Source organism: Halomonas sp. BL6 (genome assembly GCF_006228115.1).
Classification (GTDB): Bacteria; Pseudomonadota; Gammaproteobacteria; order Pseudomonadales; family Halomonadaceae; genus Vreelandella; species Vreelandella piezotolerans.
Window position 1 is genome coordinate 360,011 of record NZ_VDGL01000001.1, and the last position, 55,596, is coordinate 415,606.

Annotated in this window: 57 protein-coding genes and 1 pseudogene (2 of these 58 only partly in view); 37 read left to right on the forward strand and 21 right to left on the reverse strand. The window is 59.5% G+C overall.

The window, feature by feature from the left end; translation table 11 throughout:
- On the forward strand, window positions 1-729 hold the 3' end of the coding sequence (locus tag FHJ80_RS01630) for a glycosyltransferase (RefSeq protein ID WP_139525316.1). The gene continues 1,206 nt to the left of window position 1, outside the view; the window shows 729 of its 1,935 coding nt (coding positions 1,207-1,935); the start codon falls outside the window, past its left edge; the stop codon is at window positions 727-729.
- A gap of 2 nt (window positions 730-731) precedes the next feature.
- Window positions 732-1,598: pseudogene (locus FHJ80_RS17410) on the forward strand (YbhN family protein); the annotation flags it as partial.
- Between the two features lie 123 nt (window positions 1,599-1,721).
- On the opposite strand, the gene FHJ80_RS17415 reads toward FHJ80_RS17410, so the two are convergent.
- Entirely contained in the window at window positions 1,722-2,546 is an 825-nt protein-coding gene (locus FHJ80_RS17415; RefSeq protein WP_139525665.1) for a RibD family protein, read from the reverse strand.
- Window positions 2,547-2,643: 97 nt separating this feature from the next.
- On the opposite strand from FHJ80_RS17415, the gene ribA reads away from it, so the two are divergent.
- Window positions 2,644-3,747 (forward strand): GTP cyclohydrolase II RibA, encoded by a 1,104-nt coding sequence (gene ribA, locus FHJ80_RS01645; protein ID WP_139525317.1) that lies wholly within the window; start codon window positions 2,644-2,646, stop codon window positions 3,745-3,747.
- Here the strand turns inward: ribA and FHJ80_RS01650 are convergent.
- Genes FHJ80_RS01650 through FHJ80_RS01665 form a run of 4 tightly spaced genes read right to left on the reverse strand, consistent with a single transcriptional unit; the run spans window position 3,744 to window position 8,863 of the window.
- Window positions 3,744-4,544: a creatininase family protein gene (locus FHJ80_RS01650; protein ID WP_139525318.1), complete on the reverse strand. Its 801-nt coding sequence runs from the start codon at window positions 4,542-4,544 to the stop codon at window positions 3,744-3,746. The genes ribA and FHJ80_RS01650 overlap by 4 nt on opposite strands.
- A 52-nt stretch (window positions 4,545-4,596) precedes the next feature.
- Complete coding sequence (locus tag FHJ80_RS01655) at window positions 4,597-5,370, reverse strand: FkbM family methyltransferase (RefSeq protein WP_139525319.1); 774 nt, start codon at window positions 5,368-5,370, stop codon at window positions 4,597-4,599.
- Entirely contained in the window at window positions 5,371-7,341 is a 1,971-nt protein-coding gene (gene mdoH, locus FHJ80_RS01660) for a glucans biosynthesis glucosyltransferase MdoH (protein ID WP_139525320.1), read from the reverse strand.
- Window positions 7,334-8,863 (reverse strand): glucan biosynthesis protein, encoded by a 1,530-nt coding sequence (locus FHJ80_RS01665; RefSeq protein ID WP_139525321.1) that lies wholly within the window; start codon window positions 8,861-8,863, stop codon window positions 7,334-7,336. Before FHJ80_RS01665 ends, mdoH begins: the two co-directional genes overlap by 8 nt.
- 176 nt (window positions 8,864-9,039) lie before the next feature.
- Between FHJ80_RS01665 and FHJ80_RS01670 the strand changes: the two genes are divergently transcribed.
- Both FHJ80_RS01670 and FHJ80_RS01675 read left to right on the forward strand, forming a co-directional pair.
- Window positions 9,040-10,635 (forward strand): alkaline phosphatase, encoded by a 1,596-nt coding sequence (locus FHJ80_RS01670; protein ID WP_139525322.1) that lies wholly within the window; start codon window positions 9,040-9,042, stop codon window positions 10,633-10,635.
- Window positions 10,632-12,041, forward strand: coding sequence for a mannose-1-phosphate guanylyltransferase/mannose-6-phosphate isomerase (locus tag FHJ80_RS01675; protein WP_139525323.1), 1,410 nt, complete (start codon window positions 10,632-10,634; stop codon window positions 12,039-12,041). Before FHJ80_RS01670 ends, FHJ80_RS01675 begins: the two co-directional genes overlap by 4 nt.
- Before the next feature lie 10 nt (window positions 12,042-12,051).
- On the opposite strand, the gene FHJ80_RS01680 is transcribed toward FHJ80_RS01675, so the two are convergent.
- From FHJ80_RS01680 to FHJ80_RS01695, 4 genes are all read right to left on the reverse strand, one after another.
- Window positions 12,052-12,402 (reverse strand): DUF4870 domain-containing protein, encoded by a 351-nt coding sequence (locus tag FHJ80_RS01680; protein WP_139525324.1) that lies wholly within the window; start codon window positions 12,400-12,402, stop codon window positions 12,052-12,054.
- Between the two features lie 12 nt (window positions 12,403-12,414).
- On the reverse strand, window positions 12,415-13,347 hold the full coding sequence (locus FHJ80_RS01685; RefSeq protein WP_139525325.1) for a lysophospholipid acyltransferase family protein: 933 nt from the start codon (window positions 13,345-13,347) through the stop codon (window positions 12,415-12,417).
- A 3-nt stretch (window positions 13,348-13,350) separates the two neighbouring features.
- Entirely contained in the window at window positions 13,351-13,755 is a 405-nt protein-coding gene (locus FHJ80_RS01690) for a DUF4870 domain-containing protein (protein WP_139525326.1), read from the reverse strand.
- Between the two features lie 117 nt (window positions 13,756-13,872).
- Window positions 13,873-14,256: a VOC family protein gene (locus FHJ80_RS01695; RefSeq protein WP_139525327.1), complete on the reverse strand. Its 384-nt coding sequence runs from the start codon at window positions 14,254-14,256 to the stop codon at window positions 13,873-13,875.
- Between the two features lie 41 nt (window positions 14,257-14,297).
- Here FHJ80_RS01695 and FHJ80_RS01700 point away from each other — a divergent pair, with 41 nt between their 5' ends.
- The 13 genes from FHJ80_RS01700 (at window position 14,298) to FHJ80_RS01760 (ending at window position 28,071) form a co-directional block, all read left to right on the forward strand.
- Window positions 14,298-14,936, forward strand: a complete 639-nt coding sequence (locus FHJ80_RS01700; protein ID WP_139525328.1) for a class I SAM-dependent methyltransferase — start codon at window positions 14,298-14,300, stop codon at window positions 14,934-14,936.
- Window positions 14,937-15,071: 135 nt separating this feature from the next.
- Window positions 15,072-16,442, forward strand: a complete 1,371-nt coding sequence (locus FHJ80_RS01705; protein WP_139525329.1) for an MFS transporter — start codon at window positions 15,072-15,074, stop codon at window positions 16,440-16,442.
- Between the two features lie 114 nt (window positions 16,443-16,556).
- Window positions 16,557-18,353, forward strand: coding sequence for an acyl-CoA dehydrogenase (locus tag FHJ80_RS01710; protein WP_139525330.1), 1,797 nt, complete (start codon window positions 16,557-16,559; stop codon window positions 18,351-18,353).
- A 107-nt stretch (window positions 18,354-18,460) separates the two neighbouring features.
- On the forward strand, window positions 18,461-20,107 hold the full coding sequence (locus FHJ80_RS01715; protein WP_139525331.1) for an acyl-CoA synthetase: 1,647 nt from the start codon (window positions 18,461-18,463) through the stop codon (window positions 20,105-20,107).
- On the forward strand, window positions 20,104-20,952 hold the full coding sequence (locus tag FHJ80_RS01720) for a 3-hydroxybutyryl-CoA dehydrogenase (protein WP_139525332.1): 849 nt from the start codon (window positions 20,104-20,106) through the stop codon (window positions 20,950-20,952). Before FHJ80_RS01715 ends, FHJ80_RS01720 begins: the two co-directional genes overlap by 4 nt.
- 109 nt (window positions 20,953-21,061) lie before the next feature.
- The gene (locus FHJ80_RS01725; protein ID WP_139525333.1) at window positions 21,062-21,835 is read left to right on the forward strand and encodes an enoyl-CoA hydratase/isomerase family protein; all 774 of its coding nucleotides are present in this window, start codon (window positions 21,062-21,064) and stop codon (window positions 21,833-21,835) included.
- Window positions 21,836-21,963: 128 nt separating this feature from the next.
- A complete protein-coding gene (locus FHJ80_RS01730) occupies window positions 21,964-22,614 on the forward strand; it encodes a glutathione S-transferase (protein WP_255303830.1) in 651 nt (216 codons plus the stop codon).
- A 46-nt stretch (window positions 22,615-22,660) separates the two neighbouring features.
- Window positions 22,661-23,200 (forward strand): YaeQ family protein, encoded by a 540-nt coding sequence (locus FHJ80_RS01735; protein ID WP_139525334.1) that lies wholly within the window; start codon window positions 22,661-22,663, stop codon window positions 23,198-23,200.
- Window positions 23,201-23,504: 304 nt separating this feature from the next.
- On the forward strand, window positions 23,505-24,443 hold the full coding sequence (locus FHJ80_RS01740) for a lipid A deacylase LpxR family protein (protein WP_255303854.1): 939 nt from the start codon (window positions 23,505-23,507) through the stop codon (window positions 24,441-24,443).
- Window positions 24,444-24,495: 52 nt separating this feature from the next.
- The gene (locus FHJ80_RS01745) at window positions 24,496-24,816 is read left to right on the forward strand and encodes a hypothetical protein (protein ID WP_139525335.1); all 321 of its coding nucleotides are present in this window, start codon (window positions 24,496-24,498) and stop codon (window positions 24,814-24,816) included.
- A gap of 61 nt (window positions 24,817-24,877) precedes the next feature.
- Window positions 24,878-25,417: a DUF421 domain-containing protein gene (locus tag FHJ80_RS01750; RefSeq protein ID WP_139525336.1), complete on the forward strand. Its 540-nt coding sequence runs from the start codon at window positions 24,878-24,880 to the stop codon at window positions 25,415-25,417.
- A 71-nt stretch (window positions 25,418-25,488) separates the two neighbouring features.
- Window positions 25,489-25,806 carry a DUF6693 family protein gene (locus FHJ80_RS01755; protein ID WP_139525337.1) on the forward strand — a complete coding sequence of 106 codons (318 nt, stop codon included), beginning with the start codon at window positions 25,489-25,491 and terminating at the stop codon, window positions 25,804-25,806.
- A 156-nt stretch (window positions 25,807-25,962) separates the two neighbouring features.
- On the forward strand, window positions 25,963-28,071 hold the full coding sequence (locus FHJ80_RS01760; protein WP_139525667.1) for a TonB-dependent siderophore receptor: 2,109 nt from the start codon (window positions 25,963-25,965) through the stop codon (window positions 28,069-28,071).
- A gap of 101 nt (window positions 28,072-28,172) precedes the next feature.
- Here FHJ80_RS01760 and FHJ80_RS01765 read toward each other — a convergent pair whose 3' ends face one another.
- The 4 genes from FHJ80_RS01765 to FHJ80_RS01780 all read right to left on the reverse strand — a co-directional run bounded on the left by FHJ80_RS01765 (window position 28,173) and on the right by FHJ80_RS01780 (window position 30,537).
- Window positions 28,173-28,403: a DUF2798 domain-containing protein gene (locus tag FHJ80_RS01765; RefSeq protein WP_139525338.1), complete on the reverse strand. Its 231-nt coding sequence runs from the start codon at window positions 28,401-28,403 to the stop codon at window positions 28,173-28,175.
- Window positions 28,404-28,425: 22 nt separating this feature from the next.
- Window positions 28,426-29,286, reverse strand: a complete 861-nt coding sequence (yghU, locus tag FHJ80_RS01770; RefSeq protein WP_139525339.1) for a glutathione-dependent disulfide-bond oxidoreductase — start codon at window positions 29,284-29,286, stop codon at window positions 28,426-28,428.
- Window positions 29,287-29,535: 249 nt separating this feature from the next.
- Window positions 29,536-29,961 (reverse strand): organic hydroperoxide resistance protein, encoded by a 426-nt coding sequence (locus FHJ80_RS01775; protein WP_139525340.1) that lies wholly within the window; start codon window positions 29,959-29,961, stop codon window positions 29,536-29,538.
- Between the two features lie 126 nt (window positions 29,962-30,087).
- Window positions 30,088-30,537 (reverse strand): MarR family winged helix-turn-helix transcriptional regulator, encoded by a 450-nt coding sequence (locus FHJ80_RS01780; RefSeq protein WP_139525341.1) that lies wholly within the window; start codon window positions 30,535-30,537, stop codon window positions 30,088-30,090.
- Window positions 30,538-30,845: 308 nt separating this feature from the next.
- Between FHJ80_RS01780 and FHJ80_RS01785 the strand changes: the two genes are divergently transcribed.
- From FHJ80_RS01785 to FHJ80_RS01810, 6 genes are all read left to right on the forward strand, one after another.
- Entirely contained in the window at window positions 30,846-31,919 is a 1,074-nt protein-coding gene (locus FHJ80_RS01785) for a TRAP transporter substrate-binding protein (RefSeq protein ID WP_139525342.1), read from the forward strand.
- Between the two features lie 71 nt (window positions 31,920-31,990).
- On the forward strand, window positions 31,991-32,617 hold the full coding sequence (locus FHJ80_RS01790; protein ID WP_139525343.1) for a TRAP transporter small permease: 627 nt from the start codon (window positions 31,991-31,993) through the stop codon (window positions 32,615-32,617).
- 5 nt (window positions 32,618-32,622) lie between these two features.
- Complete coding sequence (locus tag FHJ80_RS01795) at window positions 32,623-33,903, forward strand: TRAP transporter large permease (protein ID WP_139525344.1); 1,281 nt, start codon at window positions 32,623-32,625, stop codon at window positions 33,901-33,903.
- 57 nt (window positions 33,904-33,960) lie between these two features.
- On the forward strand, window positions 33,961-34,461 hold the full coding sequence (locus tag FHJ80_RS01800; RefSeq protein WP_139525668.1) for a gluconokinase: 501 nt from the start codon (window positions 33,961-33,963) through the stop codon (window positions 34,459-34,461).
- A 79-nt stretch (window positions 34,462-34,540) separates the two neighbouring features.
- Window positions 34,541-35,536 (forward strand): gluconate operon transcriptional repressor GntR, encoded by a 996-nt coding sequence (gntR, locus tag FHJ80_RS01805; RefSeq protein ID WP_139525345.1) that lies wholly within the window; start codon window positions 34,541-34,543, stop codon window positions 35,534-35,536.
- 88 nt (window positions 35,537-35,624) lie between these two features.
- Window positions 35,625-36,461, forward strand: coding sequence for an MOSC domain-containing protein (locus FHJ80_RS01810; RefSeq protein WP_139525346.1), 837 nt, complete (start codon window positions 35,625-35,627; stop codon window positions 36,459-36,461).
- Here FHJ80_RS01810 and FHJ80_RS01815 read toward each other — a convergent pair.
- Window positions 36,421-37,326, reverse strand: coding sequence for a DMT family transporter (locus FHJ80_RS01815; protein ID WP_139525347.1), 906 nt, complete (start codon window positions 37,324-37,326; stop codon window positions 36,421-36,423). The two genes, FHJ80_RS01810 and FHJ80_RS01815, sit on opposite strands and share 41 nt — an antisense overlap.
- Window positions 37,327-37,567: 241 nt before the next feature.
- On the opposite strand from FHJ80_RS01815, the gene FHJ80_RS01820 reads away from it, so the two are divergent.
- Entirely contained in the window at window positions 37,568-37,990 is a 423-nt protein-coding gene (locus FHJ80_RS01820) for an OsmC family protein (protein ID WP_044627904.1), read from the forward strand.
- A gap of 135 nt (window positions 37,991-38,125) precedes the next feature.
- Here FHJ80_RS01820 and FHJ80_RS01825 read toward each other — a convergent pair whose 3' ends face one another.
- Entirely contained in the window at window positions 38,126-38,605 is a 480-nt protein-coding gene (locus FHJ80_RS01825; RefSeq protein ID WP_139525348.1) for a PRC-barrel domain-containing protein, read from the reverse strand.
- A 371-nt stretch (window positions 38,606-38,976) separates the two neighbouring features.
- On the opposite strand from FHJ80_RS01825, the gene FHJ80_RS01830 reads away from it, so the two are divergent.
- A complete protein-coding gene (locus FHJ80_RS01830; protein WP_231125533.1) occupies window positions 38,977-39,858 on the forward strand; it encodes a L,D-transpeptidase family protein in 882 nt (293 codons plus the stop codon).
- Window positions 39,859-39,865: 7 nt separating this feature from the next.
- Here FHJ80_RS01830 and FHJ80_RS01835 read toward each other — a convergent pair whose 3' ends face one another.
- Genes FHJ80_RS01835 through FHJ80_RS01850 form a run of 4 tightly spaced genes read right to left on the reverse strand, consistent with a single transcriptional unit; the run spans window position 39,866 to window position 43,417 of the window.
- Entirely contained in the window at window positions 39,866-40,531 is a 666-nt protein-coding gene (locus FHJ80_RS01835; RefSeq protein WP_139525350.1) for a response regulator transcription factor, read from the reverse strand.
- Complete coding sequence (locus FHJ80_RS01840; RefSeq protein WP_139525351.1) at window positions 40,531-42,060, reverse strand: ATP-binding protein; 1,530 nt, start codon at window positions 42,058-42,060, stop codon at window positions 40,531-40,533. Before FHJ80_RS01840 ends, FHJ80_RS01835 begins: the two co-directional genes overlap by 1 nt.
- A gap of 20 nt (window positions 42,061-42,080) precedes the next feature.
- The gene (locus FHJ80_RS01845) at window positions 42,081-42,749 is read right to left on the reverse strand and encodes a 2OG-Fe(II) oxygenase (protein ID WP_139525352.1); all 669 of its coding nucleotides are present in this window, start codon (window positions 42,747-42,749) and stop codon (window positions 42,081-42,083) included.
- Window positions 42,746-43,417 carry a CoA pyrophosphatase gene (locus tag FHJ80_RS01850; protein WP_139525353.1) on the reverse strand — a complete coding sequence of 224 codons (672 nt, stop codon included), beginning with the start codon at window positions 43,415-43,417 and terminating at the stop codon, window positions 42,746-42,748. Before FHJ80_RS01850 ends, FHJ80_RS01845 begins: the two co-directional genes overlap by 4 nt.
- 93 nt (window positions 43,418-43,510) lie before the next feature.
- Between FHJ80_RS01850 and FHJ80_RS01855 the strand changes: the two genes are divergently transcribed.
- Window positions 43,511-44,068: an NUDIX hydrolase gene (locus FHJ80_RS01855; RefSeq protein ID WP_139525354.1), complete on the forward strand. Its 558-nt coding sequence runs from the start codon at window positions 43,511-43,513 to the stop codon at window positions 44,066-44,068.
- Between the two features lie 35 nt (window positions 44,069-44,103).
- On the opposite strand, the gene FHJ80_RS01860 is transcribed toward FHJ80_RS01855, so the two are convergent.
- Entirely contained in the window at window positions 44,104-44,415 is a 312-nt protein-coding gene (locus FHJ80_RS01860) for a YqfO family protein (RefSeq protein WP_139525355.1), read from the reverse strand.
- Between the two features lie 121 nt (window positions 44,416-44,536).
- On the opposite strand from FHJ80_RS01860, the gene FHJ80_RS01865 reads away from it, so the two are divergent.
- The 10 genes from FHJ80_RS01865 to xylB all read left to right on the forward strand — a co-directional run bounded on the left by FHJ80_RS01865 (window position 44,537) and on the right by xylB (window position 55,095).
- Window positions 44,537-45,490 carry a sugar-binding transcriptional regulator gene (locus FHJ80_RS01865; RefSeq protein ID WP_139525356.1) on the forward strand — a complete coding sequence of 318 codons (954 nt, stop codon included), beginning with the start codon at window positions 44,537-44,539 and terminating at the stop codon, window positions 45,488-45,490.
- Window positions 45,491-45,654: 164 nt separating this feature from the next.
- Window positions 45,655-46,977, forward strand: a complete 1,323-nt coding sequence (locus FHJ80_RS01870; protein ID WP_139525357.1) for a sugar ABC transporter substrate-binding protein — start codon at window positions 45,655-45,657, stop codon at window positions 46,975-46,977.
- Window positions 46,978-47,052: 75 nt separating this feature from the next.
- Window positions 47,053-47,943 (forward strand): carbohydrate ABC transporter permease, encoded by an 891-nt coding sequence (locus FHJ80_RS01875; RefSeq protein WP_139525358.1) that lies wholly within the window; start codon window positions 47,053-47,055, stop codon window positions 47,941-47,943.
- Window positions 47,944-47,974: 31 nt separating this feature from the next.
- A complete protein-coding gene (locus FHJ80_RS01880) occupies window positions 47,975-48,826 on the forward strand; it encodes a carbohydrate ABC transporter permease (RefSeq protein ID WP_139525359.1) in 852 nt (283 codons plus the stop codon).
- 11 nt (window positions 48,827-48,837) lie between these two features.
- Window positions 48,838-49,995 carry an ABC transporter ATP-binding protein gene (locus FHJ80_RS01885; RefSeq protein ID WP_139525360.1) on the forward strand — a complete coding sequence of 386 codons (1,158 nt, stop codon included), beginning with the start codon at window positions 48,838-48,840 and terminating at the stop codon, window positions 49,993-49,995.
- Window positions 49,992-50,690 (forward strand): HAD family phosphatase, encoded by a 699-nt coding sequence (locus tag FHJ80_RS01890; RefSeq protein ID WP_139525361.1) that lies wholly within the window; start codon window positions 49,992-49,994, stop codon window positions 50,688-50,690. The genes FHJ80_RS01885 and FHJ80_RS01890 overlap by 4 nt, the downstream gene beginning before the upstream one ends.
- A complete protein-coding gene (locus tag FHJ80_RS01895; RefSeq protein ID WP_139525362.1) occupies window positions 50,674-51,459 on the forward strand; it encodes an L-iditol 2-dehydrogenase in 786 nt (261 codons plus the stop codon). The genes FHJ80_RS01890 and FHJ80_RS01895 overlap by 17 nt, the downstream gene beginning before the upstream one ends.
- 7 nt (window positions 51,460-51,466) lie before the next feature.
- On the forward strand, window positions 51,467-52,087 hold the full coding sequence (locus tag FHJ80_RS01900) for a nucleoside/nucleotide kinase family protein (protein WP_139525363.1): 621 nt from the start codon (window positions 51,467-51,469) through the stop codon (window positions 52,085-52,087).
- A gap of 36 nt (window positions 52,088-52,123) precedes the next feature.
- A complete protein-coding gene (locus FHJ80_RS01905; protein WP_139525364.1) occupies window positions 52,124-53,611 on the forward strand; it encodes a mannitol dehydrogenase family protein in 1,488 nt (495 codons plus the stop codon).
- Window positions 53,611-55,095, forward strand: a complete 1,485-nt coding sequence (gene xylB, locus FHJ80_RS01910) for a xylulokinase (RefSeq protein WP_139525365.1) — start codon at window positions 53,611-53,613, stop codon at window positions 55,093-55,095. The genes FHJ80_RS01905 and xylB overlap by 1 nt, the downstream gene beginning before the upstream one ends.
- A 68-nt stretch (window positions 55,096-55,163) precedes the next feature.
- Here xylB and cynS read toward each other — a convergent pair whose 3' ends face one another.
- A protein-coding gene (cynS, locus tag FHJ80_RS01915) for a cyanase (RefSeq protein WP_139525366.1) crosses the window boundary here: on the reverse strand, window positions 55,164-55,596 show its 3' portion. Its footprint extends 8 nt past the window's final position; the window shows 433 of its 441 coding nt (coding positions 9-441); its start codon lies off the right edge, out of view — the gene reads right to left on this strand; it ends in the stop codon at window positions 55,164-55,166.

The window sequence follows — 55,596 nt, forward strand, 5'->3', positions numbered from 1 at the left end:
GACTTAGGCTGTGGGCGGGGCAGCAATGTACAGTTTCTTGCGCCTCGGTTGAGCGGTGCGCAGCGCTGGGCGCTGTTCGACCATGACGATGCCCTATTGCGTGAGGCGCGTCGCCGGGCCATGCCGTTGCACGATGCCACAGGCCAACCGCTACAAGTGGAAACACACTGCACTTCACTCGCGACTCTCGAGCATCCCGCCTTGCAAGCGGCGGATGTCGTCAGTGCGTCAGCGCTCATCGATTTGGTGTCTCAGCCATGGATCGACATGCTGGCCCAGCAGTGTGCTGCGCATCGGCAGGCGCTGCTGGTGAGCTTGAGCGTGACCGGCGAATGGTGCTTTACGGATAGGGATCAGCAGCCCATCGACGACCCGGAAGATCGCTTTGTATTGGGGCTATTCAACGCGCATCAACAGCGGGATAAAGGGCTAGGTGAGGCGCTGGGCGGCGAGGCCCACAGGGCGCTCTACCACGCCCTGGCGGCGCAGGGTTATGACGTAGAGGAAGCCTCCACGCCCTGGCGGCTTGCCGCGGGTAGCCACGCGTCTCAGCCGCTCGTCAGTTCGCTGATCAACGGCTGGGCGGAAGCCGCCACCGAGCAGGCCCCCGACGCCGCCATGCGGATTGCCGAGTGGCGTACCGCACGCCTGGATGCCGTGGAGCGCGGCCAAATAGGGGTATGGGTGGGCCACCGTGACCTGTTGGCGCTGCCCGCGGTGAAGGGTTAGCCATGAGCGGGCACTGGTTACGTCGGCCATGGGTGCAGCGCGGCATCGTCAGCGCGGCGCTATTGGCGGCGGTGGCCCTGTGGGTAGAGCCTGCCGCCATTCTGGCCGAGGTGAAACGCTTCGCGCCCGAATGGGTGCTGGCGGCGTTAGCCATCAGTGTGCTGCAGGTGATGCTCAGCGCTTGGCGTTGGCAGTTCACTGCTGGTCGGGTAGATGTGCCGCTGCGATTTCGTTATGCCCTGCGCGAGTATTACTTGGCGCTGTTGGTCAATCAACTGCTTCCGGGGGGCGTATTGGGCGATGCGGGACGCGCCCATCGTCATGCTCGACAAGCTGCATCCAAGGGAAGCGCCTGGCGAGCGGTAGTCATCGAGCGGGCCTCGGGGCAAATGGCCGTGGTGGTGCTGACCCTGGTGGCACTGACGGCCTCGCCGCTGTGGCACGCCGCGCTGGGTGGCCCGCTGCTGTTCGGGCTGGTCGTCGGTGTGGCGGCACTGCTCTTGGCTGCGATCGCTCTGGGCGTTTGGTGTCGCAGCCCGAAAGGGCCTGCACTGCCTCAGTGGTGCATCGCGCTGGGACGGGATGTGCGCCGTGGACTGCTGGCGCGTCGGGCATGGCCGCTGCAGTTGGCCTCTTCGCTGGCCATCGTGCTCAGCTATGGCGGGGTGATGGTGTGCGCCGCCCGAGCCATGGGTAGCGAGATGCCCGTGTTCGACCTATTGGCGCTGACCCCCGTATTGCTGCTGGCCATGTTAGTCCCCTTATCGATTGCGGGCTGGGGCCTGCGGGAAGGCGCGGCTGCCGCTATTTGGGTCTTGGTGGGGTTGCCAGCCGCGCAAGGGGTTGCGATCTCGTTGGCCTACGGTGTCCTGGTGCTGCTCTCTAGTCTGCCGGGCATATGGGTGGCGTTGGCTAAACGTGGTCGCGCCACCCCTTCTACAGGTTCTACATCGACAGATTCCACGCCCTTTGGCCCGACCGCTGCAGGTGGGCTAGACGTCGCGCAGCATCACGTCGAACAGCGTGTCGTCGCCACACCGGAACGAGCGCATCGTGGGGCGCAGCGCGCTCTCCAGCGTCTCGATGGGCGTCATTTGCAGGCCGGGCCTGCCGGAGCCGATCAGCAGCGGGGCTACCATCAGATGCAGTCGATCAACGCAGTATGCCTCGATGAATTGGGAAATGGTGACACCGCCGCCTTCTACCAGCACACGTGTGAGCCCGCGTTCTGCCAGCAGCGTGATGACCTTCGCTGGGTCGAACTGGCCGTGGGCATTCAAGGCCAGCACGCAGTGCTCCGCGTGGCTGGGCGCAGTCGTCACGTCTGGCCCAGTAATGTGCAAGGTCTTGACCTCGCTGCTGCGAAACAGCGCAAGATGACCGGGCACGCGACCACGAGGGTCGAGGACGACTCGCGTCGGGTGGCGGCCAGTGACATGGCGAACGGTGAGCTGGGGGTTGTCGGCCGCTGCAGTACCTGCACCGACCACGACCGCATCGGCCAGCGCGCGCAGCCGATGCAAATGCACGATGCTTTCATGGCCGTTGATGTAATGGGAGTGGCCGCTTTCCGTGGCAATTCGCCCATCCAAACTCTGCCCCAGCTGGGCGACGACCCAGCGGGGTTGCAACGCCAGCGGCGTCAGGCAGTCCAAGGCTGTCTGGGCTTGGGGCGTGACGGCGTGCGGCGACTGCCACGCGCCGTCGCGGGTGACCGAAAGATCCGCCGTGGTAGAGGTGCCGTCGCTTTGGGCGAGCAGCCACTGCCAAGCGGTATCGAGATCGATCGAATGGGATGTACTACTGGAGTCGGGCATGACGCCTCCACACTGAAAATAACCTCAGATCATGCGGGGCCATGTTGCCCAACGCAAGCAACCTTTGCCCATACCATTAGGCAACCTGGAGGCCTACATGTATCAAATTGAACGCGCCATTTTCGATATTCGTCGCGGTTTACCGGTCGTGATCAGCAGCGGTGAGCAGCGCCTTCTGGTCCAAGCGCTAGAGGGTAGCCGTTCGGTGGATACCCTGGCCCAGCTGGCGGGTGCGCGCCCTGCGCTGGTGCTCACGCGGCATCGTTTGGAGGCCATGGGCATGTCGCTGAGTGCAGAGGCCGCCTGCCTGCCGTTGGCAGAACACATTGGCGAGCGCGAGCTGCATCAACTGGCCGTGGCTGACGCTGGCAAAAAGCCCAGTGCGCTGTTGAGCGGCTTGAAACCCGCTGGCGTCGCCGAGCGCGGGGCAGTGGCCCTCATGCGCCGAGCACTGCTGATCCCTGCCGCGTTAACCGCTCTGGTGAGTGAGGATGCTCGCCACGACATTGACAAACATATTGCCCAAGGGCGGCTACTGGAGGTCAACGCCGACGATGCGCATAAGTGTTTGGCGGGTGCGCCGGGTATGCTAAAGCGGGTGAGCGAAGCCAATATTCCGTTGGAAGATGCCCCCAATAGTCGCTTCGTGCTGTTCCGTGAACCGGATGGTTTGCGTGAGCATGTGGCCGTGGTCATCGGCCAGCTCGATGATGTGCAGGGTCCGGTACCGCTGCGTATGCATTCGGCGTGTTTGACCGGTGATTTGTTTGGCAGTCTGCGCTGCGACTGCGGTGAGCAGTTGCGCAACGCCGTGGCGGATATTCAGGCCATGGGGGGCGGTGTGCTGCTCTACTTGGCCCAAGAGGGGCGCGGGATCGGCTTGGCGAACAAGCTGCGCGCCTACACGCTGCAAGATAGCGGACTGGACACCGTCGATGCCGATCAAGTGCTGGGCTTTGGCGACGACGAGCGCCAGTACGCCGTGGCGGTAGATATGCTGAACGCGTTGAGTATCGATCAAGTGCAGCTACTCACCAACAATCCGCTGAAAATGTCAGCCCTGAAAGAGGGCGGTATCGAAGTGGTGTCCCGCCAAGCGCTATATGGCAGCGTAACGGATCACAACCACCGCTACCTAAGTGCCAAAGCCAGCCGAGCGGGTCACTTTTTGGATGAGGTGCTGGAGAGTCGCAGCCGTTAACGCTTGCCCGCCGCTGGCGCTCCCAGTGGCGGTAGTCGAGCGGTTTCCACAATGACCTGAGCAAGCTGGTAGGCATAGTGGTGGACGAGCCGTTCACCCAGTGCGGCGTTAGCGTGGCTGGCATCTCCAGCCACGCCATGTTCACTCAAATCTTCCCCTAACCAAGCAAAGGCAGCGCTACCCTCGGGGCTGACCAGCGCGCCTTCCGCAGGCATGGCTGGAGCAGCAGGCGTATAGTCATCGAGAGTGACGAGTTGCGGTGCTAAGTGCTGCATCATCGCCGTCTCCAGCAGCCCGCCATGCAGTCCATAACGTAGCTCATCGGCATTCATGGCGCCCTCTAAAGGCGGCAATCGTGTATAGGTCGCTTTGACTACGCGCATGTGACAGCGCCGCCGAAGCGTGAGCGCGGCAAGATCCATCACCGCTTTATTCCCGCCGTGACTATTGATCAGCACGAGCTTACGAATGCCTGTACGGGCAATGCTCTCGCCGTACGCTTCCAGCGTGGCAATAGCCAGCGGTGCGGGCAGGCTCAATGTGCCTGCGAAGCTTGCATGCTCGTCGCTGGCCCCTATCGCGATGGCGGGTAGACACAGCACCTCGACATCCTTCGCCAGACGCTCGAGTTGTACCAGCATGTCGGCCTGCAGCCCTTCACCAATGATGAGGTCGGTGCCCAAGGGTAGGTGGGTGCCGTGCTGCTCGATGGCACCTAAGGTAATGACCGCGACCGGGTCGTGCTGGGCAAGGGCATTCAGTTGAGGGGCGGTCAAGTGTTGCCAATGATAAACCATAGCGTCTCGTTAGCGTTTGTGTCGTTGGGGAGAAGCGCTGGGGCGCAGTGTGTTAGGAGGTGAGCAGCGGGTGATCGCTACGACAGGCGTAGATGTCGCCTGAGGCGAGCTGCTCAGCGCCTTCGGCTAACCAAGAGGCCATCTCCTCCGGAGTTAACCAAGTAGCAAAGCGGAACTGACGTTGCTCGCCAGCGATGGCATTGAAACGGTAGTCGCCTAGCCGGTTGACCTCTGCCAGGCAGGCGTGAGTGACATCCAGCATGCCTGCCACGAACTCCAGCGATAAAGCGGCTACCGGGCAGGAAAGACCTTGCAACACCTCCGCCTCGAACCCCTCTACGTCGATTTTGATAAAGCGGGGTTCGCCGAAACGTTCGATCAAGGCATCCAAGGTGGTCATCTCGACCTGTAGCGTCTCTTCCCAGCGCACCCGTTGAAAGCCAGCGTTGCGCTCGCCCACGTGGCGGCGCCATTCGGTGGCAAGCGTCGAAAGAGTAGGGTTACCGACGCTAATGGCAATCTCCGCATGACCTGGAGTGGGGCCAACCGCCAGCGGCAGCAGTGTAATGTGTGGGCTTTTTAGCAGCCGTTGAAACCATTTGGCCAGCGCTGGCTGGGGCTCCAAGGCGATGACCTGGGCGCCCAGCGCTTGAAACGCGGCGCTGCGGTCGCCTAGGTGGGCGCCAATATCGAAAGCGATATCGCCGGGCGCTAGAAAGGGCTGGTAGAGCCGCTTCAAACTGCGTTGCCGCCCAGGCCGCCAATAGATGAACAGGGAACGGGCCAAGCCGCTGGCGCTGCGAAGTTGCTGAAGCGTAGAGGGCATTTAATGGGGTTCCTTCGCGCGTGAAACGGTCGACGTTTGTGACGACTTTCCGGGTCTTAAGAGTTGGCAAGGCATGTCGCCATACAGCTCACTGGGGGGGATATTCAGCGTGAGGTCGCCGTCCATGTTCAGCGCTGCAGGGCTGCGTGCCGTCAGATCGGCAAAATCTTTGAGGAGCGCCGGTTTCAGGCTAATGCTAGGCGTATGCAGCAACCCTAGCCGATGGCTCACCACGCCCCCCCAGGTACCGCTACTGGAGTACTTTACCAACGGTGCGGCGGCCACGAGCCCGAGCCAAGCAGGGGTCAACCAGCCGAACGCCGAGGGTGAAAACAGCACCATCACGCCCGCCCACAGCGCACCGCATAGCGTCATCCATCCGGTATGCCGCCAGGTTTCACGCCAGCTCAACGAGCGCTCGCCGCGATGTTGGGTTTGCCAGTCAATGGCACGACCAATCAACACATTGATGATGAATAGGCTGTGCCACGCCATCATCAGCGGCGCAATGAGCGCGGCAAATACGATTTCGAGCAGCGTGCTGACCACCAATTTGAAGCGCCCGCCAAAGGCGTGGGGGCACTGGCAGAAGGACAGCAGTAGGCCGAGTAGTTTGGGGGCCATCAGCATGCCGAGCGTGGTGCTCAATAGCCACAGCGAGAGCGCCTTGGGCAAGACCGGCTCGGTCGCCCCATCGATGGCGTGGTAGCCCACCATCAGGCTGGTACACACCAGCAGCCCCAGCCAGACCAGCGACGACAAGTAAGCAAACGCGCCAAAAAAGAAATGCAGGCGACTGATGACGTGAAAGCCCGCGCCCGTCAACAGGCGCAGGTGCTGAAGATTGCCCTGGAGCCAGCGGCGGTCGCGCTTGGCGAAGTCGAGTAGGTTGCTGGGCATGGCTTCGAAACTGTTGCGCGAGGCGCTGGCGTGGGGGTCGCGCCGGGACAGCGCTGCCGTTGCCGACGTATCCAGTAGCACCTGCCAGCCGCCACGTCTCAACAGAGCCGCTTCCACAAAATCGTGGCTCAACAGCTCGCCCCCTAGCGGCGGTTTGCCGGAGAGCGTTGGCAACCCTGCGTGGGCCATGAAGGCGCGGGTGCGAATGATCGCATTGTGCCCCCAATAGTTGGCGGCGTCGCCCTGCCAAAAGCTTTGGCCCGCTGCCAGCATCGGGCTGTACAGCGCCGAGGCGAGCTGGGTAAAACGGCCAAACAGCGTGCGCTGGCCAACGGGAATGGGCACGGTTTGAATCAGGCCCACGGTGGGGTAGCGCTGCATTTGGTGCACCATGTGCAGCAGCGTATCGCCGCTCATCAGGCTGTCGGCATCCAGGACGATCATGTAGTCGTAGCGGCGGCCCCAGCGACGACAGAAGTCGGCAATATTGCCTGCTTTGCGCTCGTGGTTATTGGTACGACGGCGGTAGTGCACTGCCATCTGGCCAGCCATACGTTGCTGAAGTGCAGCCACGTGGGCGGCTTCTTCGTCGGCTTGGGTCGGGTCTTGGGTATCGCTGAGGATGAACACTTCGAAGTGCTGACCGATGACGCGGGCGGTGTCCTCGCCCTGTGTGCTTGGCTGTTGAAGCAGTGAGCGGCAAGTAGCCTCCAATCCGGCAATGGTGGGAATGGGCGGCTCGGCGTAAATCGGCATGACCAGCGCCGTCCGGCTGACCAAGCGACTGGCGGTCGGTCGCTCTGCCGTCAAGGGTTTGAGGCTAAGCGGGTCGAGACGCAGCGCACAGATCACAAAACCGCAAATGGCCCCCCAAAAAGCCAGCGCAATCCAGCTGAAGGTGAGGCCAAATAGCGTCAGCATGGCGATTTGCCAGCCCAGCGCGAGGTTGGTCACTACTTGCACCATGGCGGCGCAGCCCAGCAGGCTGGTACCAATGACCAGCGTGGCTAGCAGTGCGCGCCGAGCGTTGAGCCACGGTATGGACGGCATTAACGAAGGTGGATTACGCATTGGGATACCACACGTAGTTCCAGGTTTCGGTGACGGGCTCACCGTCTCGCATCAAACGCAAGCGTATATCGCTCGGCTGGGGGCTGGGTGGAAGCCTGAACGTGGCGCGTCGGCCGTGATTGGGGAGTACTTTGATTTGGGGCAGTAGCGCTTCGCCATCGCGCACGCTGATATCCAGTGAGAGCTCTGCATCGGCCGCTAACGTCTCTAACGCGCCGCCGCTAAAATCGACCACGAACTGGCGCTGCTCGGCGGAGGGGGAGTCCGCTTCACCCGGTACGGCGGCGCTGCCATGCCGAGTGCGTATCACTTTTCCCAGTGCGTGGGCGTCGGGCTGCTCGTTCAAAGTGTAAGTGCGGTAGTGCAGGCGCCGAGAGTCACCGGCGTCGAGCGCATCTTCGGCGACCCAGTAAGCCACGATGTTGTCGTGGGTTTCGTCAGGGGTGGGTATTTCCACCAGCTCCACGTGACCTTTTCCCCATGCCTCCAGCGGCTCGACCCACTGGCTAGGGCGGCGATGGTAGTTGGCTTCCAGGTCCAAGTAGCGGTCGAAGCGACGTTCGCGCTGCATCAGGCCAAAGCCTTGTGGTGCGTCATCGACGAAGCTCGACACACGGACCTCACTGGGGTTGCTCAGCGGCCGCCAGATCCACTCGCCGCTACCGGTGTGCATTAAAAGACCATCGGAGTCATGCACTTGAGGGCGAAAGTCATCTGGCCGCTGGGCGCTCGCTTCTCCAAAGGTGAACATACTGGTCAGTGGGGCGATGCCGACTTTTTCGATATCTTCCCGGGCAAAGATCTCGGCTTCTATGTCGGCTTCTGTGTGCTCCCCAGGGGTGAGCGTGAATCGGTAGGCACCGCTGAGCGACGGGCTATCCATCAGCGCCATGAGCGTGATGCTCTCGGCGTCGCTGTCTGGCGTGACTAGCCAAAACTCACGAAAGGCAGGGAATTCTTCGCCCTGGGACGAGGCGGTGTTGATCGCCAACCCTCGTGTGGATAACCCGTAGGCTTGATGCTGGCCCACCAGACGAAAGTAGCTGGCGCCGAGAAAGACGGCGAATTCATCCGCGTAGTCGGGATTATTGAGCGGATAGTGGAGACGAAAACCGGCGTGTCCGCTGCCGCTCAGGTCGTGCTCCAGCAGGTCGCTGGCGTCGCCATCGTAGCGAAAATCGTCGGTGGTGAAGTCGAGCGGGACGACCTCACCGTTTTCGACCAGATTGAGTGCCACCGGCGTTTGAAATAGAAACCCGCTGTGGAAGAGCTGTAGGCTAAAGGGGCTTTCCTCGCGCCAGTAGGCGCGCTCTGGGTTGAAGCGAATTTGTCGATAGCCATCGTAGTCAAGTGATCGTAGCGCTTCGGGCAACTGGGCGTCGGGAGCTGTATAGGGGGCAGCAGCTAATTGTTTGGCGCGTTCTATGACTTGTTGAAACACGGGATCTTCGCTGGCGGCAGCGGGAAGGGCAAGCATCCAACTCAGTGAGACGATCCATATTGCAGCCGTTCGACAATCCATGGGCGAGTTCCTTTCGTGACCTGATAGAGTGGACAACACGTCATTGTGTGAAATGTTTAAACAAAACCTATACGCTTAGCAAGCTGTGTTAAAAATAGTGGTTTAACGGTTCAAGGCTCCAGGGTCTTCAATCGGTTATACCGCTGATGCTCTCCTCAACGCTACTGGTGAAATGAATGCGTCGTCTCCTCATTACGGCTTGTGCGCTGAATGTGCTGCTGGTGGCTCCGCTGTGGTGGCGCTTTGGCACGCTATCGCCCTTGATCGCCTGGGAAGCGTGGGTGATTGCCCCGGCCATGCTACTGCTACCGGCCGGTCGCTGGCGGCGCTGGTTGGGGAGCGGTGTCGTGAGCGCCCTGGCATTGGCAACGGCGACCAACCTTGGCGATGCCGCTACGCATACGGCGTTTGGCCGTTCGCTGAACCTTTATCTGGACGTGCCGCTCGTGCGCTCCATTTACCATTTACTAGTGGGTAATGTAGGCCAACTGGCGGCAATTTGCCTGATGTTGCTAGGCGGTGTACTGCTCATTGGCGTGCTGTGGCTCATGCTGCGCCTGCTACTGCCTGCTCGCCCTCCCACGCGCCGTTGTCGGGCGAGAAACGCGGCCGTCGTGTTGCTAGTGGTCAGTTCGAGTATGGCTCTGTTAGAGGCAAATCACTATCGCCTAGTTCCCCAAGCCGCACTGCCGATGGTCGCCACTGCCCGTTTTCAGTGGGAACAGGTGGTCGATACGCACCGCGCTCGGCAAGCGTTTAGCGCGCAGTTGGAAGAGACGCCGATAGCGGCGCAGGTCCTGCCAGGTTTGGCAGGGCGAAACGTACTACTGACGTTCATCGAGTCTTATGGTGTGTCTGCCCTGAAAGACCCTCGCTATAACCGCACACTGCTGCTCACCTTGGAAGACCTCAAGCGACGACTATCCCAGCGTGACCTGCACGTGGTATCGGGGTTGGTCGCATCGCCCATCCGCGGCGGACAGTCGTGGCTTGCCCATGCGACGACGCTGAGCGGGCGTTGGATAGACAATCAGCTTTGGTATCGACTGATGCTAGAGAGTGGCCACTCGACGATGATCGACGATTTTCGTGCCTCCGGGCAGCGCACGCTCAGCGTGATGCCTGCGATCACCCTGGCGTGGCCAGAGGGGCGTGCTTACGGCTTCGACCAAATCGTCGCCGCAAAAGACATGCCCTACGAAGGGCCGCCGCTCAACTGGGTCACCATGCCGGATCAATTTACGCTCGACTATACTCAGCGCGAGCTGCTGGGTAACTCACCGCTGTTCGCCCAGATCGCACTGATCTCGAGTCACGCTCCCTGGACACCCATTCTGCCCGTGCTGGAAAACTGGTCGCTGGTAGGCGATGGCAGTCTCTATGCCCCTTGGGAGAACGCGGGTGATCCGCCCGAGGTGATCTGGCGAGATTTAGAGCGCATTCGCGACCACTATGCGTGGTCGGTGGACTACGCTGTTAGCGTGGCAGGACGCTGGGCCGAGCGCGTGGCCAATGAACAGACGCTGCTCATCGTGCTGGGCGACCATCAGCCCGCCCCGTTGATTACCGGCGACGAAGCCAGTGCTGCCGTACCGGTACATATCATCAGCGGCGATCCAGCACTGCTGAACCCTTTCAAACGGCGTGGCTTCGTGGAGGGGATGCTGCCCCCCCTAGCGCACCCGCAGGAGGCGCCGAGGATGAGCCAACTTCGCCACTGGCTACAGCAGGACTTTGGCCCCGCAGCAACATCAGCAAGGACGACACCATGATTCAACCGGTTATTTTGAGTGGCGGAAGCGGTACCCGGCTTTGGCCGCTCTCCCGCGAGCAGATGCCCAAGCAGTTTTTACGTTTGACCGGCAAGCAGAGCCTGCTTCAACAGACGCTCACGCGTCTGGAGGGCTTGTCGACGCTGCCGCCAATCTTGATGGGCCACCACTCGCACCGTTTTTTGATGGCCGAACAGCTGCGTGAAATTCAGCATGAGGGGCGAATCGTCCTAGAGCCTGTGGGCCGCAATACCGCTCCTGCCATTGCCTGCGCCGCTCTGCTGGCGCGCCAGTCGGGCGAGGATCCGCTGCTATTAGTACTGCCCGCCGACCACGTACTAGGCGATGTTGCCGCGTTTAAGCACAGCGTGCAGCGTGCCGAGCCGCTGGCGGAGCAGGGCTATTTAGTGACGTTTGGCGTGGTGCCGACGCATCCGGAAACGGGCTATGGCTATATTGCTTGCGGTGACGTTTTGGGCGAAGGCCACCATTTGGCCGCGTTTATTGAAAAACCGGTATTGGAGAAAGCCAAAGCGCTGCTGGCCCAGGGAGATACGCTGTGGAACAGCGGTATGTTCTTGCTGCGCGCCTCCCGTTATTTGGCGGAGCTCGAGCGGCTTGCGCCCGATATGTTGTCAGCCTGCCAAGAAGCCGTGGCGCGCACTCAAAGCGACCTCGATTTTTTACGCTTGGACGAACACGCCTTTCAGCGTTGCCCAAGCGAATCGATCGATTACGCGGTCATGGAGCACTGTGCCCAGGCGGCCGTGGTGCCTTTGGACGCTCAGTGGAGTGATATTGGCAGCTTCGATGCGCTAATGGCCACGCATACGCCTGATTCGGCAGACAATGTGGTGACCGGTGATGGCGTACTGAGCGATACACGTCGCTCGCTGGTAGTCGCAAACCACCGCTTGGTCGCCACGCTGGGCGTGGAAGACCTGATCGTCGTGGAAACCTCTGACAGTGTGTTGGTGGCCCATCGCGACAAGGCGCAGGGCGTCAAGCAGCTCGTCGCAGCGCTGACCCAAGCAGGGCGCAGCGAGCCGCAGACATCGCCTCAAGTGCACCGCCCCTGGGGCAGTTTTCAAGCCATGGATAATGGAGATCGCTACCAGGTGAAGCACATTACCGTGCGCCCCGGTGGGCGGCTCTCGCTGCAGCGCCACCATCACCGTGCCGAACACTGGGTGGTGGTCAGCGGCACAGCCAAAGTAACCGTGGATGAACGTACGTTCTTGGTCAGCGAGAACCAGTCCACCTATATTCCTATCGGCGCACTGCACCGCTTGGAGAACCCAGGCAAAATTCCACTGGAGTTGATCGAAGTGCAGTCTGGCAGCTACCTGGGCGAGGATGATATCGAACGGCTGGATGACGTTTATGCTCGCCACCGCGACGAGTAATGAACCGTCGTTACCAGAGCCAGCTACCCGGCCTTGCTGGGGGCTCGCCTTTTCGCACGGCTACCCATCCGATGATGCAGCGCACGCCTAGCCAGACCACGAGTAGTGGCCAGAGCAGCGTGCCGATGAAGATCAGGCTCAAGGTGAACGTGACGATGAAGTAGAGGCTGCCGATCCAGAACGTGCGGATCAAATAGCGGTAGTGCGCCTGTAGCCAGGGCGCCGCTTCTTTTCGATAGACATAGGCGATGATGACGCCGATCAGCAGGGTGATGTTGGCCGTGATCAGGCCTGCCAAATAGAGTGCGTAAATAATTTGTGGCGGACGCGTATCCTCTTTGGGGAGGTATCGTTCGGTCATGCCCATCCTCACTTAATAGAGACGGAAGTCGTTGGCGTTTGGCAGCCCTTGCTGCTCTTCCACCACCTTACGGTAGCGTTTGTACTCCCATTGATATTGGGCCGGGTCGAGGGCAATCGAGGCCTCGACGCTGGCATTCACACCGGTGGCCGAAACAGCGTCTTCCTCGCTATACACCCGCTCGTCGGCATCGAGAAAGTGGATCTCGAAGCCTTTGCCTGGAATGCGTAGGGCCACACCGGTCACTACCCGCGCCTGGGTGCGCGCCACCAGTTTGGGTAACAGCGTGGCGGTATAAGCATCGCGGCCATAAAAGGGGGCAAATATACCGCTGCCCCAGTCCGGTTCTTGGTCCGGCAAAATACCAATCGCTTCACTTCGCTTGAGCGCTTTGAGCAGCGCCGCCACGCCCCGTGGATTCGTGGGTACGAGCTTGGCGCCCATGCGCTCGCGGCCATGGCGAATGATCGGCTCTAGCTCGGCGATTTTGGGGGGCTCGTACATGGCCGTAAACGGAAAGTGGCTGGAGAGCCAAAAGTTCAGCACTTCCCAGTTGCCAAAATGGGGGGCGAGCACGATCACACCACGCCCTTCTGCTCGTGCGCTGTCCAGCTTGTCGCGGCCATGTACCGCTAAAATACTGGCTTCTACCTTCTCTGGCGGGGCCATCCAGGCGTGGCCGAGCTCCAGCATCGTTGCGGTCGAGTGCTGTAGGCTCTGCTTTGCCAAAGCGCGCCGCTGACTGGCAGGCGTGTCGGGATAGACTTTTGCGAGGTTGATGTCGGTGACGCGTCGCTCGCGTTTGCTGAAGCGATATACCTGGGGGCCGACCATGGCCGCGATGCGCCATAGCCAGCGTATCGGCCAGCGGGACAGTCCGCGCCAGAGCAGGACGATGGCGCGGGCGCGAGCCCGCGTCTCGGAGGGAGTTGCCTGTTCGGTCATGGATTACAGTAGCCAGCTATCGACATTGGAGGGCGCGCGTTTTTCCTGAAGCCCTTTGAAGCCTTTCACGCAGCGCACGATGAACCAGACGGCCAGCGCCAACAGCATGGGAAAACCAATGAGCACGAGCGTGAGCAGGGTGGCAATACTGCCATACAACAAGCCCATCCAGAACGTGCGAATTTGGTAGCGGTAGTGCTCTTCCAGCCAGTGAGGCCCTTTGCCACGGTACACATAGGCAATGATGACCCCGATCAGCGAGGTAAACCCAACCACGAAGCTGGCCAAGTACAGTGCGTAAATCACCATGGCCATGGTGGTGTCCGGGGTGGGGGAAGGCGCTGAGGATTCTTCCTGTGAGGCGTGGCGGTCGACCACTTCGCCTTCCAGCGGGGTGTCATCGCGCATGGGCGTTCCTTCTTCGATCGGTTCTATTTCAGCATCCAGCGGACACGTCGACTGCGCGCTATGATAGCGTGGGCGCAGCGACTTATCACCCGCGGGCGGCCCACGATGTGGTCGCGCCTAACGCGCTGCCGGGCGACAAATTTCCAGCAGGTTGCCATCGGGGTCGCGCAGGTAGAGCGATTCAATGGGGCCGCTAGCCCCTTGGCGGGCCACAGGGCCAAGCTCGACGTCGATGGCCAACGCATCTAGATGCTGCTTGAACTCGTCCAGCGGTAGCTGGCAGCGCAGGCATAAATCCAGACTGCCCGGTGTCGGCGTGGCGGAAATGGGCGCGATATCCGTGTCAGTTTGATGCAGGCGCAGGGCGGTATCGCCCAGCAGGAGATCGACGCGCTGAGCGTCCCGGTAGCGTACGTCCAGGCCCAATACGCGAGAGTAAAAATCCACTGCGCGACCCATATCGGTCACGGTAACCACAAGATGATCCAGACCTGAGAGCATGCCTCTTTCCTTAAATACGAACATCAAAACCAGAGAATACGATGATGCGACGCTGTCCGCTATGCCACGCGCAAGAGTCTGCGCTGTACCATCAAGACCGTCGCCGTGATTACTACCAGTGTGCCACGTGTGCGCTGGTGTTTGTGCCTAGTGAGCAGCATTTAAGTGCCGCTGATGAAAAAGACGAGTATGACCAGCACCAAAACTCGCCGCAGGATACGGGATATCGGCGCTTTTTGGGGCGTTTATTCACGCCGCTGGCGGAAAAGCTGGCGCCAGGCGCAAAAGGGCTGGATTTTGGCTGCGGCCCGGGGCCGACGCTCTCGGTGATGTTCGAGGAAGCGGGCTTTGAGATGGACGTGTACGACATTTTTTACGCGCCCCATGCCGTGTCGCTTAGCCGCCAATATGATTTCATCACCGCGACCGAGGTGGTCGAACACTTGGCGGCGCCGGGCGAGGTGTTGGGTGAGCGTATCGCGCAACTCGACCATGGCGGCTATCTTGGGCTGATGACCAAGCGAGTGACGAGCCAAGAAGCCTTCGCCCGTTGGCATTACATCAACGATCCCACCCATGTCAGTTTTTTTAGCGAAGCTACCTTTCGCTGGTGGGCGGCGAAAGAGAGGTTAACAGTCGAATTTGCTGGTAATGACGTGGTAATTTTTAGAAAGCACTAATTTACTCAGCATCGGGGCGAAAAAGCATTGACTTTGCGCCTCTGAAAGCAATAATTGCGCGCCCGTTTTCTTGCCTATTCGATGTGATGGCGTGTAAACGGCAACGATTCATCCATTGAGCAAGGTGAGGTAGGCATGTCGCGGCAACTGCTGGCCATGGCGCTAGCGCCCCTATTAGGGCTGTTTATTCTTGGAATTGGCAATGGCTTTCTGGCCACGCTGATTACCGTGCGCCTGGACGCTGCGGGCGAGTCGGCGACCATGATCGGTATCGTCTCGTCGGCCTATTTCATTGGCCTCGCCATAGGCGCCATGCTCAACGACCGCCTGCTGCTGCGCATTGGCCATATCCGCGCGTACGGCAGCTTTGCATCGCTGGTCGCGGTGACCGTGCTACTGCAGGGACTGTTCTTCGATCCTTGGGCGTGGTTTGCCCTACGGCTGATTGGCGGCTGGGCGACCGTTGGGGTCTACTTGGTCATCGAAAGCTGGCTGCTCACGGCGGGTGACCAGAAAGTACGTGGACGCCTGCTGGCGCTTTATATGATTTCGCTTTACGCGGCCGGGGTGCTTGGGCAGCTCATGCTGGGGGTCACCAGTGCGATGGGCGACACAGCACCCTTCATGGTGATTGGTCTGCTGGCATCGCTATCGGTGCTACCCATGGCGATGATTCCCCGCGTCTCGCCGCTCATCGAACACGCTGAACCGCTGCCGCCGCATCGTCTCATTACCATGACGCCTACCGGCGTTATGGGCAGCCTTGGCTCTGGTATGGTGGTGGCTGCGGCCTATACGCTGCTGCCACTTTATTTACAGCGCATTGGCATGAGCGTTAACCAAGTCGGTCAAATGATGGCTGTCGTAATTTTGGGGGCCATGCTGCTGCAGTACCCCATTGGCCGTTGGTCGGACCGCCACGACCGCCAAATGGTGCTGATCGGTATCAGTGCCTTCTGCGTGGTGATTTCGGCGGCCATGCTGTGGCTGCCGCTCTCTTCGCCACTGCTCGCTGTGCTGCTCTTTTTGCTGGGCGGCGGCGTCTTTGCGCTCTACCCGGTGGCAGTGAGCCATGCCGCCGACCGCGCGCCTGCAGGTGCCTTGGTGCGGATGAGCCAGGGCCTTCTGTTGATCAACTCGATTGGGGCCACCGTCAGCCCGCTGATGATTTCGCCGGTAATGACGGCAATGGGCGATGCGGGCCTATTCTGGGCATTTGGCGCGCTCAGCCTGTTCTTCGTGTTTTTCTTTGGCTGGCGCCGCAGCGTGCGCCCGGCACCGGTGCCCGTGGCACCGTTCCATGCTACGACGCCGATGACCGCCGCAGGTGCTGAGCTGGTGGTCACCGAGGAGCTGGTGCAAGGGGCGCTCGAACACGAGCACCTAGAAGACCTATCTGATGTCGTACCCGAGGTCGACGTGGCCGAGCCGGTGGTAGGGCCGCCCCAGGCAGACGAGAGCCATATCACCTACTACGACGATGTCGAAACCGAGGTGCGCAAGTAAGGCGTCAAGGTGGCTATCTGCTGAGACCTTGGGCTAATGGTGTTGAAGAAATAGGGAAACTACTATCGTCGATAGTGTTTTTACTATATCACCGCGTCTGCCTGAGGTTTTGCCATGAATGTTTATGCTGCGCCGGTCCGCGATCTGCGCTTTGTGCTCGAAGAGATGCTTGCGCATCGCTCCTTGTCGCTGCCGGGATTCGAAGAAGCCACGCCAGATCTCGTCGAGGCCGTTTTGGAAGAAGCTGCGAAGCTGGCTGGCGACGTCTGGGCTCCGCTCAACGGCACCGGCGACCGCCAAGGGGCCAAGCGCCAAACTGATGGCAGCGTCACCACTCCTGAAGGCTTTGCCGCCGCCTATCACGCCTACGTCGAAGGCGGCTGGAACGGCATTGGCGTGTCGGAATCGCTGGGCGGCCAGAACCTGCCCGAAGTGGTGGCCAGCGCGGTACAGGAGATGCTTCACGGCGCGAACATGGCTCTGGGGCTTTGCCCGATGCTCACCGCCGGTGCCATCGAAGCGCTGGCCCACCACGGTAGCAATGCTCTCAAAGCCATCTATCTACCCAAGCTGGTCGAAGGGACTTGGACTGGCACCATGAACCTCACCGAACCTCAAGCTGGGTCGGACCTCTCCAAAGTGCGCACCAAAGCCGTTCCAGAAGGCGAGCACTACCGCATCAGCGGCCAAAAGATCTACATCACCTGGGGCGAACACGACGCCGCTGAGAACATCATTCACCTCGTCCTTGCTCGCAAGCCCGATGCCCCGGAAGGCAATAAGGGTATTTCGCTGTTCCTGGTTCCCAAGTTTCTAGTGAACGACGACGGCTCGCTGGGCGAGCGTAACGACGTCACCTGCGCCTCCATCGAGCACAAGCTCGGCATTCACGGCTCGCCCACCTGCACGCTGAGCTTTGGGGAAAACGGCGGTGCCGTAGGCTACCTCGTCGGCGAGGAGGGGCGCGGGTTGAACCATATGTTCACCATGATGAACGAGGCGCGCCATAAAGTCGGGATCCAAGGCATTGGCGTGGCCGAGCGCGCCTGCCAGCACGCCTTGGCCTACGCGAATGACCGCACCCAGGGGCGTTCGCCCAAGCAGCGCGGCGGCAGCGAATGCACGATCAGCGACCACTTCGACGTGCGTCGAATGCTGCTCTCCATGCGCGCCCGTACCGACGCGCTGCGTGCACTGGCACTCTACTGTGCCGGACAGCTAGATATCGCCCGTCATGCAGAGAGCGAGGCCGAACGCCAAGCCGCCCAGGCCTGTGCCGATGTGCTGATTCCCATCGTCAAGAGCTTCTCGACGGACCAAGCGGTGGATATCGCGTCCATGGGCGTGCAGGTACACGGCGGCATGGGCTACGTGGAAGAGACCGGCGCTGCCCAGTTATTGCGGGATGCGCGCATTGCGCCTATCTATGAAGGCACCAACGGCATTCAAGCGCTGGACTTGGCCGGTCGCAAATTGCAGCGAGACGGCGGCGCGGCACTCTCGGCGCTGATCGATGACGTGCATAAAACGGCCGAAACGCTGCGGGGTGAAGCGTCGCTGGCCAGCATGGGCAGTGCGCTCGCGGCAGGCGCTGACGACCTGCGCGTCGCCATGGCCTTGGTGCTGGAGCAGGGTCGCGACCCTGAGCACGGCCCCGATGCCGTACAGGCTTACGCGACGCCGCTGCTTAACCTGGCCGGACACGTACTGTGCGCTTGGCAAATGGGCATTGCAGCGCTGCACACCCAACAGGCTGTAAAAGGCGGCAGCGATGAGCCGTTTTACCGCACCAAGCTGTGCAGCGCCGAGTTTGCCATTCACCAATGGCTGCCGGTGGGCCGCGCCCAGCGTGCCGTGATCGAGGCCGGCTGGCACTGTTTCAGCCAGTTTGACAGCCACCTTGCCCACTAGCCCCGCCGCCGCCTTTTAGGCGGCGGCGTTCATCAGGCATCGCCGATTGGCGAACGTCGCGCATACTAAGATCTTCAATAATAAAACCAAGAGTGCAGGAACCGATCATGACCTCCATCTTTGAACAAGACTTACCGCCAACCGCTGCCAACCATGTGCCGCTCTCGCCGCTTACCTTTATCGAGCGCTCGGCGGCCATCTATCCCGATTATCCGGCTGTGGTGCATGGCACGACGCGCCGTACCTGGGCAGAGACCTGGACACGCTGTCGCCAGCTCGCCTCGGCGCTGGAAAAGCGTGGCATTCAGCCAGGGCAGACGGTGGCCGCCATGCTGCCCAATATTCCCGCCATGTTCGAGGCGCACTTTGGCGTGCCGCTCGCGGGTTGCGTGCTGAATACGCTGAATATTCGTCTCGATGCCGACGCGATTGGCTACATGCTGGCCCACGGCGAAGCCAAAGCGATTCTAGTGGATTCTGAGTTTGCCGAGGTGATTCAGGCGGCGGTGGCCAAATTGGAAAGCAAGCCGCTGATCATCGACGTGGCCGACCCGGAATTCCTGGGCGAGACCCAAGGCATCGGCGAGCTGGAGTACGAGTCGCTGCTGGCCGAGGGAGATCCTGAGTATGCCTATCAACTGCCGAGCGACGAGTGGCAGGCCATTTCACTCAATTACACGTCAGGGACCACGGGCAAACCCAAAGGCGTGGTGTATCACCATCGCGGCGCCTACCTGAACGCGGTGAGTAATATTCTCGAGTGGGCCATGCCCCATCACCCGGTGTACCTGTGGACGCTGCCGATGTTCCACTGCAACGGCTGGTGTTTCCCCTGGACCATTGCCGCCAATGCAGGCGTCAGCGTGTGCCTACGCAAAGTCGACCCCAAACGCATCACCGACCTGATCGCTGAGGAGGGCGTCACCCACTTTAGCGGCGCGCCGATCGTGCTCAATGGGCTGGTCAACCTGCCCGCCGATCAAAAGCGGGTGTTCGATCATCCGGTGAAAGTGACCACCGCAGGGGCTGCGCCGCCCGCCTCGGTGATTGCTGGGGTGGAAAAGCTGGGCATCGAAGTGACCCACGTTTACGGGCTTACCGAGGTGTATGGCCCGGTGACTGTGTGCGCTTGGCGCGAGGCGTGGAACGAGCTGCCGCTGGAATCTCGGGCCAAAATCAAGGCCCGCCAAGGCGTACGCTACCACATGCTGGAAGCGCTCTGCGTGGCCGATCCGGTGACGTTAGAACCGGTTGCAAAAGATGGCCGCACCATGGGCGAAATCTTGATGCGCGGCAACAACGTGATGAAGGGGTATCTCAAAAACGCCGAGGCGACGGAAAAAGCCCTGGAGGGCGGCTGGTACCACACGGGCGACTTGGCGGTATGGCATGCCGATGGCTATATCGAGATCAAAGACCGCTCGAAAGATATCATCATCTCCGGCGGTGAAAACATCTCTACCATCGAAGTGGAAGATGCCATTTACAGCCATCCCGCGGTGGAAGAGGCCGCCGTGGTCGCGAAGCCGGACGACAAGTGGGGCGAAACGCCCTGTGCGTTCGTGAAATTGAAAATAGGCTACGGCGAAGTCACCGAGGCGGATATCATCGCCCACTGCCGGGAGCATCTCGCAAGCTTTAAAGTGCCGAAAACGGTAGTGTTTAGCGAACTACCCAAAACGTCCACGGGCAAAATTCAAAAATTCGTGCTGCGTGAAGAAGCCAAACAGCACCAGTCAGGGGAGTCGAAATGAGCGAACAACGGGTTGGCGTGGTAGGCGCAGGCACCATGGGGCAGGGCATTGCCCAGGTGGTAGCGGCCAGTGGCTTTGACGTGCGGCTGTACGATGTCGCCGACGAGCAGCTCACCCGCGCCAAGAGCGTGATCGATAAAGGGTTCGAGAAGCTCGTTACCAAAGAGAAGATGACCGCTGAGGGCAAACAGGAGGCGCTGGCTCGGCTTTCGACCACCACGGCGCTAGATGCGCTGAGCGACTGCAGCGTGATCATCGAGGCAGCTCCCGAGCAGCCTGCGTTGAAAGAGAAACTGTTTCGCGATCTCAGCCATCTGAGCAGCGATGCCATTCTGGCCTCTAACACGTCTTCGCTGTCACTCACCCGCCTGGCCGCGGTGTGCGAGCGCCCTGAGCGGGTAGTGGGCATGCACTTCTTCAATCCGGTGCCGGTACTCAAGCTGGTGGAAGTGATTCGCGCCGAGCAGACCTCGGATGCCACCGTGGAGCGCATCGAAGCGCTGGCCAAAGCGTTGGGCAAAACCGCCGTGCCGGTAGGCGACGCGCCGGGCTTTGCCGTGAACCGCCTGCTGGTGCCGATGATCAACGAAGCCGCGTTTATCGTGCAGGAGGGCACCGCGACACCGGAAGCCATCGATGACGCCATGAAGCTAGGTGCCGCGCACCCCATGGGGCCGCTGGCGCTGGCGGATTTGATCGGCCTGGATGTGTGCTTGGCGATTATGGACGTGCTGCAGGAAGGCTTTGGCGACCCGAAATACCGCCCCTGCCCGCTGCTCAAACGCATGGTGGCCGCAGGCTACCTGGGGCGTAAGAGCGGCCGTGGGTTCTATATCTACGAGTAGCCAGCGGCTGGGTCGAAGCGCGACAAAAGAAGTGATTGCCACCCAACCAAGCGTTCGCTAGGGTTGAGTGGTTACCACTTCTACGCGCAATAACAATCAAGGAGCCACTATGAGCGACGCAGTGATCGAGAAGGTTGATAACGACGGCGTGGTGCGCCTGACCATCAATCGCCCCAAAGCCTTGAACGCGTTGAACAGCGACGTGCTCAGCGCCTTGGAAGCGCATTTGGTCGAACTCGAAGCGCACCCCAGCCTGCGGGCGGTGTTGATTACCGGTGCTGGAGAAAAATCCTTTGTAGCCGGAGCCGATATCACCGAAATGCGTGATAAAACTCCCGAAGAGGCCCGCGCCTTTGCCAGCCAAGCGCTGCGTACCATCAAGCGTCTTGAAACGCTGCCCGTGCCGGTGGTCGCGCTGGTCAACGGGTTTTGCCTTGGCGGCGGCTGCGAACTGGCGCTGGCCTGTGACTGGGCCGTCGCCAGCGACAACGCCGTCTTCGGCCAGCCGGAAGTCTTGTTAGGCGTCATTCCTGGCTTTGGCGGCACCCAGCGTCTGCCGCGTCGTGTCGGCCCCGCCATGGCGATCGATCTGGTTACCACCGGGCGCAAAATCGATGCCCAGGAAGCGCTGCGCATTGGCCTCGTGAACCGCGTGATGCCCCAGGCCGAGCTTGAGAGCTATGTCGAAGAGCTCACCAAGCAGCTGAAGGGCAACGGCCCGCAGTCGGTCCGCGGTGCCAAACAAGCCGTCCACGACGGCATGGACCAGGATCTCGATAGCGCCCTGGCCCTGGAAACCAGCCTATTCGCCTTCTGCTTTGCAGGCCAAGAGCAGAAAGAGGGCATGAGCGCCTTTGTCGAGAAGCGCAAACCCAACTTCTAAATTGCGGTAGTCTCGTTTAATTAGAGAAGGGTGGCGAAACGCCACCCTTTTTACTGTTACAAGGAGCGCAGCATGTTCGACCTATATATCGCCAACAGAACTACTCTTCTTGGTCGCTGCGCCCCTGGGTGCTGCTGAAGGCGCTGGAGATCCCCTTTAACGAGCACTTGATGCCTTTCGAGGGTGGCTTTGGGGAGAGCCTCGCGACGTTCAAGCGCTTTTCACCGTCTGGCTTGGTGCCATGCCTAGTGGATAGCGAGCACAGTGTGGCTGTATGGGACTCGCTGGCGATTGTGGAGTATGTGGCGGAAACACACGCCAACGTATGGCCTCGGGCACGTGCTGCGCGGGCGTGGGCACGCTCTGCCAGTGCTGAGATGCACAGTGGCTTTGGCGCATTACGGGATGAATGCTCCATGAACTGCGGCGTTCGCGTGACAATGAACGCGCTCTCTCCAGGGCTGAAAAGCAACTTGGCCCGGTTGGATGCGCTGTGGCAAGAAGGGCTCGAGCGTTTTGGCGGCCCGTTTCTGGCAGGCGAGCACTTTACTGCGGTGGATGCGTTTTACGCCCCTGTTGCGTTTCGGATACAAACCTTCAACCTGCCGCTAAGCGATGCCTCACTTGCCTATGTAAAGCGCCTATTGGCGCTACCCGCCATGCAGGAGTGGTACGAGGCTGCTCTAAAAGAGACATGGCGCGAGCCGATGCATGAAGAGGAAACGGTGAAAAACGCTACGCTCATTAGCGATGAACGCAGCGCGGCGGGAGAGCCATAAATCCGCTACACTGCGCGCCACTTCTTTTTCGAACGAGACCTTCGCCATGGCGCTGAGCGCTACCCCTTATAAAGTCGACGTTAACCTGACCGACCTGGACCGCAGCGTTTTCGAAACGCTGCGCTTTACGGTGGCTCGCCACCCCTCCGAAACGGAAGAACGTTTATGCGCTCGGCTGATTGCTTATGTCCTGTGGTACAGCGAATCGCTGGCATTTGGACGTGGGTTATCGGATGTCGACGAACCCGCCTTATGGGAAAAAAGCCTGGATGGCCGAGTGCTGCACTGGATCGAGGTCGGTCTACCCGACGCCGAGCGTTTGACCTGGTGCTCGCGCCGCGCTGAGCGGGTGTCCCTGCTGGCGTATGGCCGCGTCGATATCTGGGAGAGTAAGGTGCTACCGGCCGTTGCCTCACTGAAAAATGTTCACGTCGCAGGGTTGCCGCAAGAGGCGCTGGCCACCGTTGCTGCAGATCTTCCCCGTGCGATTAATTGGGCCGTCATGGTTAGCGACGGTTCGCTGTTCATCACCGATGAAAATGGCCAGCATGAGATCACCCCGCAGTGGCTATTGCGGGAGCGTTGAAGCATCTTGTGCTAAGTTTTGATGGTCGGGCGGTGGGTCTGCCCGCCATGAAAGGGACTTCTTTTGGGCACGGTGGATGCGACAAAGCAATGTAGCTTGCTATCTAATTGTGTAATTACATACAATCAGCAATGTTTGTTGCTCCCCTGTGTCCCTGACTACCTGCTTCAGCACTCAACTCAAGGAATGAGCCATGATGCCCTCTGTTCTATGTTCCCGCGTTGCCCGTGGTAACGCCCCTGTTCATCAGAAAAAGCGCTACGCAGGAGGTCTCCGTAAAGCCATCCTGCCGCTGGTGCTGCCTATGACCCTGCTGCCCGCCGTGGCGCCCGCCGACGACAGTGCGCTGTCCATCAAGTTCGAAAACGATGGGTTTGCCAGCAGTGATGATGGTCACTTTACCAGCGGTTTCGAGCTGAACTGGATGTTTACCCCCGAGCCGCAAAGCTGGACCCAGCGTTTGGCTGTGGCGTTACCCGATAGCCTGATTGGCGAAGCGGATCGCGCCTCGTATCGCTTGGTACATCAAATTTACACTCCCAATGTGATCGAGCGCCGCGACTTGATCGAAGACGACCGCCCCTATGCGGGGTTAGTGTACGGGGGGGTGTCGCTTTACGAGGATAAAGCGGTAGGCCGCTGGCAGCAGGCGACGGATCTGCATCTAGACGTTGGTTTGGTGGGGCCTTCATCACTGGCAGACAGTATTCAGCGCGAAGTGCACCGCGTGACCGACAGCGACCGTCCGCGCGGTTGGCGTAACCAGCTGGGTGACGAGGCCATCCTCAACCTGACCATGCGCCGCCAGTGGTGGCATGATGCGCCATTGGCCGGCAAGCAGTTTTCTCATGGGCCAAGCGTTGGCGCGGCGCTGGGTAATTTGTATACCTACGCCAGCGCGGGTTATAGCGTGCGTTGGGGGGACGATGCGCAGGGAGTGCCGACGCTAACGCCCAATCCTGGCAGCCGCCATCAGCTCGAGGGCACCCGCGGGTGGCAGTGGTACCTGTTTGCGAACGTGGAAGGGTACTACATGGCGCAAAACCTGACGCTCGATGGCAACACTTTCCGCAACAGCCACTCGGTCGATCGCAACGAATGGGTGGCCGAGGCGTCTGCCGGGTTGGCACTGGCCTGGGAAGAGTGGCAGGTGACCTACGCGGCCGTTCAGCGGACCCGAGAATTCGATGGGCAAGACGAGCAGGATAAATTTGGCGCACTAACACTCACCAAACGCTTTTAAGACCTTCATCGATAGCCGGTGGACGCGGCTTTAGGGGCTAACAGGGGGGGCGATGGCCAATCAGTATCCTCATACGCCAGATGGCCGCTACTTCGTTTCCAAGAATCGGCTTTGGCGTTGCACCGACCCGCGCCTCTCGGAAGAGGAGAAGCGCCTCCATATCAAAGCGCTGATGAAGGCGCGTCGGGAGGTAAGCAGCGCTCAGCAACAGGAAGATGAACATGCGCTGCGCCAAGCGCGTCAAGCGGTACAAGCAGCGAAAGAAGCATTAGGGGAGCGCGGGCCCGTATGGTGGGAAGATGGCGCGCCCGATGAAGGTGGCCTTGCGCCTCACAATAGCTCCTACGCCCAGTGGTGGGCGTCGCGCTCCTAACCCATGGTTGCTACCCTGAGCAGTGGAAGAGATAGATGTCTTCACTCAGGAGTAGTGACATATGGAGATGGTTTTTTTTAGCAGTTGGGAAAGTTTAGGTCGCACGCTGATCGTAGGCGTGCTTGCCTACGCGGTGCTGATCGTATTTTTACGCTTGTCAGGCAACCGTACGCTTTCCAAAATGAACGCCTTCGATCTGATTGTGACAGTGGCGCTGGGTTCGACGCTGGCCACGGTACTGTTGTCCAAAGACGTGGCGCTGGCCGAAGGGGCGCTGGCGTTGGGGTTACTGATTTCTCTACAGTTCATAATTACGTGGCTAAGCGTGCGCGTGAGCTGGGTCAAACGGGTAGTCACCGGTGAGCCGCTCTTGCTGCTGTACGAGGGCGAGCTGTTGCTCGACGCGCTCTACAGGGCGAGGGTAACACGCGATGAAGTTCGCTCTGCCGTGCGCAGTAGCGGGTTAGCCAGCCTCGACGCTGCCCAGGCGGTGGTGCTGGAGACCGATGGCTCGCTGAGTGTGGTGAAGCGTAGTCGCCGAGCAGATGAGTCCAGTCTGGCTGGCGTGCGAGGGGCGAGGTGTGAAGGCTGGGAGCGATAGTCATCGTTCACGGCGAGCTTCGACGATGGTACGCTGCGCTCCCTCTTTCTATTACCGTGCAAGGGCAACCCGTGAACGTAAAAGCGGATCTTTCGATTTTGGACATCATCGGCCATTTGTTGATTTGGGTGGTATTGACCCTGATTACCTTTGGCATCGCGCTGTTTTTCTTTCCTTATTCGTTTGCTCGCTTCGTGATCAATCGCACCCGTGTGATCGATAACACGACGGGCATCGAGCGGAGAATGGTGTGCGATATCAATATTTTTAGTAATTTTGGGCATATCATTCTATGGATGGTGATCTCGTTTCTCACCTTGGGACTTGGTTATATTTTCTACTTTTACCGGGTGTGGAACTACGCCCTGAATAACGCTCGCCTGCAGTAATCTCTCCGGTTGTACTTCCCAATAGCGCCACGACACTCCCTCTGCCGAGCATCGGCAGGGGAGTGTGTGTGATTGACAACCCATGTACAACTCCCTATATTTGCGTGAATAAAAATTACTATCATTAATATTAATATTCGCTCTGGGATCTACATGATGAAAACCACACCTAGCTTTCGACTGCGGTCACTTAGCGTTGCGGTCGCCCTTGCGTCTGCTGCTTCGGTATCGGCAGCCAATGCACAAGACAATGCGTCTGATAGCGTCAATTTAGAAACAGTGGAAGTGACTGCAGACGCTGCAGGCCGCTTTGGTTATAGCGACGCCGAGCGCGAACCTGGCGTAGGCAAGTTGGATGTTCCCCTGGCCGAGCAGCCTTACTCCATGTCCGTCATCGACCAGGAGTTCATTCAGGATAGCGGTGCTAAAAACATTCAGGATGCACTGCTTTATACTCCCGGCGTCTATGCGGGCAACTTTGGCTTCGACACCCGTGGCGACAGCGCCAAAGTGCGCGGGCTGGATGCCGGTCGCTATTTGGATGGCCTGCGTCAAGTATACGGTTCTTACAATACGGTTCGCACCAATGTATACGCTCTAGAGAGCGTAGAGGTGCTACGCGGTCCCTCTTCCATGCTGTACGGTCAAGCGGATCTGGGCGGTATCATCAACGGTGTCTCGAAGCTGCCGCAAGAGGAGCGCAGCGGTGAAATATGGGCCCAGTATGGCTCTTATGACCGCAAGCAGCTCGCACTGGACGTGACGGGGGCCGCTGATGAGGATGGTGAGTTTCTGTATCGGCTCGTCGCGTTGACCCGCGATAGCGATACCCAGGTCGATCACGTCGAAGATGATGGCTATTTGTTTGCGCCTTCATTTACCTGGCGCCCCAGCGATGACACCCATATCACGCTGCTGTTCAATCGTCAGGAGAACAAGGGGCAGGTGTCGGCACAGTTTCTTCCCCAAGTAGGCACCTTAGAACCAGGGTCACTCGGCTTCATTGGCTCGGAACGCTTCGTCGGAGAGCCTGGTTGGGATCGTTATGACCGCGAAAAAACCGAAACCACGCTGTTCGTCGATCATCAGCTCAACGATGATTGGGCGTTTGCCGCCACCGCGCGCTATACCGACTCCAGTACCGAGACCCGCGAGCACTGGGTCGACATTCCCAGTATTCCCGATGCGGATGGCAATGTCAGTCGCACCATTTTTACGGCGGATGCCCAAACGCGTATTCTCAATATGGATGCTCGTCTGGAAGGCTCGTTCGAACTCGGTAACACCCAGCACACGCTCATTGCGGGTGTCGACCGTCAGGACGCCCGCTGGTCGCAGGATAACTATAGTTCGGTGCCCGGTGGTGGTGGTCAGTTCAACGTCTACAATCCCCAATATGGCAACTTGCAGTTAGATTCATTGAACCCCACCGATCGTCCGGATAATGAAATCGAGCAGGTCGGCATCTACGTAGCCGACCATATCGAGGTGGGGCCGGTGGTGGTGTCTGCTGGCCTGCGTCGTGACTGGGCGGAGAACCGGACGCTGGCGCTGTCTGGGCCGGATAGCGTCAGCGATGAGGGCGAAACCACGGGCCGCGTGGGGTTGATGTACCGTTTCGATAACGGTTTCTCGCCTTACGTGAGCTATTCGGAAGCGTTCGCCATGAACTTGGGCACCGACGGTACGGCCAATCCGAGTCCGTTGAAACCCACGACCGGTGACCAAGAAGAGGTTGGCTTCAAGTACGTCTCTCCTGATCAGTCTCTGGCCGTGAGCGCAGCTTACTTTGACATCACTCAGCAAAACCGTATTAGCGACGGCGTTACCCCCGGCGGTGTCGAACAGCTAGGTGCCGTGGTCGATGGCTGGGAACTACAGGTGAACAAGCGCTGGCAGCAGTTTGAGACCCAGGTGGCCTACACTAACTTGAACGCTAGCAACGATAGTACCGGCACCCGGTTACCCTACGTAGCCGAAGAGCAGGCTTCCTGGTGGAACCGCCTGTACGTTGGCAGTAACTGGCGTATTGGCGCTGGCGTGCGCTATGTCGGTGACAACGTCGGCTCTGGCGGCGCGCCGGTGGTGCCCTCTAGCACGCTATACGATGCGATGGTCGGTTACACTATGGGCGAGTGGGACTTCTCGGTGGACCTGAAAAATGCCACCGATGAAGAGTACGTCTCCTGGTGTCGTTATGACGGCGGCGACTGTGGCTACGGCGACCGCCGCAGCGTCACGGCCAACGTACGCTATCAGTTTTAAGGCAAACGATGCGTGACGCGCGTTGGCGGAGCGTCACATACACAACGGGGCCTGCTCATCGCAGGCCCCGTTGTTTTTTGGAACTCGACGTGATGCCACGGTTAGTGTGGCCGCTTGATCAGCAGCTTCACTAAACGCCGCACGATAGGAGAGACTAGATTGATGACCGGCAGCGCGACGGCAAAGGCAAACAGCCACGCTTTGAGCCAAATCATCACGATTCCCTCGACGAGGCCCACGTTATACAACGTAATCACCAGCGACATGATGCATGACATGAATAGCGCCATCAGGCATGAAAATATCAGCTGAGCGTATTTCGGATCGAACATCGTGCGTTTCCTAATACGCGAATCAACGCTTGTCTTCGGTTTTTTCAGTAAAATCGCTGGCGTCATGGCGCTCGTGAAGCTGCTCGCTGGGCTCGCCCCAGGTGCGGTTCACCATACGGCCTCGCTGTACTGCGGGGCGGGCATCTATCTCTTCCGTCCAGCGCAGTACGTTGGTGTACGTATGCGCTTCTAGGAACTCGGCCGCCTCGTATACGCGGTTCTTAACCAGCGCGCCGTACCAAGGGTGAATCGCCATGTCGGCAATCGTGTATTCATCGCCCGCCATGAAGCGGTTGTCGGCCAAGTGACGATCCAGCACGTCTAGCTGACGTTTGACTTCCATGGTGTAGCGGTCGATCGGATATTGGTACTTCTCTGGTGCGTAGGCGTAGAAGTGTCCAAAGCCGCCGCCCAGCATCGGTGCGCTGCCCATTTGCCAGAACAGCCAAGAGAGACACTCGGTGCGCTTGGCGGGGTCTGTCGGCAGGAACTCTCCGTATTTCTCCGCGAGGTACAACAAGATGGCCCCTGATTCGAACACGCGCTGGGGTGGGGTCACGCTGTGATCCATCAGCGCCGGGATCTTCGAATTGGGATTCACCTCGACGAAGCCACTACCAAACTGATCGCCTTCGCCGATTTGAATCAGATGCGCATCGTATTCGGCGGCGGTGACGCCTTTTTCAAGCAGCTCTTCAAGCATGACCGTCACTTTGACGCCGTTGGGTGTCGCCAACGAATAGAGCTGTAGGGGGTGCTTACCAACGGGTAGCGGCTTTTCGTGGGTCGCGCCTGCCACCGGGCGGTTGATATTGGCAAACTTGCCGCCGTTGCCCGGCTCCCACTTCCAAACCCGTGGTGGCGTGTAGGTCGTATCGCTCATAATAGCCTCGCTGTTGAACAGGTGAAAAGTGCAGTACCAATTGCCTAGCTTGCTAAGTTGTGTCTTTTTAATGGGGACGTAAAACCTGGGTACAAGGGTAGTTCGCGTGTTCGTCAAATAAAAATATACAGGGCGTATAGGGGGACTGACGGTAGGAGCTGTCTGGATGACCCGCAAGGGTGGGAGAAAGCGCAGAGCAAATGCAGTGTCGCCGCCTTGCTGATTGGCAAGGCGGCAAAGAGAGCGGCTTTACACCAGTGTCAGCGTGACATCGATGTTGCCACGAGTGGCATTGGAGTAGGGGCAAACGATATGCGCTTTATCGACCAGTGCCTGCGCGACGTCCTTCTCAAGACCCGGCAAGCTGATTTTTAGCTCTACTTCGATCCCGAACCCCGTGGGGATAGCGCCAATGCCTACGCTACCATCGATCTGAGTATCTGTGGGCAGTTTGACTTTTTCTTGGCTGGCCACGTGCTTCAGCGCGCCTAGAAAGCAAGCGGAGTAGCCTGCCGCAAACAGCTGCTCTGGGTTGGTGCCGTCGCCACCTGCGCCACCCAGCTCTTTGGGGGTGCTCAGTTTGACATCCAGTGCGCCATCGGAGGACTTGGCATGGCCTTCACGGCCACCCTTGGCGTGAGCATGTGCACGATAAGCAATCGTTTCAATCGACATAGACGTCTCCTTTTTTGGTCGTTAAGTGGGTCATGCTGGGATAATGATTTGTTTTAATTTAGACCAGCTTTATTTTGCGCGCAATATAATTGAGCGAAAAACGTTTCCCATTGAAAAAGCGGGTCGTCATTTTGCTTTTTGCAAACTCTCACGCAGCTGTACTAAGTCCTCTTTGAGCTGCGTCAGGGCCTCGACCGATTTCTCACTGGCATTCACTACGCAGCTAGGGATGTGGCGAGCCTGTTCGCGCAGCGCCCGGCCTTTGTCGGTGAGAAAGAGCTCGACGACGCGCTCATCTTGCACGCTGCGCTGGCGGCGCAGTAGCTGGTCCGCCTCCAAGCGTTTGAGCAGTGGAGTGAGTGAGCCAGGGTCCGTCAGCAGTCGCTTACTCAGCGCGCCAACGGTGATGCCATCTTCTTGCCATAGCACGAGCATGGCGAGGTATTGCGGGTAGGTCAGCCCTAGCTCTTTCAAAAGTGGTTTATAGATTTTGGTCATCGTCAACGACGTAGAATAGAGGGCGAAACAGAGCTGGTGATCGAGCTCAAGTTCGCTGCAAGGGTCTAACGCAGGCATGTGGACTCCCAGACGAAATGCATAGTGGGTAATGTAGCGCGCCAAACGATGAGTGGCTATCCCTAGACGTTGGTCGTAAGTGAGCAGTTTTGTTTTGACACCCCGCCAAGCGATCGCTAGCCTTCGCTTATTGAATGTTACCGGTAACAAAAAAGGCGTAACCCGTCGATTAGCCGCAGCATTCATATTGACGCGTTATTCGATAAAGCGAATGAAGACGCGGCTCGCTCGGGTGGCAGATAAACGCTCAGCATCTCAGTACACCACTGCTCAACATTTAACAACAATGAATGTTTGGAGATAACGTCATGACAGCGATTTGGCGCAGCACGCTTACTCTGGTAGGCGCAACGACTCTGACCTTTGGTATGGCTCATGCCCAAAGTCCCGAGCTTTCCGATCCGCCCGCCATCGATGGGGATATCGTCGCCGACCACGGTAGCCACACGCTTCGTATGGGTATTGGTTTGTCGGAAACGTCCCCGCAGTTTCTTTCTAGCCAATACTTTGGCGAGATTCTAGAGCAGCGCACCGAAGGCCGTATCACGGTCAACGTGTTCCCCAACAGCCAGTTGGGCGACGATGTTCAGATGATGGAAATGCTGCAGACCGGCACGCTGGACATGACCTATCCCTCCAGTTCAGCCACCACTGGCTACGTTGAAGAGCTGTCTGCTTTTGATCTGCCGTTCCTGCTGCCCAGCCGTGAAGCCGCCATTGCCGTCATGCAGAGTGACGTAGCGCAGGAAATGCTGGATAAGTTCGAGGGCACCGGCCTGAAAGCATTGACGTTCTCTGAGAATGGCTACCGTCAGCTCTCCAACAGCGCGCGTCCGGTCGAGTCGCCGGAAGACGTCGCCGGTTTGGACGTTCGCGGTTTGAGCGTGCGCACCATGCAGAATCCGGTGCACTTGGCGATTTGGGAAGCATTAGGTGCTAACCCCACGCCGATGGCGTTTGGCGAGTTGTTCTCTGCCCTAGAGCAGGGCGTGGTCGATGGCCAGGAAAATCCCTGGAGCACCATCCTGACATCCAACTTCAACGAAGTTCAGGATTACGGCACCGAAACTCGTCACGTTTATACACCGTTCATCATGATGTTGTCCGAGCGTACCTGGGACCGTATGGCACCCGAGTACCAAGAGCTGGTGCTTGAAGCCGCGCGTCAATCCGCCGAGTACGAAATTCAGCTCTCTGCTGAGTATGACGACTGGTCCCGTGAGCAGTTAGAAGCCCGCGGTATGCAAATCACTCGCCTGAGCGATGAGCAACTGGCCGCGTTCCAAGACGCCGTGCAGCCCGTTTATGAAGAGTGGGCACCGCGCATTGGCGAAGATCTGATCGCTGAAATTCAACAGATCGTTGAAGATGCCAGCAACTAATACGCACCATTAAGCGCGCCATCGGGCAGGCCATTGTGCCTGCCCGACTTGTCAGTGCCCTTGGAGTTCTTATGACATCCTCCTCAACACCTCCCAACGCTGATCCCTCTTTGGCAGCGCCCATCATGGAAGATCCTTCGGTTTACCTGGACGATCCCAATCGCAAGCTGCTTGAAATCGATACCGACACGCGCCAGGGCCCTGCGCTGTTTCGCTGGTTAACGCTGGGTATGGAATATCTGATTGGCATGATCTTGGTGGCGTTGATCGTCGCGGTGTCGAGCAACGTGGTGGGCCGCTCGCTGTTCAACCACTCGCTCCCCTGGGTCGATGAGCTGGCGCGCATGCTGTTCATTTGGCTGGTCTTCATTGGTGCGGCGGCCGCGTTCGCCCGCTATGAACATATTGCTGTGGATGCGCTGGTGCGGCGTCTGCCGCTGCGCTTCGCACACATGCTCTACTGCCTGCAGCACCTGATCATTACGGGGTTGATGCTAGTGATGGTGTTTGGTGGTTATCAAGTCTTGTCACGCTCCAGCGGTCGCTCGGCCATCATGGGCGTGCCGCTCAGCCTTGTGAGTCTTTCCCTCGTGCTATGCGTTGCCTTCATTGCCGCCGTGTCACTGTGGCGGGTATGGATGAGCATACGCGTGATCGTTCAACCACACGACCCATCGACCAAAGCGCAAGGGGAGTAATCGACATGCTGTGGATTTTTCTGGCTATTTTATTGGTCTCGATCATCATCGGCTTACCTATCGCTTTTGGTTTGGGAGTCGCGGCGCTGGTGATGGCCGTCCTATCGGATATTCCGCTCTCCATCCTGATCGAGCAGTCCATCCGTGGGGTGAATAGCTTCCCGCTACTGGCCATTCCGTTCTTTATTTTGGTCGGCGAGGTCATGAGTAACGGCGGCATCGCGCGCCGTTTGATGGAGTTAGCCGGTGCGCTGGTCGGCTTCATGCGCGGTGGCTTGGGGCAAGTGGCCATCACTGGCTCGATGTTCTTTGGCGGCATCAGCGGCTCGGCAGTGGCCGATACGGCGGCCACTGGCTCGATGATGATTCCCTCGATGAAGCAGCAGGGCTACACCGCTGCCAACGCCACGGCGATCAATACCGTTTCATCGGTGATCGGGATCATCATTCCTCCTTCCATTCCACTGATTCTGTACGGCATCGTCACGGAAACGTCCATTAGCCGCCTGTTCATCTCCGGTATCGTTCCGGGGTTACTCATCGGTGCGGCCTTGATGGTCACCACCTTCATTCTGGCCAGCAAGCAGGGTGGCGGGGTGCGGCAATTTCGCTGGGACGTGCTCTGGAAAGCCTTCAAAGACGCTTGGCTGGCCCTGGTGCTACCGGTCATCGTGATTGGCGGCATTATTGGCGGTGTGTTTACGGCCACCGAAGCGGCGGTCGCTGCACTGCTTTACTCGCTGGCAATTTCGCTGCTGGTGTATCGTGAGTTCAAACTCTCAGAACTGGTCGGCATGCTGATTCGTACCGCCAGGCTCTCCGGTATGGTGATGATGCTGTTGGCCTTTGCCACCGTGATTGCCTGGTTCTTGACCATCAATATGGTCCCGCAAACCCTGGTACGTCAGGTACAGGCGATTACTGAAGAGCCTTTTTTGCTGCTGCTGATCGTGGCGGCCCTGCTTCTGATCGTCGGTTTCGTGATGGATCTGACTCCGGCCATGGTCATCATGGCGCCGATGCTGGCACCTATCGTCACCTCGGTGGGTGTGGATGCCGCTTACTTTGGCGTGCTCATGGCCTTCATTCTGGGAATTGGGCTACTCACGCCGCCGGTGGGCACCTGTCTTTACGTGGGCTGTGGCGTGGGTAAAGTCTCCATGGAGTCTTTGGTCAAGGCCATGTTGCCTTACTATGCCGCGCTGCTTGTGGTGCTGGTGCTGCTCATCGCCTTCCCCAGCATCGTGACTTGGTTGCCCGACCTCACCGCCGTGCGCGGTAACTGATAGGAGCCGCGTGTGACGACTGATTCAAATCATAACGGCTCATATCGCATTCTCGTCATGGGGGTTTCTGGATCGGGAAAATCGCATATTGGTCAGCAGTTGGCTGCGACGCTAGGTGCCACCTTCATCGATGGCGATGATCATCACTCGCCCGCTAACGTGGCCAAAATGGCCAGCGGCACACCGCTAAACGACGATGACCGCCGCGACTGGTTGGCAACTCTGGCCACGCTGTTTGCTGAGTTCAAAGCGCGAGGCGAATCGGTGGTGATTGCCTGCTCTGGTCTCAAGCGGCGCTACCGCGACCGCTTGCGAAAAGGGGATAGCGAACTGCGAATTTTGTACCTAGAAGGTACCCAAGAGCTACTGCGGAAGCGCTTGGAAACCCGCGCCGGGCACTTTTTCAAAGGCGATAACATGTTGGCCAGCCAATTGGCCGACTTGGAGCCGCCCCAGGTAGACGAAGCCGTGACGCTCCCCATTAGCTTAACGCCTGCGGTGATCGTGGAACGTTTTAGCGCTACGCTCGCGCCCACGCCGCGCCGTTCATTAGGCTAAAGGAAGGGATAGGCGGCGGGCCCTGCAATTCGCTATGGTAGGGTTCGAGCGCCATCCATTGTACAAGGCAGCGACGCCATTGAAGAAAAAACGCCCTACATTACAAGATATTGCTGATCGCGTTGGTGCCACCAAGATGACCGTTAGCCGCTGTTTACGCGACCCGGAAACGGTATCGGAAGGGCTTCGAGAGCGCATCTTCGGCATCGCCGAGCAGCTTGGTTATATACCCAATCGCGCCCCGGATCTGCTCTCCCGCGCAACCAGTCACTCGATAGGCGTACTGGTCCCCTCGTTGACCAACCAAGTATTTGCCGACGTCATCGTGGGGATCGAAGCCCATACCGAACCGGCAGGCTATCACTTGATGCTCTCCCACTACGGCTATAGTCAGGAGCTCGAGGAGCGCAGCCTTGCCTCGCTACTGTCGTATAACGTAGATGGGGTGATTCTCTCTGACCATGATCACACGCCGCGCAGTCTACGCATGCTGGAAACGGCGGGTATTCCCATCGTCGAGATCATGGATACCCACCGCCCGCCCCTGCAGCAGGCAGTAGGCTACGACAATGTACGCGCCGCTTACGACATGGTCAGCGAGATGATTCGCCGCGGTCGTCGTCAGGTGATCTACCTCGCCGTTCGGCTCGATGAGCGTACCCGGCAACGGGAGCAGGGGTATCGCCAAGCCATGGAAGAGCAGGGGCTCACGCCGGTGACCCTGCAGAGCACCCAGCGCTCCTCCTATACCGTCGGGGCCGCGCTGATGCAGGAAATTCAGCGCGACTACCCAGAAGCAGACGGCATTTTTTGTACCAACGACGACGTAGCCGTAGGGGCTTATTTCGAGTGTCGGCGTCAGGGCGTCGACGTGCCCGCACGGATGGCGATTGCAGGCTTTCATGGGCACGACGTGGGCCAAGCGATGTCACCCCGCTTGGCCAGTGTCGTGACGCCCCGCCAAGCCATCGGTGAGGCGGCCGCCAAAGCGTTGTTGGCGCGCATTCGTGGTGAGACGTTGGCGCAGAGAGTCGTGGATTTGGGATACCGCATCGAAGCAGGCGACACGCTATAGCGGCGCGACCAAAAATCGTTTGGCGGTGTATCAGAACCTCGTTAGGCTAACGGTTCATTCTGCCATGCCCTAAGCGTACGAGGCCGCTGTGAACATTACCCAATTGACGGTTTATCCAGTGAAATCCCTTCGGGGGATCGATGTGACCCAGAGCGAGATTCATGCCCACGGCCTCGCTTGGGATCGCCGTTGGATGCTGGTGGATGCCCAGCAACGCTTCGTCACCCAACGCCAGCTACCTGCGCTGGCCACGATCTCCGTGGCGTTGACCTCCGATGCCCTGGTGCTCTCTCACCCCACCGTCGAGCCGATTTCCATTTCACTGGAAGAGCCCAAGGGCAACTTGCGGCTGGTATCGGTGTGGAGTGATCACTGCAAAGCGCTGCCGGAGAGCGAGGCGGTGTCCGAGTGGCTAGAGGCGGCATTGGGTGAGTCGGCCAAGGGTGTGAGTCTGGTGCGTTTCGCCACTACCTTTACACGGGCGGTGGAAGACGATTTTCTGGCCGGTGGCGAGGCGCACACCTACTTTGCCGATGGTTATCCCTTTTTGATCACCACTACCGGCTCGCTGGATGCGTTGAACAACGCGCTGGTGGCGGGCGGCAATACACCGGTGCCCATGAATCGGTTTCGGCCCAATATCGTGGTGGATTGCGACGAGGCCTGGCAAGAGGATGGTTGGGCGACGATCGAGAACGGCAGCTATCAGCTCACCCTGCGTAAACCCTGCCAGCGCTGCAAAATCACCACCGTCGACCAGCAGACCGGCACGATTCCTACTCAAGCCGAGCCACTGAAAACGCTGCTGGCACTGAATACCCAACCCCACTTGAAGGGCGCACACTTTGGCCAAAACGCCACGTTGACGGCGGGGGAAGGTAGCGTCATTCGTGTGGGGGAGGCGGTCTCCGTAACGCACCGCTAGGCCTAAAACGCAGCATTTTCGTGGCAATGGCAGTGCCCAGTAGGGTAATCACCATCCCCGCAATGACCTGTAGACTCAGCGTTTCATCCAGTAGCCAATAGCCCCACAGCAGGGCGCTAACGGGGACTAAGAAGGTGACCGTCGAGGCTGCCGTTGCGCCCGCGCTTGCCAGTAAACCAAAGTAGAGCAAGAACGCCAGTGTCGTGCTGAGCATGGCCAACGCCAGCGCGTTGCCCCACGCCAAGGGGCTGATGGGGTCGCTGGGCCACAGCAGCACGCCGGGAATCAGTAGCACCAGGGCCGACATGGCACTGCTGCCCGCGGCAAGCACCCGCGTGGGCAAGTGGCCCAGACGCGTTTTGGAATAGTTGCCCGCGATGCCGTAGCAGAACGTGGCGCCGAGGATCGCGATGATGAACCAGCCGTCGCCGCCGAGTGCGAAGTCCAGTCTGTCTGCCGAGAGCACGTACACCCCCAACAGCGCGAGCGCCAATCCCAGGTACTGCTGGCGTTGCACGGGGGTCGCAAAGAAGGCGGCGCCCAGCAGGGCAGTGAAAATGGGGGTCGTTGCATTGATGAGCGAAGTAAAGCCTGCCTCTAGCCGGGTAGTGGCCAGGGCCAGTAGCGAAAAAGGCAGCACGTGGTTGACTACCCCGAGCAGCAGCAGCGGCCCCTTATGCTGCCAAATCAGACGCACGTAGTGCAGGCTCAGCAGCAGCGGCAGTAGCAGCAGAGCGCCAATGCCCATTCGTACCAACACCAGCGGTATCGGGCCGAACTCGGGCGCCGCGACGCGCATAAAGATGAACGACAATCCCCATAACGAAGAGAGCAATAGCAAGCGCAGCGTATCGGCCGATGACATGGAGTGTCCTTACCGTGGTATGTCGGTCTTTTTAAAGAGATGAACAGCTTAACGACAAAGCCACCGCCAGCGAATCCTTTTTATTGTCCGCAGTGAAGCGCCAGCAGTTTTATCGTCGGGGTTTAGAGGTTTCGACAGCCACATAGAATCGCTGCTAAGAATCAGCTACGCTGAATGAGCACCGAACGTAACCCTGCGTTCATCCTGCGAGAAGCACACTACCCTAGGAAAGGAGAACAGAATGGATAGTAAAGCAAGCGCACATTGGGAAGGTGGTTTGAAAGATGGTCAAGGCAAAGTCGCCACGGAAAGCGGCGTACTGGATGCAGGTTACTCCTTCAAACAGCGTTTCGAAGGCGAGCCCGGCACCAACCCAGAAGAGTTGATCGGCGCCGCACATGCCAGCTGTTTCTCGATGGCCCTATCGATGATCCTGGGTGAGAAAGGCTACACCGCCGACGCCATCGATACCCAGGCAAAAGTCACGCTGTCGCAAAGCGATGCCGGTTTCGATATCTCCAGCATTCACCTGGACGTGGAAGCCAGCGTGAGCGGTGCCGACGACGCTGCTTTTCAGGAGGCCGCCGAAACCGCCAAGGCCAACTGCCCAGTATCTAAAGTCCTCAAGGCCGATATCACGATGTCTGCCAAGTTGAAAGGCTAATATCTGGCGCTGCCTTAGGGCAGCGCTTGGCAGCGTGTTGTATACCGTGTCGCCACTCACATACGAGAAGGGCCTTGCCGAATGGCAAGGCCCTTTTTGCGAGCAATGGCTGCTATGTACTCGTTAAAGTACTGCTTAGCTCTGTGTGTCGCGCATCTCGTTAGCGTTCTCTTCGCTATTGTTCATCTCGGTGTCGCGCTCGGTGCGAAGATCATCGTTGCGCTCGTACTCCTGGGCTTCCTGGAGGGCTTCTTCAGAGGCGTTGACGGAGATGACGTACTCTTCGTTATCTTCGTCCTTCGTCAGTTCCAGAGAGTCCCATTCGATGGCGACGTTCTTTTCGCCCATCCCTAGAAAACCGCCGACACCAACGACCACGGCGTTGATTTTGCCGTCTTCATCAATGATCAAATCGTTGATGGTACCAATGTCTTCGTCGTTTTCGACACGGCTGCGCACTTGGTTACCCGTGAGCGAGTCAGAGTGAAAAGTGTTGTCTGGGGCATGGGTCAGGTAAGACGCTTCCATACCATTGCCGCCCTCATTGGCCTGAGCGATGCCTGCCGTAGCCATCAGCGCGGGAAGGATGAGGGTAGTCAGAAAGGTCGGTTTCATCGTGATTGCTCCTTGCGTGGTGGTGAAGAGGTCTCACTGTGCGTGGCACCTCTTTGTCCGAAGTTGCCCTGCACCTCGCTGTGCAAGGACACTTCTCAAGGTAGGTGCTGAGACGTTCTTTGCAATCGCTGTGTCAAACTCTTAATCAATATCAAGAAAATGCTAGATAAAGATTAAACGGCTGCGACAGTCTGGCGAATTGACCCGCTGCCTGTGGCTGTGCATATTCATTTTCATCGTCATCAAGATCGCCGTAGAGCGATAGCGACATAGAGAGAGATTTTCCAATGACCCTGACAGACCCTTCATGGCTGTTTCAGCCATTGAAACAGCGCTTGGCTGGCGGTGTTGTGGCATTAGGCGCTTGGCTGATGACAGCCAGCGCGATCGCCAACGATACTGAGCTGCCGAAAGGCCATTTTTTACTGCCCGAGTCGGGCAATATGGTGGGCGAAGTGTATACCGTCACTGCGAGTGAAGAGGACACGCTGCTGGATATTGCCCGAGCGCATAACGTGGGCTACGAAGAGATCCGCATGGCTAACCCGGACGTGAGTCTGTGGGTGCCTGGCGAAGGCACCGAGGTCACCATTCCGGGGCAGTTCATCCTTCCTGACGAGCCTCGCACTGGTATCGTGATCAACGTTGCCGAGCTGCGCATGTACTACTACCCCGAGGCCGAAGATGGCCATGCTCCCCGTGTCGAAACCTATCCCATCGGCATTGGCCGCGATGCCTACAATACGCCGTTGGGTATCACCGAAACCACCATGCGCTTGGAAAATCCGGCATGGTACCCGCCTGAGTCGATCCGCCGCGAGGCCGCCGAGCGTGGTGACCCGCCGCCTGCGGTCGTACCGCCTGGACCGGATAACCCGCTGGGTCAATATGCCATTTTGTTGGATATTCCCGGTTATCTGATTCATGGCACCAATCAACCTGACGGGATTGGTATGCGCGCCAGCCGCGGCTGTATTCGCATGCACCCCGAGGATATCGAGTCAGTCTTCTGGCGTGTGCCAGTGGGCACCCAAGTGAACATCATCGATGCGCCGATCAAGTTGGGATGGGACGTCGGAGGCGACGCCTACATTCAGGCGTTCACGGCGACCGATGAGCAGGCGTTTGGTATGGAGACGCTATTGAATGTAGTGAGCCTGATCGAAGCGCATGAAGGTGAAGGTCGCGCGAACTACGAGCAGGTGAGCCGCGTCCTGGAAGACGCCAACGGCCAGATCGTGCCACTTAGCTAACCAACGTTCACTCGACATCAGGCGGCAACGCGGGGACCAACGAGAGCGCTACCGCCTGACGCACTAAGGCAGCCACGTTGGCCGCCCCCATCGCTTTCATGGCACGCAGCCGATAGACCTCGACGGTTTTGGCGCTGATGCCCATGTGATCGGCGATTTCACGGCTGGTCATGCCCTCTGCAACATGCTGCACGATGCGCTGCTCTTTGGGGCGCAGGGCGTCGAACTCTGTTTGTAATCGTGCCAGTGCCTGGGTCTGTTGATGCTGCTGTTCGGTATGGCTGAGCGCTTGCTGCACTACATCGATGAGCTGCTGATGATTGAAGGGCTTCTCGATAAAGTCGAATGCGCCGTTCTTCAGTGCTGCCACCGCCATGGGAACGTCGCCGTGACCGGTCATCATGATGAGGGGCAGGCGGCTGCCCTGGTCAACGAGCTGTTGTTGCACCTGAAGACCACTCATACCCGGCATGCGCACGTCCAGCAGTAGCGCGCCAAAGGTTTCGTGCCCCGTGGTTAAAAAGGCGTCACCGCTGGCGAAAGCGCGGGGGGTGAGCCCTACCGATTCCAATAGCCACACCAGCGATTCCCGAAGCGCGTCGTCGTCATCGACCACCGCGATGGCGCTAGCCTTAGGCGAAGAGGCAGTCGTAGGCGCGTTAGCCGAGGGCATCAAACGTCGGTCTCCGTGCGTAGAAATACGTCAAAACAGGCACCTTTAGCGCTGTCGGCACGCAAAGCAAGCGCGCCCCCCATACTTTCCACCAGTGTGCGGCTAATGGCTAGCCCCATGCCAAGCCCTTCATCACGGGTGGTAAAAAAAGCGTCAAAAATCATGGGCTGATGCCTCGGGTCGACCCCCGGCCCTTCGTCCTCCACGCTTAGCGTGATTTGTCGCTGGCCGCTTTGCCGTGCGCTGACGCGCACTGTTTTGGCATCAACCACTCGACGGCTGGCAGTAAGCGCATTCAGCAATAAATTGACGATGACCTGTTCCAAGGCAATCGCGTCGCCGTAGATCCGCGGCAGCCCAGCGGGAAGCTCTACCGTTAGACACACCGCTGCCTGTTGGTACTGCCAGTCGCAGAGCCCGCAGGCGGCCGTCACTACGTCAGCCAACACCAGTGGGCGTACTTGATGGCTACGCTTTCGGACGAAGCTGCGCAGATGCCGCAGCCGCTGAGCGAGGCGCTGTACCTGCTCGTCGATGCGCTCTAGAGGTAGTTGAAGCTCGCTGGCGAGGGGCGTGGGTTGCTGCTGGCACTTTAGCAACGCGCCGCTGGTATAGTTGGCAATCGCGCCGAGAGGCTGGTTCAATTCGTGGGCGATATTGGAGGCCAGTTCCCCCGCCGCGGCCAGTCGGTTGGCGTGAGCAATCTGCTCCTGATGGCGTCGCGCCTGGGCGTCAGCGGCTTTGCGGGCGCTGATATCACGATTCACCAAGGCGTAGTGGCCGGGCGTGGCCCCCCGGCTGCGATGGGCCAGTACCACGCTGAGCACCGGCACGCTGCCGTTCTCGGTGCACATCTCCAATTCCCCGCTCCAGGAGCCGTAGCGTTCGACGGCTGGAAACACCACCTCGATGAGCAAGCGCAGCGACTCGGCTTGATACAGCGCGCTTAGCGCCGTAGGCGACGCCGCGGGTAGGGCAAAGCAGCGGCGGGCGGCTTCGTTGGCACTGAATACCTGCTGGTCCGGCCCTAAAAACAGCACGTAGTCAGTAGTGGATTCGACGACTTGGGTCAAGCGCTCGCGGGTGGCTTCTGCTTCGATACGTCGGCCGACGTCGCGGGAGACGCACAAAATATCGATCAGCTCACCGGTGTAAGTGTCTCGCCGGGTACGGCTGGTGGTTTCGAACCATACGTAGTGGCCTGCCTTGGCACGAAACCGATAGGTTTGCTGATAGAAGCCATCGTGATAGTACACCCGCGGCGACTTGTTGAGCAGGTCGCTCAAATCTGCTGGGTGAAACAGCTGATACGCAGAGACGCCGATAAGTTCATCCGGCTCATAGCCTAGCAGCTCCCGAGCGGCTTGGGACGCGTACAGAAACGTGCCGTCTCGGGCGTGGCGTGAAATGAGATCCGTCGTACTCTCGGCCAGCCACTGATAGTGGCACTTCTCCTCTTCGAGTGCGGCGTTGCGCGCTTCCAGGATCGCCACTTTTGCCGCTAGGATAACCTCTCTTTCAGCACTCACGGGCTCGTCTCGCTCATCGTTTAGCGGGCAGGGTCTAACACGCCACCCATGGAGGCGTTGCGACGGAACCAACCTGCAATGCTGGCGCGGGGCTGGCGGGTGGGGAGCACTTCATGGGGAATGGTTTCCGATAAAAAGCAGGCAAAGGTGCCAGCTTCGGGTACCACCCGGGCCACTTCCATAGTGGGGTCATCGGGGTGGTAAATCACCATTTCGCCACCGCCGTCGCTCGGCCAGTTGGGGTTCAAGTAGCCGACGGTGGAAATCACTCGGTTGGCCCGCCCGCGAAAGCTGTCCAGGTGGCGCTGGTAGAAGGCACCGGCAGGGTAGTGGGCAAAGTGGGCTTCGTACTCGAACAGACCCAAAAACAGCGCTTGATTCAGCGACTGCTGCAGCTCTGCCATGGCATCCAGATAGCGGCGCTGGGCGTCGCTTTCGCGATCGAGCCAGTGGATGGCGTCGCCGCGGATGTCTTTACGCAGGTGGTGCTGTTGGCCTCGCCCAATGCCCGCCTCATCCAGCGCGTCACGCTCGGCCAAGAGATGGATTTCCCGGTGCAGTGATTGGCAAAGCGCTGGGTCGATCACGCCTTTACCGACGTACCAACCCTGTTCCACCAGTGCGTCTACGAGCGCCAAGTGGGCCTGGGGCGTGAGGGCTGGCGTATCCATGTCAGGCGTTGCAATCATTTCGTTGATCTCGTAGCGGGGTCGCGCTTGGCCGTAGCCGAGCGACGGCTAGTGGGGGTACGGCGTTCAGGGTAGTGGCGTAGGGCGCCGGGCGGGCGCTGATAAAGGTCAATCTCCATTCCAAAACCTTCGGCCAACAGCTCCACCAACATCATGGCAGATAATCCCCAAATCACGTGACCATCGACGTGATAGCTGGGCACATAGTGCGCGACGCCATCGACGGTGATCACATCGGTATGGGTGCGCTGGTCGTCTAAAAAGTGGCTGAGCGGGACCTCGAAGATGGCGTCCAGCTCGCCAGGGTCGGCGACCAGCGGCAGGTCTGGCGGAATCAGGCCGACCCAAGGCGTCACGCGAATGCCGTGAAGCGAAATCACATCCGACAGTCGCCCGAGCGGTTGCACTTGGCCAGGCGCCAGCGCAATCTCCTCTTCTGCTTCTCTCAAGGCGGTGGCGTATAGGTCGGCATCGTCCGGTTCGCGTTTGCCGCCTGGAAAAGCGACCTGACCTCGGTGGGTCGTCAAGTGGCTGGCCCGGCGTGTGAACAGCAGGGTAGGAGCAGGGCGCTCGACGATGGGCATGAGCACGGCCGCCTCCGGCAGCGCTATGTGGTCTAGCCGTTGAGGGGTATGCTGTTGCAGCCGTTTGCGCAGTTTCTCTAACATAGGCGTCTCTTTACTTTGCTCTCTTTTACCCAGCCACGGTGATCATCGTCAAGCACGTTGATGCCCCGACCCACCAGCCGTAGAGAAAACGCGATGAACTTTTGTAGTCAGTGTGGTGAGAAAGTCCGGTTTGCCGTTCCCGAAGGCGACGATCGCCCCCGCTACCTGTGCGACGGCTGTGGCACGATCCACTATCAGAACCCACGCATCGTGGCGGGTACGCTGCCGATCAGTGGCTTCAAAGTACTGCTTTGCAAGCGGGCGATATCGCCTCGAAAAGGGTACTGGACGCTACCGGCGGGGTACATGGAAAACGCCGAAACCACCCAGCAGGCCGCCATGCGAGAAACCTGGGAGGAGGCGTTTGCCGAGGTCGCCCTTGGGGACCTATACACGCTGATCGACCTGCCGCATATCAACCAAGTCTATATGATTTTTCGTGCCGACTTGGTGGGGAGCTTCGACGCAGGGCCGGAGAGTCTCGAAGTGGCGCTCTTCGAGGAGCACGAGATTCCCTGGGACGCGCTGGCGTTTCCCACCATCGAGCGGACGCTGCGTCACTACTATGCCGACCGTGAAAGCGCCATATTTCCGCTGCATATCAGTAAGATCACGCCCGAGGATCGCGAGCGCTACTTCGGCAGCGCCTAGATCGTTCGCTTCGCGCATTCGTCTAGTCCATGCGCTTACAGATCGGCGAGCTGCCACACGTCGTAGGCCACTTCTTCATAGGGGTGAGCCAGCTTGAGCGCAGCAATGGCGGCGCGGATATGCTCGTCGGCGCACACCATCTCGATTTTGAACTCGTCGACCGTTTCCAGCGTGCCGACCTGTCCAATATGCGGTTCGGCGCCCGCCATCGGTCGAAACTGACCGGTGCCGCGGGAGTGAAAGCAGACATGCTCGTAGTCGCCAATGCGACCGGCACCCGCCTCGAAGACGGCGCGTTTGACGCTATCGGCATTCTCAATGGGAACGAAAAATGCAAGTTTATACATGGCCACCTCAGTGCATCGGGGATAAGACGTCGCTGCCCATGTTAGCGGATCGGACACTACTGGTCTTGGTGAAGGCTTTGTATGATGAGGTTTTTTTAACGACAAGGCGGCGAGCCCAGTCATGGATAAGTTCGAAGTAAAACTGGATCAGGCGGCGAGAGCTGCCTGGATGTCCTATGTCGGTGGCATGACCCAGGACGAGATTGCCAGCCAACTTGGCGTCTCACGCCCCGGTGTTCAGCGTTTACTGGCCCTGGCGCGCCAAGAGGGGTTGGTGAAAGTGCATATCGACCACCCCATCTCGACCTGTATGGCGCTCGGCAGCACGCTGCGTGAGCGTTTTCAACTGACCTACTGCGACGTGGTGCCAGCAGACACCCAGGCCCCTGAGAGTGCGGCCTACTACTTGGCCGTGGCAGGGGCAGAGCGCATTGCCCGCCTGGTGGAGCGCAGCGAGCCGTTAACGCTGTCGCTGGGAACTGGACGTTCGGTGCGCGCCGCGGTGGAAGCGTTGAGCCGCGTGGAGCGGCCGCAGCATCGTTTTGTCTCGCTGGTGGGCAACGTGGCGCGTGATGGTTCCGCCAACCGCTACGACGCCGTGATGGTGCTGGCGGATAAAACCGGCGGCGAGCGTTTTTTGCTTCCCGCTCCGGTCGTCGCGGCGTCGCTGGCGGAAAAAGAGGCCATGCTCTCGCAGCGTTTGTTCAAAGCGATTGCCGACGTGGCGCGGGAGTCGGAAGCCGCCTTTATCGGTATTGGGCGCATCGATCGTCGAGCCACGCTGTTTCAAGATCACTTCATCAGTGAAACCGAGCTGGATGAGCTACTGGGCCGAGAGGCCGTGGGGGAGCTGTTGGGTTGGCCGCTGAACCGCCGTGGCGAGGTGGTGGACTGCTCAATCACCCGGCGCGTGACTAGCCTGCCGCTTGAACGCTTTGGCAAACATCTGATGGTAGGCATTGCCGGTGGCCGGGATAAAGCCCCCGCCATTTTAGCCGCGCTGCGCGGCGGCTGGTTGAAAGGGTTGGTCACCGATGAGATTGCCGCCCGACACATCGTGGAGGCAATGGAGTGAAGCGCGACTTCGCGCCTGCAACATGCAAACGATTGAATGCATTAGCGTAAAGTCTAACGCGGCAGGCTTTGCTTTTTTTTGGCCTGCATACGATCATTTGTTCGGTTGATGATCAATAAGATCAAGGCAACAACAATGCCAATATTTGCCAAGAGGAGTGCTGTATGCGTCTCGCGCGTCATTTGCCCGTCACGACCCTAGCCGCTGCCGTTGCGGTAGCTGGCCAAGCCCAGGCTCAAACCGAGATCACCGTCGCGACGGTGAACAATAACGACATGGTCATCATGCAGAGCCTGACCGACGCCTTTGAACAAGCGCATCCTGAGATCACGCTGGACTGGGTGGTGCTCGAGGAGAACGTGCTGCGTCAGCGTATGACCACGGACATTGCCACCGGCGGTGGGCAATTCGACGTCATGACCATCGGCACTTACGAAGTGCCCATTTGGGCGGAGCGCGGCTGGCTAGAGCCGCTGGACGACCTGCCTGACGACTACAACGAAGACGATCTGCTGGCATCGGTGCGCGATGGCTTGAGCCTAAACGGTACGCTGCACGCCCTGCCGTTCTACGCGGAAAGCTCGATGATGTATTACCGCACCGATCTATTCGAGCAGGCAGGCATCGAGATGCCCGAGCAGCCCACCTGGTCGCAGGTGCGTGACTGGGCCGAACAGCTCCACGGTAGCGAAGAGGGCCTTGCGGGTATCTGTTTGCGCGGTAAGCCGGGCTGGGGCGAGAACATGGCCTTTGTTTCGACGCTGGTAAACACCTTCGGTGGACGCTGGTTCGATGAGCAGTGGAACCCAGAGCTCAACTCCGAGGCCTGGAATGAGGCAATTGCGTTCTACGTAGATCTGCTTGGCAACTATGGCCCGCCCGGCGCCAGCTCCAACGGCTTTAACGAGAACCTTGCGCTCTTCTCCCGCGGCAACTGCGCGATGTGGGTCGATGCTACCTCAGCGGCTGGCAAGCTCTACGACGAGAACGAATCCGACGTAGCCGACACGCTGGGCTTTGCACCCGCGCCCATCGCGGAAACCCCCAAAGGCTCCCACTGGCTGTGGTCCTGGGCGCTCGCCATCCCAGCCTCCTCTGAGCATAAAGAGGCTGCGCAGGCGTTCATCACTTGGGCCACATCCCAGGAGTACATCGAGCTAGTCGGTGACACCAACGGCTGGACCAGCGTACCGCCTGGCACCCGCGAGTCTACCTATGCTAACGAGCAGTACACCTCCGCCGCGCCGTTTGCTGGCTTCGTACTGAACGCCATTCAAGAAGCCGACCCCACCGACGCCACCCTTGAGCCGAACCCCTATGTGGGCGTGCAGTTCGTCGGTATCCCCGAGTTCCAGTCGATTGGGACGCAGGTTGGCCAGACCATTGCTGCGGCACTTACCGGCGATACATCGGTTGAACAGGCGCTGGATAGCGCCCAACGCGCCACCGAACGCACCATGCAACGGGCGGGCTATATCGAACGCTAAAGGCACTCCCGCGCCTGCCCGGTCCTGGGCAGGCGTTGCTGGTGGTTCTCGCAGGTCTTTCTTGCAGGTATTTACATGAATAGAACACGTGCTTCTGGCCGGACGGTCGGCGGGCTGAGGACGCTGTCGCTTCAAGCGCCCGCCGTCACGCTGTTGCTGCTCTGGATGATCGTGCCTTTAGGCATGACCCTCTGGTTCTCTTTTCAGCGCTACAACCTGCTGATGCCCGGAATGACCGGCTTTGCCGGGTTGGAGAACTACGAGTATCTGCTCACCGACCCCGCGCTCTGGTCGGCCATGGGCACCACGCTGCTGCTGGTGGGCTGGGTGCTGGTGGTCACCGTTGTAGGCGGCACGCTGTTGGCGGTGCTGTTTCAACAGGAGTTTGCCGGGCAGGGTATCGCCCGCGTACTGGCGATCTCTCCCTTCTTCGTCATGCCAACGGTCAGCGCGCTGGTGTGGAAAAACATGATGATGCACCCCTCCAATGGGGTCCTGGCATGGCTGGCGGAGTCGTTGGGGCTCCCCGCGCTGGACTGGTTCTCGTCGCTACCGCTGACCTCCATCATCATTATCGTCTCGTGGCAGTGGCTGCCGTTCGCGCTCCTCATTCTACTCACGGCCATGCAATCGCTGGATGAGGACCAGGTGGAGGCCGCCCGGATGGATGGCGCAGGGCCGCTGGCGATTTTTTTCTTCATCACGCTGCCGCATCTCAAGCGTGCTATTAGCGTGGTGATCATGATCGAAATGATCTTCCTGCTGACGATTTTTGCCGAGATATTCGTCACCACCTCCGGCGGGCCGGGGCTCGCGACGACCAACTTGGCTTATTTGATCTATATCCAAGCGCTGCTGGATTTCGATGTGGGCATGGCCTCGGCGGGTGGGGTGATCGCCATCATTCTCGCCAATATCGTCGCGATTTTCCTTGTCCGCATGGTCGCTAAGAACTTAGAAGACTGACCCGGCACCAGGGCGTCTTGGGAGCATTTCAATGACAACGCATCGTAATAGCGCACCAGCACACACTCGCTCGTTGCCGATGAGGCAACTGGTGCTCACCCTGTTGGGCTGGACCACCGCGCTGATCATCTTTTTTCCCATCCTCTGGATGGTGCTGACGGGGTTCAAAACCGAGACGGCGGCGATTGCCGATCCCAGCTTTATTTTTTCGCCCACTCTGGAAAGCTATCAGGCGGTACAGGACCGCTCGGGCTACGCCCGCTTTGCACTAAATAGCGTAGCCGTGGCGTTTGGCTCGACCTTTTTAGCGCTGCTGATCGCCATTCCCTCGGCCTACGCCATGGCGTTTTTACCCACCAAGCGCACCAAGGGCACGTTGCTGTGGATGCTCTCCACCAAGATGCTGCCTCCGGTGGGTGTTTTGGTGCCTATCTATCTGATTTTTAGAGATGTCGGGCTGCTGGATACCCGCACCGGGTTGATCATCGTCTATACCCTGATGAACCTGCCCATCGTGGTGTGGATGCTCTACACCTTCTTTAAAGACATGCCCAAAGACATCCTCGAAGCGGGCCGGATGGACGGTGCCTCTACGTTGCAGGAAGTGTTTTTCCTGCTGTTACCGCTCACGCTGCCGGGCATTGCCTCTACTGGGTTACTGTCGGTGATTTTGAGCTGGAACGAGGCGTTCTGGAGCCTCAACTTAACGTCGTCGAAAGCCGCGCCATTGACCGCCTACATTGCTTCCTTCTCGAGTCCTGAAGGGCTGTTTTGGGCCAAGCTGTCGGCGGCGTCCACCATGGCTATTGCCCCCATCCTGATCCTCGGTTGGCTGACCCAAAAACAAATGGTGCGTGGCCTGACCTTTGGCGCCGTCAAGTAAAGGAGTTCCCCATGGCGACCTTACAACTCAAGAACATTACCAAGCGGTTTGGCGACACCCAGGTCATCAAAGGTATCGATCTCGACGTGAATGATCGTGAGTTCGTGGTGTTCGTTGGCCCCTCGGGCTGCGGTAAATCCACGCTGATGCGCATGATCGCGGGGTTGGAGAGCGCCAGCGACGGCGATATTCTCATCGATGGCCAGCGCATGAACGACGTGGGACCCGCCGACCGTGGATTGGCAATGGTGTTTCAGAGCTATGCGCTTTACCCGCACATGACCGTCGAGGGCAACATGGGCTTTAGCATGCGCTTGGCTGGCGTGCCCAAAAAAGAGCGCCGCGCCAAAGTGCTGGAAGCCGCCAAGATCCTTCAGCTCGAGCCGCTGTTGGACCGCAAGCCCAAAGCGCTGTCCGGCGGCCAGCGCCAGCGGGTGGCGATTGGACGGGCGATCGTGCGTAACCCCAGCATCTTCCTGTTCGACGAGCCGCTTTCCAACCTAGACGCGGCGCTGCGTGTGCAGATGCGTATCGAGCTGGCGCGGCTGCATGAAGAGCTGGATGCCACGATGATTTACGTGACCCACGACCAGATAGAAGCCATGACCATGGCCGATAAAATCGTCGTGTTGCACGATGGCGTGGTGGAACAGGTGGGCTCGCCCATGGCGCTCTATCACCACCCGCGTAACCGCTTCGTGGCGGGCTTTATTGGCTCGCCCAAGATGAACTTCTTCAGCGTCGAGCAGCGCTCCATTGGCGATGACGGTGTCACCGTGCGCCTGCCCGGCGGGCGGCCGTGCACCATTCCCGTCTCGGGCGAAGGGCTCGCCAGCGACGAAGCGCTGGAGCTAGGTATTCGTCCTGAGCACCTACAGTTGGATGAAAACGGCCCGCTGAGTGGCCAAATCAAAGTGTTGGAGCGCTTGGGCGGGCAGACCTCGCTGTACGTGCAGATGGGCGAGCTGCTCATCACCCTCATGGCCGATGGCGACGTGGCCTACCGGGTGAACGATACCGTGCAGTTTGGCTTTGCCGCCGAGCGTGCTCATCTGTTCGATGCCCAAGGTTTGGCGCTAGAAAGCCTGTCACAGCACCCGCTGGCCAGCCTGACCCGCCAGGATAACCGCGCTGCGACCGAGACGCCTACGCCAGGAGCGCAGGTATGAAGGTGCTGATTTTTGATTGCGATGGCGTTCTGGTGGACAGCGAAGCCCTGGCGGAAGAGACCTTGGAAACCCACCTTGTGCAGTGGCTGCCGGATCTGGATATTCCCTCGCTGCTCAGCCAAGCCCTGGGCATGACGACCGCCGACATCCTAAAGCACTTGGCGCAGTTAAGCCGCTATCCGCTGCCGTCCAATGCCTCTGAAGTCGTCGATAGCGCTATAGAAGCGCGTCTAGCGCGAGAACTCACCGCTATTGAAGGGGTTCACGACGCTGTGAGCGGTATCGATTTACCCAAAGCCGTGGTCTCCAACAGCCGCCGCTGCCGCGTGCTGGCATCGCTCGCCACGACACAATTGAAAGAGGCGCTGGGCGACGCCCCCATTTTCACCGCCGAGCAGGTCGACAACCCCAAACCGGACCCCGCGATTTATCGCTTGGCGGCAAGCGAGTTGGGTTGCCCGCCCAGCCGCTGTCTAGTGGTCGAAGACAGTGTGGCAGGGGTGAGCGCTGCCCATGCCGCCGGCATGCGGGTGATTGGTTTTGTGGGCGCCAGCCATATCGACGACGAGCAGTCTAACCGCCTGCTCGCGGCGGGTGCTTGGCGAATTTTGCCCCATATGCGTGGGCTCAACGCCTTGGTCGACGAGTGGCAACTACATCTGCAAGGAAACGATAACAATGAAACTGCTCGATAAACGTGCCGTGATTACCGGCGGTGCCCGTGGCATCGGGCTCGCCATTGCCCAGCGCTACCTGGCCGAAGGAGCCCAGGTGGTGGTGGCCGATATCGATGCCAACGCCATCGAAGACGCGCTCGCCACGCTGCAGCAGGATGCCAGCGCCGAGCGGGTCATGGGCGTGGTGCTGAACGTGTGTGACCAAGGCTCCATCGATGCCATGGTGGAGAGCGTCACCGAGCGCTTTGGCGGCATTGATATTTTGGTCAATAACGCGGCGGTGTTCGATATGGCGCCGGTGCTGGACGTGACCCAGGCCAGCTTCGATAAACAGTTTGCGGTGAACACCAAGGGCATGTTTTTCACCCTGCAGGCCGTGGCCCGCGCCATGGTGGCCCAAGGCCAGGGGGGTAAGATCATCAATATGGCCTCCCAGGCGGGTAGACGAGGCGAGCCGCTAGTGAGCGTTTACTGTGCTAGCAAAGCCGCCGTGATTAGCCTGACCCAGTCCTGCGGTCTCGATTTGATCAAACACCACATCAATGTGAATGGCATTGCCCCCGGCGTAGTGGATACCCCGATGTGGGAAGAGGTCGATGCGCTGTTCGCCCGCTACGAGAACCGCCCGCTGGGTGAGAAAAAGCGCTTAGTGGGCGAGGCGGTGCCCTATGGCCGTATGGGGCTGCCAGAAGATCACACCGGCGCCGCCGTGTTTCTTGCCAGCCAGGATAGCGATTACGTTGTCGCCCAAACCCTGAACGTCGATGGCGGCAACTGGATGAGCTAAGACGCCCATGAGTCCTGATCTTGTTTCGTTAAGCCACCAACTACTGGATGCTGCCGACGGCAAGGCGCGCTGGATGGTTGCCCTGGCGGGGCCGCCGGGGGCAGGAAAATCCTACCGCAGCGCGCTGCTCTGTGAGGCGATCAACCAGCTGCGCCCTGGGCAGGCGGTGGTGGTGCCGATGGATGGCTACCACTTCGATAACGCCGTACTGGGCGATGAGCAGCTTCCTGTGAAAGGCGCGCCCCACACCTTCGATGTGGAGGGGTTGCATCATGATTTGACGCGCATCCGTCGTGTGGATAAGCCGGTCGCCGTACCGGTCTTTGATCGACCGCTGGATCTTGCCCGTGCCGGTGGGCGGCTCGTGACGCCAGAGCATCGCATCGTGATCGTGGAAGGCAACTACCTACTACTGGACCAAGATCCGTGGCGTTCACTACACGCGCTGTTCGACTGGACGCTATTTATCGACGTGGACGATGCCGTGCTCGTGGAGCGGCTGGTGAACCGCTGGCTCTGTATGGGCCAAGACCGGACCGGTGCCCTCGAGCGTACCCACCAAAAAGACATGCTCAATGCCGCGCTGGTCAAAACCTGCAGCGTGGCACCTGACCAGCGCTGGCGCTAGGACGCGCTTGCCTAATCCATAACCCGGAGAGTGACGATGACCCAGCTTAACAACCACAACATGGGTGCCCTCAGCGCGGCGGTCGAGACGCCAGTCTATGATCGTCAGGCCGTGACGCCTGGCATCGTGCATATTGGCGTTGGTGGTTTCCATCGGGCCCATCAGGCCATGTACGTGGATGCGCTGATGAACCAGGGCGAAGCGCTGAATTGGGGCATTGTGGGCGTGGGGGTCATGCCCGGCGACAAGCGCATGCAGCAGGCCCTCGCTGCGCAAGACTACCTCTATACGCTGGTGGTCAAGCACCCTGACGGTGAGTATCAGCCTCGGGTGATTGGTAGCATGGTGAACTACCTGTTTGCCCCGGAAGACCCCGAGGCGGTGATCGAGGCGATGGCCGACCCCGCCATCAAGATCGTCTCGCTCACCGTCACGGAGGGCGGCTACAACGTTCACCCGGTGTCTGGGGAGTTCAACCTGGACGCCCCCCAGGTGCGCGACGATCTTGCTCATCCCGAGCGCCCCTTCACCAGCTTTGGCTTAGTGGTGGAAGCCCTGGTACGTCGCCGGTCACGGGGTATTGCGCCGTTTACGGTGATGTCCTGCGACAACATTCAAGGTAACGGCAATGTCGCCAAGCGTATGTTTAGCGCCTACGCCCGCGCCCGCAGTGCGGAATTGGGCGATTGGCTGGCTGCCGAGGTCGCGTTTCCCAACGCTATGGTGGACCGCATTACGCCGGTGACCGCGCCCACGGATATCGAAGAGCTCTCCCAGCGTTTTGGCGTGGAAGATGCCTGGCCCGTGGTGTGCGAGCCCTTTACCCAGTGGGTGCTGGAAGATCACTTCCCCTTGGGTCGCCCGGCGTTCGAGCAGGTCGGTGTTCAGGTTGTCGACGATGTCGAGCCTTACGAGCTGATGAAGCTGCGCCTGCTCAATGCCAGCCACCAGGCGCTCACCTACTTTGGCTACCTAGCGGGCTACCGTTACGCCCACGAAGTGTGCCAAGACCCGCTGTTCGTCGAGTTCTTGCTGGGGTACATGCGCGAAGAGGGCACACCGACGCTAGCCCCCGTGCCGGGGGTGGATCTAGAAACCTATCAGCTGACGCTGATCGAGCGCTTTGCAAACCCGCAAATCAAAGACACCTTGGCGCGGCTGTGCGCCGAAAGCTCGGATCGCATTCCCAAATGGTTAGTGCCAGTGATTCGCCAGCAGCTTGCCCAAGGCGGTGAAATCGAGCGCAGCGCCGCCGTAGTCGCCAGCTGGGCGCGCTACGCCGAAGGCGTCGACGAGCAGGGGGATACCATTGAGATCGTGGATCGCTTGCGCGAGCCATTAATGGCCATTGCCGCCAACAATCGTACCCATCCGGCGGCCTTCGTGGAAAACCGCGAGCTGTTTGGCGATTTGGCAGACCAGCCTCGTTTTTTGAACGCTTACCTGAAGGCGCTGACGTCGCTGCATGAACGGGGCGCACGGGCTACCCTAGAGGCTCAGGTCGCGTCCAAAGGAACGTTGTGATGTATATCGGGGTGGATTGCGGTACGCAAAGTACCAAAGTCGTGGTGGTGGATGTGGAACGGGGCGTCATTCTGGGCGAGGGCAGCCGTCCGCATCGCTTGGATGAAGGGGAGCATGGCCGCCGGGAGCAGTCACCGGCGGTGTGGCTGGCGGCTCTCAAAGGCGCGTTCTTTCAAGCGATCGAGCGTGCGGGTATCGATGCCAAACAGGTGCGCGGCATCGGCGTGTCCGGCCAGCAGCACGGCATGGTGGCGCTCGATGCCGATGGCGTGCCGGTGTATCCCGCCAAGCTGTGGTGCGATACTGAAACCAGCGCTGAAAATAGCGCGCTGGTGGAATCCCTGGGGGGCGAGGCGGGCTGCCTGGAGAAGCTGGGCTTGGTGCTGCAAACCGGCTACACCGCCTCAAAAGTGGCTTGGCTACGCAACCACCATCCGGATGCCTATCAGCGTATTGCCACACTCTTGCTGCCCCATGACTATCTAAACTTCTGGCTAACCGGCGAACGCGTGACCGAGGCAGGCGACGCCTCGGGCACTGGCTACTTCGATACCCGCGCCCAGTGCTGGCAGAAAGCGGTGTTTGCCGCCATTGCGCCGGAGCTCGACCCTGACCGTGTATTACCTCGGATTATTGACGCCCATGAACCAGCAGGCCGGGTGCGCCCGCTAGTGGCGCAGGAGCTGGGGCTGAGCGATAACGTGGTGGTCTCCTCCGGCGGCGGCGACAACATGATGGGGGCGATTGGCACCGGCAATATTACCCAGGGGCTGGTCACGCTCAGCTTGGGCACCTCCGGCACAGTGTGCGCTTACTCGCCTAACCCGGTGGTGGGTGACAGCGCCATGGTGGCCAATTTTTGCGCTAGCCACGGGGGGTGGCTGCCGCTGATCTGCACCATGAACGTCACGTCAGCAACGACTCGCGTGCGTGAGCTGTTTGGGCTGGATTTGGCCGCCTTTGGCGAGCAGGTCGCCAGCGCCCCGATTGGCGCCGAGGGCGTTACCGTACTGCCGTTCTTCAACGGCGAACGGGTGCCCATGCTGCCCGATGCCGCCGGCGATTTTCTCGGGTTGACCAGCCTGAACATGACCCAGGCCAACCTCTGCCGAGGCGTAATGGAGGGCGCGACCTTTGGTCTACGCTATGGGCTGGAGCTGTTGGGTGAGCTTGCCGCAGGCACCAGCCAGATTCGGCTGATTGGCGGCGGGGCGAACAGCCCGGTGTGGCGGCAGATGGTGGCGGACATTACCCGTACCCAGGTAATCTGCCCCGAAATTACCGATGCCGCTGCATTGGGCGCGGCCATTCAAGCGGCCTGGTGCGACCTACAGCATCAAGGGGTGACGTTGGCGTCACTGTGCGAGCGCTTGGTGCACCTGGATGCGGCGTCGCTGGCCGAGCCAGATACCCATCGGGTCGCGGCGTATCACGAGGCGTATCAGCGCTATCTCGCTGCCCTGTCCCAACGCCACGCGCTGTAAAGCCAACAACGCCAGCGCCCTCATTGGAAGGCGCTGGCGTGTCAGCATGATCACACGTTATTGAGGGCTTACCAGGATTTATAGGGCAGGAATTTGCCGTTGAGAGTGAGCAAGACACGGTCGCCTTTTGGGTCTTCGATTTTGTCCACCTCCATGGTGAAGTCGATGGCGCTCATGATGCCGTCGCCGAACTTCTCCTGCACCACGTCCTTGAGCGTTTCGCCATATACGCCGACCACTTCGTAGAGGCGGTAGATGAACGGGTCCTGGGGAATCGCTTCATCCCACGCTTTGGTGGGGAAGGCCGTGAGTGCGGTAGCGACGTCGCCATCCACTTCGAGTACGTCGCAGAGTTTATGAGCGATATCGGCGCTGGCGCTGTTCATGCCGTAGCAGGCAGATGCGACCCACACCGGCGACATGCCGACGGCGCTGGCAATGTCGTCCCAACTCAGTTTTTTGCGGGCCTTGGCAGCCAGCAGGGTATGACGCATTTCGAGC

Bases quoted from the DNA above. Each gene is read 5' to 3' on its own strand.
- FHJ80_RS17415 (WP_139525665.1), bottom strand. From the start codon at position 2,546: ATGCCCGACTCCAGTAGTACATCCCATTCGATCGATCTCGATACCGCT.
- ribA (WP_139525317.1), top strand. From the start codon at position 2,644: ATGTATCAAATTGAACGCGCCATTTTCGATATTCGTCGCGGTTTACCG.
- FHJ80_RS01650 (WP_139525318.1), bottom strand. From the start codon at position 4,544: ATGGTTTATCATTGGCAACACTTGACCGCCCCTCAACTGAATGCCCTT.
- FHJ80_RS01655 (WP_139525319.1), bottom strand. From the start codon at position 5,370: ATGCCCTCTACGCTTCAGCAACTTCGCAGCGCCAGCGGCTTGGCCCGT.
- mdoH (WP_139525320.1), bottom strand. From the start codon at position 7,341: ATGCGTAATCCACCTTCGTTAATGCCGTCCATACCGTGGCTCAACGCT.
- FHJ80_RS01665 (WP_139525321.1), bottom strand. From the start codon at position 8,863: ATGGATTGTCGAACGGCTGCAATATGGATCGTCTCACTGAGTTGGATG.
- FHJ80_RS01670 (WP_139525322.1), top strand. From the start codon at position 9,040: ATGCGTCGTCTCCTCATTACGGCTTGTGCGCTGAATGTGCTGCTGGTG.
- FHJ80_RS01675 (WP_139525323.1), top strand. From the start codon at position 10,632: ATGATTCAACCGGTTATTTTGAGTGGCGGAAGCGGTACCCGGCTTTGG.
- FHJ80_RS01680 (WP_139525324.1), bottom strand. From the start codon at position 12,402: ATGACCGAACGATACCTCCCCAAAGAGGATACGCGTCCGCCACAAATT.
- FHJ80_RS01685 (WP_139525325.1), bottom strand. From the start codon at position 13,347: ATGACCGAACAGGCAACTCCCTCCGAGACGCGGGCTCGCGCCCGCGCC.
- FHJ80_RS01690 (WP_139525326.1), bottom strand. From the start codon at position 13,755: ATGCGCGATGACACCCCGCTGGAAGGCGAAGTGGTCGACCGCCACGCC.
- FHJ80_RS01695 (WP_139525327.1), bottom strand. From the start codon at position 14,256: ATGCTCTCAGGTCTGGATCATCTTGTGGTTACCGTGACCGATATGGGT.
- FHJ80_RS01700 (WP_139525328.1), top strand. From the start codon at position 14,298: ATGATGCGACGCTGTCCGCTATGCCACGCGCAAGAGTCTGCGCTGTAC.
- FHJ80_RS01705 (WP_139525329.1), top strand. From the start codon at position 15,072: ATGTCGCGGCAACTGCTGGCCATGGCGCTAGCGCCCCTATTAGGGCTG.
- FHJ80_RS01710 (WP_139525330.1), top strand. From the start codon at position 16,557: ATGAATGTTTATGCTGCGCCGGTCCGCGATCTGCGCTTTGTGCTCGAA.
- FHJ80_RS01715 (WP_139525331.1), top strand. From the start codon at position 18,461: ATGACCTCCATCTTTGAACAAGACTTACCGCCAACCGCTGCCAACCAT.
- FHJ80_RS01720 (WP_139525332.1), top strand. From the start codon at position 20,104: ATGAGCGAACAACGGGTTGGCGTGGTAGGCGCAGGCACCATGGGGCAG.
- FHJ80_RS01725 (WP_139525333.1), top strand. From the start codon at position 21,062: ATGAGCGACGCAGTGATCGAGAAGGTTGATAACGACGGCGTGGTGCGC.
- FHJ80_RS01735 (WP_139525334.1), top strand. From the start codon at position 22,661: ATGGCGCTGAGCGCTACCCCTTATAAAGTCGACGTTAACCTGACCGAC.
- FHJ80_RS01740 (WP_255303854.1), top strand. From the start codon at position 23,505: ATGACCCTGCTGCCCGCCGTGGCGCCCGCCGACGACAGTGCGCTGTCC.
- FHJ80_RS01745 (WP_139525335.1), top strand. From the start codon at position 24,496: ATGGCCAATCAGTATCCTCATACGCCAGATGGCCGCTACTTCGTTTCC.
- FHJ80_RS01750 (WP_139525336.1), top strand. From the start codon at position 24,878: ATGGAGATGGTTTTTTTTAGCAGTTGGGAAAGTTTAGGTCGCACGCTG.
- FHJ80_RS01760 (WP_139525667.1), top strand. From the start codon at position 25,963: ATGAAAACCACACCTAGCTTTCGACTGCGGTCACTTAGCGTTGCGGTC.
- FHJ80_RS01765 (WP_139525338.1), bottom strand. From the start codon at position 28,403: ATGTTCGATCCGAAATACGCTCAGCTGATATTTTCATGCCTGATGGCG.
- yghU (WP_139525339.1), bottom strand. From the start codon at position 29,286: ATGAGCGATACGACCTACACGCCACCACGGGTTTGGAAGTGGGAGCCG.
- FHJ80_RS01775 (WP_139525340.1), bottom strand. From the start codon at position 29,961: ATGTCGATTGAAACGATTGCTTATCGTGCACATGCTCACGCCAAGGGT.
- FHJ80_RS01780 (WP_139525341.1), bottom strand. From the start codon at position 30,537: ATGCCTGCGTTAGACCCTTGCAGCGAACTTGAGCTCGATCACCAGCTC.
- FHJ80_RS01785 (WP_139525342.1), top strand. From the start codon at position 30,846: ATGACAGCGATTTGGCGCAGCACGCTTACTCTGGTAGGCGCAACGACT.
- FHJ80_RS01790 (WP_139525343.1), top strand. From the start codon at position 31,991: ATGACATCCTCCTCAACACCTCCCAACGCTGATCCCTCTTTGGCAGCG.
- FHJ80_RS01795 (WP_139525344.1), top strand. From the start codon at position 32,623: ATGCTGTGGATTTTTCTGGCTATTTTATTGGTCTCGATCATCATCGGC.
- FHJ80_RS01800 (WP_139525668.1), top strand. From the start codon at position 33,961: ATGGGGGTTTCTGGATCGGGAAAATCGCATATTGGTCAGCAGTTGGCT.
- FHJ80_RS01815 (WP_139525347.1), bottom strand. From the start codon at position 37,326: ATGTCATCGGCCGATACGCTGCGCTTGCTATTGCTCTCTTCGTTATGG.
- FHJ80_RS01820 (WP_044627904.1), top strand. From the start codon at position 37,568: ATGGATAGTAAAGCAAGCGCACATTGGGAAGGTGGTTTGAAAGATGGT.
- FHJ80_RS01825 (WP_139525348.1), bottom strand. From the start codon at position 38,605: ATGAAACCGACCTTTCTGACTACCCTCATCCTTCCCGCGCTGATGGCT.
- FHJ80_RS01830 (WP_231125533.1), top strand. From the start codon at position 38,977: ATGACAGCCAGCGCGATCGCCAACGATACTGAGCTGCCGAAAGGCCAT.
- FHJ80_RS01835 (WP_139525350.1), bottom strand. From the start codon at position 40,531: ATGCCCTCGGCTAACGCGCCTACGACTGCCTCTTCGCCTAAGGCTAGC.
- FHJ80_RS01845 (WP_139525352.1), bottom strand. From the start codon at position 42,749: ATGATTGCAACGCCTGACATGGATACGCCAGCCCTCACGCCCCAGGCC.
- FHJ80_RS01850 (WP_139525353.1), bottom strand. From the start codon at position 43,417: ATGTTAGAGAAACTGCGCAAACGGCTGCAACAGCATACCCCTCAACGG.
- FHJ80_RS01855 (WP_139525354.1), top strand. From the start codon at position 43,511: ATGAACTTTTGTAGTCAGTGTGGTGAGAAAGTCCGGTTTGCCGTTCCC.
- FHJ80_RS01860 (WP_139525355.1), bottom strand. From the start codon at position 44,415: ATGTATAAACTTGCATTTTTCGTTCCCATTGAGAATGCCGATAGCGTC.
- FHJ80_RS01865 (WP_139525356.1), top strand. From the start codon at position 44,537: ATGGATAAGTTCGAAGTAAAACTGGATCAGGCGGCGAGAGCTGCCTGG.
- FHJ80_RS01870 (WP_139525357.1), top strand. From the start codon at position 45,655: ATGCGTCTCGCGCGTCATTTGCCCGTCACGACCCTAGCCGCTGCCGTT.
- FHJ80_RS01875 (WP_139525358.1), top strand. From the start codon at position 47,053: ATGAATAGAACACGTGCTTCTGGCCGGACGGTCGGCGGGCTGAGGACG.
- FHJ80_RS01880 (WP_139525359.1), top strand. From the start codon at position 47,975: ATGACAACGCATCGTAATAGCGCACCAGCACACACTCGCTCGTTGCCG.
- FHJ80_RS01885 (WP_139525360.1), top strand. From the start codon at position 48,838: ATGGCGACCTTACAACTCAAGAACATTACCAAGCGGTTTGGCGACACC.
- FHJ80_RS01890 (WP_139525361.1), top strand. From the start codon at position 49,992: ATGAAGGTGCTGATTTTTGATTGCGATGGCGTTCTGGTGGACAGCGAA.
- FHJ80_RS01895 (WP_139525362.1), top strand. From the start codon at position 50,674: ATGAAACTGCTCGATAAACGTGCCGTGATTACCGGCGGTGCCCGTGGC.
- FHJ80_RS01900 (WP_139525363.1), top strand. From the start codon at position 51,467: ATGAGTCCTGATCTTGTTTCGTTAAGCCACCAACTACTGGATGCTGCC.
- FHJ80_RS01905 (WP_139525364.1), top strand. From the start codon at position 52,124: ATGACCCAGCTTAACAACCACAACATGGGTGCCCTCAGCGCGGCGGTC.
- xylB (WP_139525365.1), top strand. From the start codon at position 53,611: ATGTATATCGGGGTGGATTGCGGTACGCAAAGTACCAAAGTCGTGGTG.